The organism is Trichococcus sp. TS_SC_9 (assembly GCF_056156325.1).
Map to the genome: position 1 here is coordinate 576,713 of NZ_CM149591.1, position 57,671 is coordinate 634,383.

The following is a 57,671-nucleotide window of genomic DNA, read 5'->3' on the forward strand; positions in this document are numbered from 1 at the left end:
CTGAATGAGCCCACAGCGATAAAACCATTGATATCTTGCGGAATCAATTCGATGCCTTGGGCTTTTTTGTATACCGTCAACGACACATTTTGCTTATCTGCTTGGCGGATCAATTCTGTACGCATGGTCTTAAAATAGACATCCTGCAATTCTTCCATATCGGAAACCCAATACAACAGCGCGACATTTTTGACGAGTGGCCGAGAGACTTTTTTGCGGTATTCCAAATCTGTCGCTACTTCATATATCCGATCGCGCGTCTCCTCTGGAACAGACAAAGTCGGATCATTGTTCAACACACGCGAAACGGTTGTAATCGAAAAACCTGTCCTTTTAGCGATATCCCTTAACGTTGCCATATTTGCACCTACTTTTCAGTAAAAAATTTCACCTTCATCATACCTGTAATATCCAGAATCGTCAAATGAAAATAAAAACACCTGGACGTGAATCCGGCTAAGATTCATACCCCAGTGATTTCAAATTCAGTTGATGCTCATCCCATTCAATCCCGCAGATCCGGATCATTGAATGGCGCATTCGCTTTTTCTTTCTTCGGCTTCAGTTCCACGACCAATACACCTGTCAGAATCAATGCTGCTCCGATAAGCATCCGCAATGTGATTTCTTCCTTCAGAAAAAGCGCGGAAGCGACCATTCCGAATACGGCCTCCAACGACAGAATGATGGCTGTTTCCGTTTCTTTGGTGAACTGCTGCGAGGCCGTTTGGATCAGAAATCCCAGCATCGTGCTGACGATCCCTAAGTAAAAAATGGAAAAGTAGCCTTCCCCTGCTGCCGGCAACACGAATTCTCTCCTTGCGAGCGATACGATAACTCCCAATAAAGCGGCGGTGCCCATCTGGATGGTGGTCAAAGCGTAAATATTTTCACCCAGCACGAACCGGTTTGTGAAGATGATCTGCAAAGCGAAGAACAGAGCGCACAGCAGCGTCAACATATCCCCGAAGTTTACGCTGTTGAAGTCGGTCAAGGAAAGGACGGCAATGCCGCTGATCGACAACAGCGCGCCCACGATGGCCGGGGCCGTCACTTTCCTCCTGAAAAATAGTGCGCCTATGAACGGCACCAACACGACATTGAAGGCGGTAAGGAAGGCATTTTTGGAAGGTGTCGTATAGACCAACCCCACCGTCTGAAACAAGAACGCCAAGTAAAGGATGGTTCCGAGACCGATACCTTTGAGATAGGTCTTTTTGGATGCATGCTTCAATTGGCCGAAAAAAATTGCACTCATCAATATAAATGCCAATAAAAAACGCATGGTCAATATTTGATATGGGGAAAAATATTCCAACGATATGACGCTCACGACCAATCCCGAACCCCATATCATCGTCACAAAAATAAGTCCGATCTGTCCCTTTCTTCTGTCTGTCATATTTTTTCCCCTTTCTATGAATAAAGATGCCTGTCCGATTGGCTTGATGCCGATTAACACTCCAGGCGTACTTATCCACTTTACCCAACATTCTGATTGTCTGCAAGCAGATTTAAGCAAAATAATACAAATCCCCGCCCAAGGAGCTTGTGCACTGAGGCAATTACGGTGTTCGAACAACAAAAAAGCTTCCCGAATGATGCATGGCATCGCTTCGGGAAGCTGTTCCTATTTTTTTATTTTGCCAATACCGCTTCTATTTCATCCAATTCTTCAATGGTGAAATCAAGGTTTTCCAACGCTTTTACGTTGTCATCGATTTGGCTCACTCTGCTGGCGCCAATCAGTACGCTCGTGACTTTCCCATCACGGAGAATCCAAGCCACTGCCATCTCAGCCAAGGTTTGGCCGCGTCTTTGAGCGATTTCGTTCAAAGCGCGTGATTTTTCGATGGTTTGCTGCACACCTTCTGCATTCAGGAATGGTGAAGAAGATCTGCCGGCACGTGAATCTTCCGGAATGCCATGCAGATAGCGGTCGGTCAGCATGCCTTGCGCCAACGGACTGAAGGCGATGGTGCCCAATTTGTTGGCCGTAAGAACATCCTGCAGGCCATCCTCGATCCAACGGTTGTACATGTTGTAGGCAGGTTGGTGGATGATGAATGGCGTCTTCAAGTCTTTGAAGATGGCTGTAATTTCAGTAGTCTGCTCCGCAGAATAGCTGGAAATGCCGATATACAGAGTTTTCCCTTGACGGACCATCAGATCCAATGCTTGCGCAGTTTCTTCGAATGGTGTTTCAGGATCCGGACGATGCGAATAAAAAATATCCACATAATTAAGCCCCATCCTTGTCAGACTTTGATCAAGGCTCGCCGTCAAATATTTTTTGGAGCCCCATTCCCCATACGGACCTGGCCACATATCATAGCCGGCCTTGCTGGAAATGATCATTTCATCCCGGTAAGGCAGGAAGTCTTTTTTTAAAATCTTGCCGAATGTTTCTTCCGCGCTGCCCGGAGGCGGACCGTAGTTGTTCGCCAGATCGAAATGAGTGATCCCCAGATCGAAGGCGCGTTGGACCATTTTGCGCGAGTTGTCGAACAGATCCACCTCGCCGAAGTTATGCCAAAGCCCTAGGGAAATGGCAGGCAGTTTCAGACCGCTGTTGCCTACGCGGTTATAGATCATTTTGTCATATCTGTTTTGTGCGGGTTGATACATGTCATCACCTCAACAAGTTAATATACCCATTATAGCGTTTTCATTATTGAAAGCAAAGCTTTTACGGCAAACGGACAACGAAAGTTGCTGTGCAACTTCGTTGTCCGTAAAAGCTATCCCAACAGTCCGTCTCTGCTGACGTTGATGAAAGACATCTCCACCATGTCATAGCGGTGATGCACGACCGAATATTCCAAGGGCGTCCCTCTTTCCAGGAACATGACTTTGCTGACTTCAAGGACCGGATCCTCATTGGAACATTGCAGATATTGCTTGTCGTTCTCATCGGGTTTGACCGCGCGGACGGTCTGCCGGTTGTCGCCAAAGACGATGCCCAAATCCCCTTGGAGATAGTCATAGAGAGAGAGGTTCAGGATGTTCTTCGTGATGTTCGGCGCCAGCACGATCGGGATGATCGTATGCTCCAAAGAATACGGTTTTTCATCCAGTATCCGCAATCGTTTAATGTCATAGACGGGTTCTTCCTTTGTGATGCTCAGTTGGTTGCATTCTTCCTCATCCGGGAAGCGGACGCTGAAGTCCAGCACTTCCGTCTTCAGTTCCAGTCGTTCGCCGGCTGCAGCGGTCAAGCCGACGTTCTGACCAATTTGGATGCTCCGCTCGGCCAGATTGACCGCGTTTTTCTTCACATAGGTCCCCGAACCTTGGATCGTGTACACCAACCCGGCGACGCTCAGCATATCGAGCGCCTTCTTAACCGTCACGCGGCTGGTGCCGAACTCCCTAGCCAATGATTCCTGATCGGGAATCTTTTCTTCGGAGTGATAGATTCCACTTCTGATCCTTTTTCTGATTTCATTTGCCACTTCTTTGTATTTTGCCATGTCCTTCACCACTTATCTACGTGATTTGGAAATTTGTATTTACAAATCTCTACTTGTTGATTATAACATAGACAACTGGCCAACAGACAAGAGGAAATACAGCTGTCACTTATATATGTGCTCCGCCACTTCCAGTCGTTTGCTTTGGATAAGATCCCGATACCAATAGGCAGATTGTTTCATGGAACGCTTCTTGGCGTTCGCCAGATCGATCCGCACAAGCCCGTAGCGGTTCTTGAAGGCATTCATCGGCGAGACACAATCGGTGAAGGCCCAGAGCATGTAGCCGTTGCAATTCGCTCCGTCCTGAACAGCATCCAACAAGGAACTCAAATGCTCGGTGATGTAGGCAATGCGGTAATCGTCCTGAATGGTGCCCTTGCTGTCGGCAAAGCGCTCCTCCTGTTCGATGCCCATCCCGCTTTCCGCAACGAACCACGGGATATTCCCGTATTCGGATTTCAGGCGCATAGCCATATCATACATGATCTGCGGGTAGATTTCCCAACCGCGCGATGTGTTCATTCTTCTGCCGGGCAAAGAAAACTCTTCGTAATAGTATTCCGGATGGAACGGCGTCTCCTTGTTCCACTCGTAACGCGGCGAACGGACCCGTTTCGGGAAATACAGATTGATCCCGAGATAGTCCACCGTATTTTCTTTTATGATGAGCAGTTCCTCTTCGGAGTATTCAAATGGGATAGAGTGCTTTGCGAGCACATCGAACAACTCATCGGGATACTCCCCCTTCACCAATGGATCCAGAAAGATGCGGTTATGCAACAGATCGTACATCCGGGCGGCTTTTTGGTCAGCCGGAGACGAGGAACGGGCGTAGGTCACCTCGGGATTCAGAATAGCTCCTATCTGACCGCGGTAGCCTTTTTCGTGGAAAATCTGGACTGCCCGTGCCGTGGCGATCACCTTGTTGAAATTCCATTGCATCCATTTCGCCGTATCCTGCTCATGCGGATAGCGGATGGCATCAAGGTAGATGCGCGTCTGGATGACAACTGGCTCGTTGAAAGTGAACCAATGCTTGACACGGTCGGCATAGCGTTCGAAGGCTATTTCGGCATATTTCGCATAGAGATCGACGACATGCTTCGAGCTCCAGCCATCGTACTTCTCCATCAAATACGCCGGGACTTCGTAATGTTCCAGGCAAAGCATCGGTTCGACCCCGGCCTCAAGCAGTGCATCCACGACATCGCTGATGTGTTGGGCATAGTCTTCATCGACTACCGCATTTTCATAATCCGTAAAGAAGCGTGCCCAGTTGATCGACGTCCGGTAATGCGTCAGACCGATTTCTTTCATCAAGGCAACATCTTCGTGGTAGCGGTCATAGAATGAGGTAGCTCCAGCCGGTCCGTAGCCTTCATGCCATACGAAAGGCTCCTCTTTGTACCACATATCCAAGTAGGAATCCTGCCCTTCTTTTTTGCCCTTCCAACCTTCCGTCTGCCATGCAGAAGAAGATGCTCCCAAGATGAATCCTTCAGGTATATTTTTTAACATTCCTCATTCCCCTTTCTGTTCAATTCGTTCATCATTCGATGGCTGCTGCCACTTCTGATTGGCTTTCTGTTTCTGGTTCGACTGCAAGCGCACGATTGCTGGCCTTCACGAACGGAAGATAGATCAGCACGGAAACAGCGATGCAGATCAATTGCGTAGCGACTGCTCCCATGCTGCCGGCTGTCGCAAGATAGCCGCTGATCAACGGTGGGGTTGTCCAAGGAATCATTACGACTGCCTTGCCCGCAAATCCGATCGCTGTCGCGAAGTATCCGATTGTTCCTGTAACCAGAGGCGTCAAGATGAACGGAATCGCCATGATCGGGTTCAGCATGATCGGCATCCCAAAAATAAGCGGTTCGTTGATGTTGAATAGTCCGGGTCCAATAGATAGTTTGCCGATTTCCTTGAAGTCAGCGCGTTTGGAAACCATAAATACGGCGATCAGTAGACCGATCGTTACGCCGGAACCGCCCATGCTCATGTACATATCCCAGAATGGCATGTTAATGATATTCGGGGCTTCCTTGCCGGCTTCAAAAGCGGCTGTATTTTCAGCGATGGCAGCCAACAAAATCGGCTCACGGATTGGTTTGATCATTTGGTTGCCGTGGATGCCGATTACCCAGAAAATCTGAGAGACGAACATCAGCAAGAGGATGCCCGGCAAGCCTTGAACAACTTTCGCAAGCGGCGATTGGATGGTCGTATAGATGATGTCATACAGCGTCAATCCCGTGATCAGGAAGATGAGGTGGGCACCCGCCCCAATCAGAGAAACCGTCAGAATGGTCGGGATCAAAGCAGAAAAACCGCGGGCAACATTCGTAGGGACCGTATCCGGCATGGTGATCTTCAATCTTGCCTGCTTGCTCAACCAGGTATAGAGTTCAACCGATACAATGGCGATGAACATGCCCAGGAACAAGCCGCGCGATCCCGTATAATTGCTGGAAAGGACATTCGTCACCGGGACCGGCGTCTCTTCAAACAGAACTTCGATCGCAGTCGGGATGGTCGCGACATAACTGATGACCGCCAACAACCCAGCGAAGTGATCGGATACTTTGTTCAGTTTGGCGACTTCGATCCCGATCAGAAAGACCGCACTGATCGTCATCAGATTCATGGTGGCGTAGTTGATCGCCTGCGTAATCGGTTTCATTTGTTCCAAGAAGCGTAAAGCCTCGAACTGGGCTAATCCATTCGTCGAATCGAACACCATGTTCGAAAATAAGGTGGCAAAAGCACCGGTGATGATGACGGGCAACAACATTGAAAAGGCATTTTTGATTGCAATGATGTACTTCAAATCATTAATCTTATAGGCGATCATATTCAAACGTTCAATCCACTTCGCATTTTCCATTCTTTTTCCTCCTAGACTGTTTGTTCTGATTGTTAAGCGAGTTGCCTCCTCCAACTCTCTTTTTCACATTGTAACCCCTTTCTCTTTCGTTGTAAATACCTATTTTATATTTGTGTTTACAAATTATTGATTTGAACAGATGAATGCGTGGCCTCGAACTGCTGCGGCGGCTCGAATGGAGATGGCTCCGATCAGGGTTGGCTTCGCCGGAGCTGATGCGAGCGTAAATCTGTCACCTCCGATGAGCCCTTGTTCGCCGGAGGACAGCATCCGACCACGCACCCAGCTCCGGAAAGCATTCTTTCACAGGAGGAGCGCATATTTCCGGAACCGCAACACCGTTGAGAAGGCCGCTCATCGGAACTGGAGGAAAAAACGGGGAGCGCCTCAAATGAGACACTCCCCGTTTCAGCTATGCTTTATTCATGCAATTCCAGTGGCAAGCCATCCGGATCTTTGAAAAAAGTGAATTTCTTGTTCGTGTAGTCGTCCAAGCGGATTGGCTCAGTCTCAACGCCTTTGCGGTTCAATTCAGCCACAGTTGCCTCGACATCCTCCACATAGAAGCAAAGATGGCGGAGTCCGACTGATTCCGGACCGCTGGGGCGCTCAGGCGGATTAGGAAAAGAGAACAGTTCGATTTCGCTCTCCCCCAGCTGAAGATCGAGCTTATATGAGTCCCTTTCGGCCCGGTAGTTTTCGCGGATGATTGGCAATTCCAACACCTCAGTGTAGAATGCTTTGGAAGCCTCATAATCGGAGGCGATGATTGCCACATGGTGAATTTTTTCAAATTTCATGGTAACATTCCCTTCTGTTTCGAGTTTTACATAATTTTACCACTAAGGGACAATCTGTACACTCTTGCCTGTAACATTTTTCTGCCCAACGGCCACCAATATGGTAGATTTCTGTATCTTTTCAAGCCGGACTTTTGATATAATGAAGGCATCACCAGAAAGTTATAATCGATTTGTTGAACCTGATTGTTTCACCGTTAGGAGAAAGGATGGTAAGTCACATGATTATTACAACAACAGCCCATATCGAGGGCAAAAAAATCACTGCCTATCAAGGCATCGTTTTCGGAGAAGTCATCACAGGCATCAACGTGTTCAAGGATTTCGGAGCCGGCATCCGCAATATCGTTGGAGGACGTTCAAAGAGCTACGAGGATGAATTGACTGTGGCACGCGAAAACGCCTTGTCAGAAATGGAAAGCCGCGCATCCGCAAAAGGCGCAAACGCCATCGTCGGCATGAAAATGGACTATGAGGTGCTGGGAGCCGATAACGGCATGCTGATGGTCACCTGCAGCGGAACTGCCGTAAAATTGATGGATGAATCAGAATATTTAGGATAAAATGAGCAGCACCTCCTGGTACTTAAAACGTATCAGGAGGTGCTTTTCATATGCCAAAACAAAACAGCATAAAGAAGAGACAAAGCGGATGCAACTTTGTCTCCTGGAGAAATATCTAATAGGAAATTTATTTTTTATTCGACGATTTACTAGAATTTTGAAGCGTTCTAGAGAGCGTACGCAGCTGTCCTTTAACTGAGGTGACTTGTTCGAAAATATCTTCGCCATCATTTAACATTTTTACGGTTATCCAACCTAATGATTCTGTGATTGTGCTGGCAACGGTCGCGTTAATGGCAGCACCCGCAACAGTACCCACAGCCGGAATCAACTTCACGATATTGCCGACTGCACCTCTGCCTAAACCAACAACGACTAATTCCTTAGATAGGCTTTTACCAAGACTTTCAGACCATGATTTACCAAATATCTTGTGCAAACGAGCCATCATTGTTAATTGGACTGGAACCAGCAAGAAAGCATCGGAAAAAGGGATGGGTGAAAAGCCGATAATGGCTGCAGTTAAAGATGCGGCATGAACGATCTTATGACATTTTTTGCGGGTTTCTTCATCAACACCTTCCAAAAACTCGTCGAAGATACTGTCAAACTGATTTTTACTTTTATCCAGAATCTTTTCAGCCCGCTCTTTTGATTTATCATAAGCATTAAGTATAATGGCTGATGTTCTTTGCGGTGATTTTTTTAACACTTCGGAGAAGAATGATTCAAATTCTTTTTCGTCTTGCTTCAAATCACTATCCAGAAATTCTTTTTCGACCTGACTTTCTGCAATCTCTTCTTTTTCCAGATTTTGCATTTTTCCGGTGTTGGTTTTTTCCTCGGACACTTTTTTCATGATAATCCCACCTTTATAGTTAGTCACTAGAGGGCATCTAAATCTTGCGAATAGATTATTACTTACTCTTCACCATAATCATACACTAGAAGTCTCGAATCACCCAAAATATAGACTGGTTCACATGTGGTATAACCTGGTGTCAGCGTCAAGTAGAATTAAAGGGCTCACTGCTACTATCTTGTAAATAATTTCAGCTGCATATAAGTTTAAAAAGGTATATGGGAAATTGCTTCCCGTATACCTTTTTTCTGTTCATTGTGTTTTTTTACGAACCGACTTTTTCTTGCTCGGGGCGAACGGTTTGAAGGAAACGGCATAGTTGCCTGCTTCGTCTTTCCCCAACAGCAAGGCCGTCGAAAAGCTCTTGCCGTCTTTTTTCTTGAAACCAGAAAGGCGCTTTGTTTCTTTTCGGGCCAAAAGCTCTTTGGCTTCCTCCGGAGACAGATAGCGGCGGGCGATATAGCGGGCAATCCGGAACGAGCAGGCTTCGCCGTAGTACTGGCATTGGAGGTAACTGCCCTTGATGATCGCTTCTTTCCCGCAGACCGGGCAAATACCGACGACTGCACCGTCGCCTGCAGCATCGATGCGATCCGCGATCCCTTCGGACTGCAGCATCTCATTCTTGGTGCCGAGTATTTCCACAACGAAGTTTTTGATGTTATCCAGGAAATAGTCCTGATCACCCTCGCCTTTATGGATTTTTGCCAGATACTTTTCCCATTCGGCCGTGAAGGCGACATCGCTCATCTTGTTGCCGGCCACGGCCTCACAAAGCAGAGTTCCCTTTTCGGTGATCGCCAGCTGATTCTTCGAAGCCGTTATATAGCCCCTGTCCTTCAGGTTTTCGATGACACCGGCGCGGGTCGCTTCCGTTCCGATGCCGTGCGTTTCCTTCAGGATCGCCTTGTCTTCGGCATCATCCACTTCTTTTCCGGCGTTCTTCATAGCTGCGATCAGCGTACCTTCTGTGTAAGGTTTCGGTGGAGTGGTTTTCTTCTCCTTCGTGGCCAAAACGGCTGTTCCGGTTTCCCCTACAGTAACCATAGGCAGGATTTTGTCCTCCGGCTCGCCTTTTTTCCTTGTGTTGCCTTCCAGCTTCTTCCATCCGAGATTCTTGATGATCTTACCAGATGCCACGAAATCCACCCCGCCAATATCTGTAATGATGGTCGGTTCGTCGTAAATGAAGTCCTCTTCGAACATCGCCAAGGTCCGGCGCAGGACGAGATCATAGATTTTCTGCTGGTTCGCATTCAGTTTGGCGATTCGGGCCTGATCCGGCACTTTTTTCGTCGGGATGATGGCATAATGCTCCTGCACTTTGGCATCATCGACGTACTTTTTGCGCGGGGTCAGATTCGGCTTGTCGATGGTATGGCCCAGGATGCCCAAGTAGCCGGAAAGATTGTCCTTCAAGTAAGCAAATTCATTTTTGGTGATGACCGTCGCATCCGTACGCGGATAGGAAAGCAGCTTTGCTTCGTACAACGACTGCACCGTCGCCAATGTGTCTTTCGCGCCCATCTTGAATTTGGCGTTGGCTGCCCGCTGCAGATCACTGAGCGAATACAGGCGCGGGGCAAACTCGCGTTTGTTTTCGTTGGCTTCGAAACGCTTGATGACGGCAGGCATCTCAGCCGCCAATCCGTGTTCCGCGATGAAGGTTTTCATTTCCTGCTTGGACTCAAATTCGTGCTGATATTTCGCTTCGAACGTCCCATTCGTGACCGTGACCCGGGCCAAACACTCGTAATGCGTCTCTTCCTTGAAGGCTGCGATTTCCTTCATGCGCTTATAGATCATGAAGAGCGTCGGTGTCTGCACACGTCCGACCGAAAAGGCACCTTCTTTGATCCCGGCCTTCTGGAGCGCAATGGTATACAGCCGGCTCAGGTTCATCCCAACCAACCAATCGGCGATTTCCCGGCTTTGGGCCTCAATGTAGGACGGATAGGTATCTTTTCCGTCCAGCAATTCGCTGAACCCGCGGCGGATCTCATTGGATTCCAGGCTGTTGATCCAGAGACGTTTCATCTCCTTCTTTTCTGCGCCGGCATGGCGGATGATCGAGCGGGCGATATTTTCCCCTTCACGGTCCGAGTCGGTGGCGATGATGATGCGGTCCGCTTCCTTGAGCTGCTGTTTGATGTTCGCCATCTGCTTGCCTTTTCCATATTGGATCTTGTATTTATAGTTTTCCGGGAAAATCGGCAAGTGATCCAGGCTCCATTTCTTCCATTTCGGATCATATTCTTCCGGCTGCAGCAATCCCAACAGATGACCGGATGCATGAACGATTACCGTTTCGCCATCGAATAGGCTGTCTTGGATCACGTAGTTCCCGGCAACCCTCGCCTTCTTTTGGAAAGAGCTCGCGTAGGCAGCCGCCTGCGATGATTTTTCGGCTAAAATGACTGTTTTCATTCTGAAATCCCCTCCCTGACAGGATTGCCGTTTGAGACTTTTAAGGCAATCGATATCATACAATTATAACATACGTGCATTCCCAAAAACCGATTGAAAAAGGACTGCGACTGACACAAAAAGCGCCAGCGCAGTCCTTTTCGACCTGATTGTTCTTAATCGTCCAGCTTGAGTTTCTTCAGTGCCTCGAATAAGGCGGAATTTACCGGCTCTTCTTCTTGATTCTGTTTCTTCAGATATTTTTGGACGTCCTGCTTCGCGGCTTTTCCGCCGGAGCCTTTTTTGCGTCGTTCGTTGAAGGCCGATAGCTTTTCGCGGTAACCGCATTTGCAGGTGAAAATTTGGCCGTCGCCCTCGCCGTGCAGCTCCATTTTCTTCATGCATTGCGGACAACGAGCGTTCGTGACACGTGCCACATTTTTGCGGTATCCGCAATCGCGGTCCTGGCACACAAGCATCTTGCCCTTTTTGCCGTTCACTTCCAGCATCGGTTTGCCGCATTCCGGGCATGTCTTGGTGGAGATGTTTTCATGTTTGAACTTGCCATCGCTCATCTTGATTTCTGAAACGATTTCTTTCGTATAGGTCTTCATTTCGTTGATGAATGTATCCTTCTTCAGCTTGCCGGCAGCGATCTGCTCGAGCTTGCGCTCCCAATCGGCTGTCAGGGCTGGGGATTTCAGTTCTTCCGGAACCAGCTCCAGCAATTGCTTGCCTTTAGACGTGATATGGATTTCCTGTCCGCGTCTTTCAATCAGGAAGGAATTGAACAGCTTCTCGATGATGTCGGCACGCGTAGCGACGGTTCCCAGTCCGCCCGTTTCCTTCAGAGTCTGAGCCAAAGCCTTATCCGTCGTCTCCATATATTTTGCCGGATTTTCCATCGCCGTCAACAATGTAGCTTCATTGAAGTAGGCAGGCGGTTTCGTCTGGCCCGATGTCTCGCTTATGTAACGAACAGCCAGCACATCGCCTGCCTCGATTTTCGGCAACAGTTGCTCCTGGAGACCGTCTTCCGACTCCTCATCCTCCGTGCGATTGCTGTAGACTTCTTTCCAGCCGGTAGCGATGACTGTTTTGCCACGAGCCACGAAGCGCTCGCCGCCGATATCCGCACGTAGGGTCAGCTGCTCGTATTCGTAAGCAGGGAAAAGCACAGCCAAGAAGCGTTTTACGACCAAATCATAGATCTTGAGTTCCTGAGCCGACAGCTTCCCTATTTGGACGACCTGTTCCGTTGGGATGATGGCATGGTGATCGGAAACTTTGGTGTCGTCGACGAACGACTTATTCGCCTTGATTGGTTTCGCCAATACCTTGTTCACGAGTGGACGGTATTCCTTGATGGCGCATGCCTTCAATCGGTCCGGCAGCGTAGCAACGATGTCGTTCGACAGGTAGCGGGAATCCGTACGCGGATAAGTCAATAATTTATGCTGTTCATAGAGTTTCTGCATGATGTTCAGCGTTTCTTTGGCGGAATAACCGAAAAGCTTGTTGGCGTCACGTTGCAGTTCGGTCAGGTCATATAGGCCAGGTGCATAAGCTTTTTTCGGTTTGCGGTCGACAGCAACTACGGCCGCCTGCTGCTTATCCAACTTTTTGACAATGGCAGTAACTTTATCGCGCTCGAAACTCTTCGTGTCGTTCGTTTTCTCGTCCTGCCAAATCAGCTTCAGCTTCGTATCTGTCTGGGCCTCGATGCCGTAATAGGTCTTCGGCTGGAATTTTTTGATTTCCTCTTCGCGTCTGGCGATGATGGCGACAACCGGCGTCTGGACGCGGCCGCAGTTCAACTGGGCATTGAATTTCGTCGTCAGCGCTCGGGTTGCATTTAGGCCGATGTACCAATCCGCTTCCGAACGGGCTACAGCGGACTGGTACAAGTTTTCAAAGTCCTTGCCCGGCTTCAGGTTCTGGAAGCCATCTTTGATGGCCTTGTCCGTCACGGATGAAATCCACAGGCGTTTGAGGGGTTTATTGACTTTTGCTTTTTCGATGATCCAGCGGGCGACTAATTCGCCCTCGCGGCCGGCATCCGTTGCGATGATGATGTCGGAAACATCATTCCGCACCAGTTGAGACTTGACAGCATTGTATTGTTTCCCGGACTGCTTGATCACCGTCAACTTCAGGTCCTGCGGAAGCATCGGCAGATCAGCCAAGTTCCAGTTTTTGTATTTTACGTCGTAGGCTTCCGGATCGGCCAACGTCACAAGATGACCCAAGGCCCAAGTGACGATGTAATCTTTCCCTTCCAGGTACCCTTGACCCTGTTTCTCGCACTGCAGCACGCGAGCGATATCGCGCGCTACCGATGGTTTTTCAGCTAATACTAGACTCTTTCCCATACTCTATTTCCTACTTCCTAATTTCTTAATTCGTCAGTCTTACTATATCACAGAAGTTTTATGCGGACGCCATCTTTTTATTTCCCCTAATGCTCCTGTCCAAAAACCAACAGAGCATCCGGAGATTTCCGTTGGATGCTCTGTTGGTTTCCCTTAAAAATTCCAGGCTTGATCGTGACTTCCGGAACTTCAATAATCTGGCCTATATTTTTCGGTAGCGTTTCAATCCCAAAACGTTTAAAACTGTAAAAAGACCTATAAACAGCATAATGACCAGCAGATCATTACGAATATCTACCAACGCGCCCCCTTTAATCATGACACTTTGCAAAGCTTTCCCGATATAATACAGCGGCATGAATCTGGCTAAAAATTGCAGCCAATCCACCAAGCTGCCTACCTCGATGATTCCTGAAAAGAAAATTTGCGGAATGATCACAACTGGAATGAATTACACCATTTGAAATTCCGATGCAGCGAAAGTCGATAATAACACCCCGAAAGATAAAGCCAACAACGCTGAAAGGAAGGTGATCCCCATCACCAATGCAAGGCTTCCGGCCACAGGAACATGCAAAACCTGGACAACAAACTCCACCAGCAACAAGGTTTGGATAAATGCTAAAAAACCATACCCCAAAAGGTAGCCGGCAATGATTTGCCACCGTCGGACCGGCGCCGCCAAGACCTTATCCAGCGTCCCCGTTGTCCGTTCCCGCAAAAGTGCCATTCCCGAAATCAAGAATACCAAGAAAAATACAAAAAAACCAAGTAATACTGGGCTGATGATCGTGAAATAATCTGAATCGGCTTCACCGTAAAGATACTGCTCATTGATTGTCGGCTGTTGTGGAACAGCTTGAGCAAGGCTCGGGTTTGCCGCGACCGCTTCCTGTCCAAGTGCTGTTAGTGCGCCCATTTGGAGTTTGATCACGGCTCCTTGAAGTTTTGCTCTGACTACCGCACTTTTGGCAGGGGTACTGTTTTCATAAGTAATTTCAAGATGAGTGGCATCCGTTTGGGCGATAAAAGCCACCAATCGATTATTTTGTATGCTTTCCTCCACGTGCTCTTCACTCGAAAAGTTAGTGGCCTTGATGTGATTCTCTTCCAGATTTTTGACTATTTCCGGATTCAGGTTGTAGACGCCCACTTTGTAGGTTGCATCCGTTCCCGAGGAAGCGAATAAAAAATACATCAACGTAAACAGCAATAAGGGTGCAATCCACATTAAGGCCAACGTTCGCTTATCCCGAAACATTTGAATAAAAATCCGTTTGGCGATGGCAAATGCAATCATTCTTCCTCACCTCCCGCCGCCAAGAAGACGTCTTCAATAGTATCCACGTTGAATTTCCCGGTCATTTCTTCAGCGGTTCCCAAAGCGATCACTCGGCCATGGTTCAACAGAACCAGCTTGTCGCAGCGTAGTGCTTCGTCCATTGCATGGGTTGTAATCACAATCGTTTTCCCTTGGTCCCGGATCTCATTCAGCTCATGCCAGATGCCTTGCCGCAAAATCGGATCGACTCCGACAGTCGGCTCATCCAAAATAAGTATATCCGGATTATGCAGTAACGCGATCGCCAAAGACAAGCGCCGCTTCATCCCTCCAGAATAGCTCGATACGCGTTTGGATAAATCTTTCGTCAAATTCGTCACTTGAGCGACATAAGCCAACCTTTGCTGAAGAGCCTCTTTCTTCAAACCATACAATTTACCGAAAAAAGTCAGGTTCTCTTCACCCGTCAATTCTTCGTATAACGCATCGGATTGTGCCATATAGCCCACTTTTCCCAATATAGAAAAATTGGGCATCAGATGATCGTAAATTTTCGTTTGCCCCGTATCAAGGCTTTCCATCCCCAGCATCAGTTTGATCAAAGTGGTCTTTCCTGTCCCGGAAGGGCCGATGATTCCGACGATTTCACCTGTCTCGATCGTAAAATGAATATCTTCCAAAACGCGCTGCTGCTTGAATTTTTTTGAAACGTGTTGAACCTCAATCGCGTGCATGGGCATATCCCCCGTTTTCCGAATCAGATTTTTTTGATTGGCTTTGAAAGCTTATTTCATATAATTGCCGCCTTATGTAATCCCTTAAACACCCATCGGCTTATCGCTAACGATTGCTCCTGTATTTTTACATTATAATCCCCGACAGTTGTGAACACTAGTTTAATCAATATAATAATATGCTGCTTCTGTGGCTATCCGACTTGTTGGCGGCTCTTTATCCGGACCAAAAAAGGCAGCCCATGCAGACTCGTGGGTCGGATCCGCTGGGGCTGCCTGAATATTTACTTTTTACTGCTGTCCTTTAAATTTCATAACGACTTCTTAGAAAGTTTGCCCCTTTCGGAATGAAGCCAAATAGCGCAAACAGCTTTCCAAATCTTCTCTGCTTTGAGATATTTCTTTCGCTAGTTTTCTCTCCACTTCATCTTTATCGATCATCAGCCTGTATTGTTTGATGAATTCGTACAGCTCTTGTCTGAACGCTGCATCTTGACTTCCGAAGTCCAACGGCAATTGGCTTCTGTCACCCGTTGCCAAATAATCTTGATATAGTTCTTTCGCCCAACTTTCAGCACATGCGTCAAAGCCAATAGCTATTTCTCGGTTTTCCTTGGATACTGTTTTCCAAGCAAGCATATTCGGTTGCAAATATCTTGACCCTAGAGCATTCTTTTGCAAAAGAAAGAAAGCTTTCCGATATTTTTCCAAGTAATACCGCAAGAGAGTTTCTTGCAGACAGTCTTTATGCACTGCGTAGCAACGCTCTATTTCGCTTTTCTCGCCTTCGTTTGCTTCAGGTTCAAACTTATAGCTGAATCCTCGTATGGCACCGTCCACATGAACAATCGAAGTACCGTAGTTGGTAAGCAGCCTTTCCTCTTTTTGAACATCATTCGATCCGGCATCAAAGTATCTGCGGAAAGCTGCGAATAAACTATAATCCACCCGGATAAAATCATTCATCCGTACGGCCGGCATCGCTTCGCAGAGTTCTGCGAGCTGAGGCCCTTTCCACGAAGATTCCAAAAACGAGCGCATCCTATCAAAGCTAAAATAATCATCTTCAAAGCCTGACATTTTTGAGGACATCAGAAATGCCAAATAGGAACCTGCTGCAAACAGTAATACCAGTATCGTGGCAAGAAGGCCTTTGAGACCGCCCGAGACATACCCGATGATTGTTAGTGCCGGAAATATAATCAGGAATATAATTTTTATGTTTTTCATAGCCAAAGCCCCGCATACAGTTTAGATAGAAGCATCCCTCTAACCTTCTTCCCCAGGTAATTCACCAATCAGCGAATAACGAATCGTATCTATGCAACACCATTATACTGGAGTGCACAAGCTATTTCCATTAACAGCCCAGCATTCCGGAATCTGAAAAAAATAAGCCAGATGGAATGTGCTCTTCCATAAGAGCATTCCATCTGGCTTTTCTTCATCCTTTTTTCTGCTGTGCCGCCAGCAATGGCGCCAAAATCGGCTCCAGGATCAAATAGAACCCGGCGTTCCCCAGACCATGCAGGAGATCGAAAGGGATCCCGGCGATATAATAGGCCCAAAAACTGTTGATGCCCATCAATTTTACGGAAATGAGGGAGATGACGAACCCGTAAAGCAGCCCCCCGAAAAAGGCGAATAGCGCAAAAGGGATTCTGTGGCTCCTGTTTTGGTTTGTGCTGTAGAACGGCTTCACAAACAGACCCGTGACCACGATCAGAACGCCGAAACTGGCGATCTGCGCAATCGTCCATGGACCCATCCCCAGCAGGAAGTTGGTCAAAACAATCGACAGGATGGCCACAATGAAGCCGTCCGTCATGCCTAATGTCAGCGTCAGGATAATCAGCACGGCTGTCACAGGCTGGACATTCGGGATGAACTGGAACATCATTCTCCCGACATAGCACAAAGCCGTCAAGATCGACAGCAGTGCCAGTCGCCTCACCCCGAAGCCCACAGTCTTCTTTACATTTCTGTCAGGTTCCACACGATTACGTCTCCTTCTTGGAGCGCTACATCAGCGGCTCCGACCATCGAAGGCTCGCCGTTTACATCAAATAACCAATACTTGGCTTTCGCTTCGGCTGTTTCTTCCGCTTGTGATTGCCCGTCGATGGCTGTGATGAAGCCGTCTGCTTCTTCGATTACATAGTTTTCTTCCATGACATCAAATAAGCTAGTGCCCGCTTCAACCTCCACTGTTTTTTCAGAGCCTGCGACGACCGTGCCACCATCCGTCAAAGAGATTGTTATGCTGACTGTCTCCGCTGCTTCGGAACTGACCGCAACAGTCGACTCTTGCAGGACGGAGCTTGTTTGCGCTTCTTCCGTCGGGGCGCACCCGAATAATACCAAACTCAACGATAAGGCCAACAATAATTTCTTCATTTTACCACTCCTAATCTGTATTCGACAGGGGTTGCATCTCCAACGGCCGGGATTATGCAAAAAAAGCCCATGCGCCATCGCATAGACAAGTAACGGGACCGTTTTACCTCGAAACAGCCCGTTTGCAAAAAATAGCAGCTTGGAATGAAGACCTGACTTAGACGTTCCGGGACGTCATCACAGTGGCGGGACCGCGTTGGATTTTCACCAAACTTCCAAATTCCAAGTGTCTTTGAATGGTTTTCCTATCCCTTCCATTTTACCCAAAGGAGAAAAAAATACAAGACCAGGTGCGCTTTTCAGTGCATTCTGGTCTTGCAATTGATGATAAGTGTGTCAAGTCAAGCTTTGTTTCCTCGCTACGCCTTCAAGCTTTCGCCGTTGGTTGCGATAACATCTTTATACCAATAGAAAGATTTTTTCTTGTAACGGTTCAGCGTGCCAGATCCGTCATCATGGCGGTCGACATAGATGAAGCCGTAGCGTTTCTTCAATTCCGCAGTCGAAGCGCTGACCAGATCGATACAGCCCCAAGTTGTGTAGCCCATCAGATTGACACCGTCAGCGATCGCTTCAGCGACCTGCACCAGGTGGTCGTTCAGGTACTTGATGCGGTAATCATCGTTGACGGTCCACTCGCCGTCCGCGCCTTTTACCAATTCATCTACCGCGCCCAGGCCGTTTTCGACGATGAACAATGGTTTTTGGTAACGATCCCAGAAAGTATTCAGGATGATACGCAAGCCTTTCGGATCGATCTGCCATCCCCATGCAGATGCTTCCAGATAAGGATTCATTACGCCACCTAGAATATTCCCTGTACCCTTCATTTTCTTGGACTGATCTGCTGTTTCGGTCGAGCTCATGTAGTAGCTGAAGGAAACGAAATCGACTGTATTCTTCAGGATTTCTTCGTCTTCCGGTGTGATGTCCAGCTCAATGCCGTGCTCACGGAAATAGCGCTTCATGTAACCAGGATACGTGCCGCGTACATGCACATCCGAGAAGAAGAAGTTTTGGCGGTCTGCTTCCATCACGGCGATGACATCATCCGGATGGGAAGTCAACGGATACGTAGGCATAGCGATGACCATGCAGCCGATCTGGAAGTCCGGATTGATTTCGTGTCCGATTTTAGTCGCCAAAGCGCTGGCTACCAATTCATGGTGACAGGCTTGGTATAGGTCCTGTTTCGACAGTTGATCTGGTGGCGTTGAGATGCCGCCACTCATGAAAGGCGCATGGATGATCGAGTTGATTTCATTGAACGTCAGCCAGTACTTGACTTTATTTTTGTAGCGCGTGAAGACCGTGCGCACATAGTTCTCATAGAAGCCGATCATTTTGCGGTTGATCCAACCGTCATATTCTCTTGAAAGGTGCAGTGGTGTTTCATAGTGGGACAATGTGATCAGTGGCTCGATGCCATATTTGGCTAATTCATCGAATAGATCATCGTAGAACTGCAGGCCGGCTTCGTTCGGCTCGGTTTCATCGCCGTTCGGGAAGATGCGTGTCCAAGCGATCGATGTACGGTATGTTTTGAAGCCCATTTCAGCGAACAACGCGATATCTTCCTTATAACGGTGGTAGAAGTCGATCCCTACCAATTTCATGTTATCAGGTGTCGGTCCGTCAGTAATCAGCCCTCCAAAACCGCCTTTCGGTGTTACATCCTGAACAGATAAGCCTTTGCCGTCCGCGTCATATGCTCCTTCGTATTGGTTGGCGGCGGTTGCGCCACCCCATAGGAAGTTTCCTGGAAATCTCAATTCTGTCACAGTCCTTCATCCCTTTCATGGTAACGTTTTACAACCTCTATTTTACCTGAACATCTGCACAAATGAAACTGTTACCATACAAGCATCGAATTCTGCTATGATAAGCATGAGAAACTGCAGTCATTTTTATAAACCTTATTGTTTGGACGTTTTGAAACAAAGGAGGAATGGCAAAATGGATGAACACAAACACACGGGGCACACGCACACAGATCACACTCCGGAGGTCCCAAAACCGATCGATCCACACGCTAGGCACGACCATTCGGGTCATCATATGGCCCCACCACAGCCGGTTGCTGCCGAACCCCAGTCAGAAAAGCACGCGGCTCATGTGCATACAGAGGCACAGTCACCCCAACCTAAACAGGCCGCTTCCCCGAGTCACGAACAACATGAAAAACACATGGTGCAAAGTCCGGCTGGGCATTCCGGCCACCACGAAAAGATGGTGGAAGATTACAGGAAACGCTTTTGGATCGTTTTGCTGCTGACGATTCCCGTAACCCTGTTGTCTCCTATGATCATGATGCTCTTCGGTTACCATTTCGACTTTCCGGGAGCAAATTTCATCGTGTTCGGCTTATCCACCGTGATTTTCTTCTACGGCGGCAAACCGTTTCTGGAGGGCGCTTGGGAAGAATCGAAGAACCGGTCGCTCGGCATGATGATGCTAATCTCATTGGCGATCGTTTCTGCCTATATCTACAGCACGTTCACCGCCTTCTTCATAGAAGGCTCGGACTTTTATTTCGAACTGGCGACTTTGATCCTGATTATGCTGCTTGGGCATTGGATTGAGATGAAATCCCAGATGGGGGCATCCAAAGCATTGGAAGAACTCATCAAACTGATGCCGAAGGAAGCCCACCGGTTGGATGCGGCCGGTAATGTCGAAGAAGTGTCGATCGAAGCTCTCGTTCCGGGTGAGCGCATCCTCGTCAAGCCCGGCGAGAAGATCCCTTTGGACGGTAAAATCTACGAAGGCCTGTCAACGGTTGATGAATCGATGCTGACAGGCGAATCGGTGCCTGTCGAAAAACAACCGGGCATGCAGGCCATCGGCGGCTCCATCAACGGGTCCGGCGTCCTGAAGCTGACTGTGGAAAAAGTGGGGAATGAAACCTATTTGGCTCAGGTCATCAACATGGTTCAGGAAGCCCAGCAACAAAAATCCAAGTCGCAGGGTTTGGCCGACAAAGCGGCTGGCTGGCTATTCTATATCGCTGTCATCGCCGGCGCCCTGACTTTCTTTTATTGGATCTTCGCAGCCAACCTGCCCTTCGCCTTGGAGCGAATGGTAACGGTCCTTGTCATCGCCTGTCCCCACGCACTCGGGTTGGCTGTCCCTTTGGTGAATGCAGTGTCCACTTCGCTTGCGGCCAGAAACGGTCTGCTGATCCGTAACCGGACACAGTTCGAAGAGGCGCGCAACGTCGATCGGATCGTATTCGATAAGACCGGCACCTTGACGGAAGGCAACTTCGGCGTCACCGACCTCCTTCCCGCGGCCGGGGTCTCCGAGACGGATTTGCTTACGTTAGCCTATTCTGCCGAGAGTCAATCTGAACACCCAATCGCAAAAGGGATTGTCCGCAAAGGGGAAGCCGAATCTGTCGCCCTTTTGCCGGTAACTGATTATCAAAACATTACCGGCCAAGGTCTGCAGGTCACTGTGGATGGCATGAAGGTCGCCGTTGTCAGCCCCGGCACTATGGACGAGCGTGGCATAACTTACGACAAAGAAACATTCGCCAACTTAGCCGAGCAAGGCAAAACCGTTGTCTTCGTCCTCAAGGAAGGCGCCCTGCAGGGGATGATCGCCAGCGCCGACATCATCCGTTCGTCATCGCACGAAGTCGTGGCTGCCCTGAAGGAGCAAGGCATTGAAGCCATCATGCTGACAGGCGACAACAGCCGAGCAGCGCATTACGTGGGCGAGCAGTTAGGGCTGGCTCAAGTATTTGCGGAAGTTCTGCCTGCTGAGAAATCGAAGCACATCACCGCGCTGAAGGCCGGAAACAAGAAAGTCGCGATGGTCGGGGATGGCGTCAATGATGCGCCCGCTTTGGCGGAGGCTGACCTCGGCATTGCCATCGGGGCCGGCACGGATGTCGCCATCGAAACAGCCGACGTCATTCTAGTGGACAGCAATCCGAAAGACGTATTGACAATCATTGCTCTTTCGAAAGCCACTTACCGCAAGATGGTCGAGAATCTGATTTGGGCTGTCGGCTATAACGTGATCGCCATTCCGCTAGCTGCAGGTGTATTGGCCAATCATGGCTTCCTCATCACCCCTGCCATTGGGGCAGCCGTCATGTCGATCAGCACCATCATCTGCGCGGTCAACGCTCGACTGCTGAAGATAGACTGAACAGGCCTTTCAAACATTCAACGCAACAGACTGTAAAACTACATCCAATCTACACACTATCGTTGTACAATGATTGCATAAGAACAGAAATGGAGGAATTTGCATGTTTGGCAGATGCCTACAATATTTTGGAGGTTTTGGTATGGGCGGCATGATGTTTATGGGTATTTTCTGGATTGCTTTGATCATACTCATCATTTACTTGGCAACCAGGCTTTTGAACGATAGATCAGACAAAGTTTCAACCGAAGAATCCGCTCTGGATATCCTGAAGAAGGAACTGGCTAAAGGGAATATCACCGAGGAAGAGTTCGACCGTAAGAAAAAACTGTTGTAAATCAGCATGAATGCAAAACGAGGGACAGTCACATTTTGTGGCTGTCCCTCGTTTTATTTTCCGTTCATGTCCGCTCCTGATCCAACGGAAGCGTAACCGTGAACGTGGCTCCCTTGCCGCTGTTGCTGACAACCCGTACAGTCCCGTTGTGCTTCCTGATGATGCTTTTGACGATGGCCAAACCGAGCCCTTGTCCCCCGGATTTGCTGTTGCGCGAGGGCTCAGTCATATAGAACCGCTCGAAAATCTTTTCCTGGTCTTCCGGATCGATGCCAATGCCGTCATCGGACACTTTCAGTACCGCTTGGTTACCCTCCTGATGGATTTCAATCTGGATACTCCCTTGCTTTGGCGTGAACTTGATGGCATTGGCCAAAAGGTTGGTCAACACCTGACTGATTTTGTCCTGATCAGCAGTTATCATCAACGTCTCCCCGGTTACTGCCAAGGTGATATTCTTTTTGGAGGCTGCAGCCGTGAAGTTGGTCGCGACTTTCCTGCTCAAAGCCTGCAGGTCAAAACGGCTGAATTCCAATTTTTCGTGACTGCTTTCCATTTCGTTAATCTTATCGATATTCCCGATCAGACGGGAAATTCGGTTCACTTCATCATAGCAGATCTTCAACCGCTCGCTACTCGGCTCCCAGATGCCGTCCAGCATCGCTTCCAGATTGCCTTTCAAGGTCGTAAGCGGGGTCCGGATTTCATGGGCAATATCGGAAGAAAGGCGGTTCCGGATTTCCTGTTGGCTATCCAGTTGATGGGAAAGACTGTCCACCGAACGAATCAGTGCATCGATTTCGACGATGTTCGTTTCTTTGGGCGGCTGCTCCGTATAGTTACCTTTGGCGATTTTCCCTGTGAAACGGCTCACCGCAAAGACCGGTACGCTCAACTTTCTGGCGATCCAGACCGCGAAGAAAAGCGATAAGGCGAAAGCCAACAGCGCCACGATCAGCAGATTGTTGCGGATGTCGCTCATGAATGAGACATCATGTTCCGTATAGAAGTACGACCCCATCGTTCCGATTGCCAAACTGCCGATTGTCCGGGTACCATCATTAAGCTCAACAGTGGTCACCGTATATTCGCTCTCTGTCCCGCCCATCATCTCGTTCATCTGCGACATATGGCTGGACATCATCTGGCGGTTCTCCTGTTCCTCCATCGCAGTGGGGGTCCAAATCAGCTGCCCTTGGCTATCGTAGAGTTTCAGGATGACGTCGGCCTGCAATGCCTGCCTGCCGATAACCGCTACGGCATCCTCATCCCAGCTGCCGTCTTGGACATAGACTGCTTCGATTTCATCCGTAAAACTGGTTATTTCTTCCGTGCGCCGTTCGCTGACATATTCCGAGAAGTGGCTATCCAATAAGCGTACGCTGAACCAGCCGAACAACCCGATGATAACTATCGAAAAGAGCAGGAAGGAAAAAATCAGGTGCCAACTGATTGTCCGCCTCATCGCTTCCCACCAAACCGGTAGCCGCTTCCCCGGACAGTCAAAATATAGATAGGCTGTTTCGGTTCCGGCTCTATCTTTTGCCTGATGTTCTTGATATGCGTATCGATTACCCTATCCAAACCTTCGAAGTCCTGCCCTTTTACGCTCTCCAGCAATTCTTCCCTCGTGAAGAGCCGGCTTGGATTCTTGGCCAACAAAGACAACAGGTCATATTCGGTAGCCGTCAATGCGACTTCCTGCTGACGCGCGAAAACTTGCTTTGTTTTGGGATGAATGACCAATTCGCCGCCATCGAAGATCCATCTCTCCTCGGCATCGGCCGCAGCAGCGCGCCTCAGCACAGCCTCGACCCGCGCCACAAGTTCCTTGGGGCTGAATGGTTTGACCATATAATCATCCGCGCCGGTCCGCAAGCCGATCAGGATATCCTTTTCGGATGACCTTGCTGTCAGCATAATGATGGGTACATTGGATTCTTCGCGGATTTTGGCGCAGACCTCTCCGCCTGTCATATCGGGCAGCATCAGATCCAACACGATCAGATCCGGATGGAAGGCAGAAAATTTCTCCAATGCCTCCATACCTGACTCGGCACGGTATACTTGATATTTTTTTGCGGCCAGATAGGCCTCTACGATATCCAAAATATTTGGTTCATCATCTACGATCAAAACCTTCATGGGCATCCACCTCCATCTTATTTCCCTGATTTTTATTGTACACTCACCTGAGCCATCATGCCATTGTCCTCATGCTCCAAAATGTGGCAATGGTACATGAAGACGCCCTTCTCAGAAAAAGTCACCGCCAGCCGGACCGTTTCACCGGGATAAACGGCGACCGTGTCCTTCCAGCCTTGTTCATTCTGCAGAGGCTCCGCTCCGTCACGCGAGAGCACCTGGAATTGGACGCCATGAATATGGAAAGGATGAACCATGCTGCCCATCATATCCTGCGCATTACGAACTTCCCAGATGACTGTTTCATTCAGGCGCTGTTCGACATCAATCCGGTCCATGTCAAACTGGTTGCCGTTGATGTTGACCATGAAGGACATGCCGCTCAGCGTGAACTGTTGGACGGCCGCCCCTTCCACCGTTGGTTCCGGTATTTCGTTCAAAATTTCCGGAAGCGCCGTATGTACGTCCGTTTCTTCCGTGACATTCAGTGAGAGGACTGTTACGTTCCCATCCATCAGTTTCACGGTATCCCCCTTAGCGTATTCGCTCAGGTCCACGATGACTTCCGCCCGTTCACCCGGCGTCAACGTCACAGATGTCAATGCAACCGGCTGCTCAAGAAAACCGCCATCGCTGGCGATTTGATGGAACTCCGCGCCATTTTCTAATCCAAACGTGTAATTACGGGCATTCGAACCATTCACCAAACGCAGGCGAATTTGTTCATTTTTTACCTCCACGTAGGGATTGATGGTCCCGTTCACCAGCAAAGTATCGCCGTAGGTACCATCGGGATTATAAGTGCCTTCATAATCGAATTGGTTGTCCGCATCGAAGGTCCGGTCCTGGATAATCAAAGGAAAGTCATTCACCCCATAGTCCTTCGGCAAATCAAGCTTATCGGAGTTGTCGTCCTCGACAAAAATCAACCCGGCCAACCCAGCATACACTTGTTCAGCTGTCGTCCCCAAAGCGTGCGGGTGGAACCACAAAGTCGCTGCCTCCTGTTTGACCGTAAAATCCACTTGCATCGTTTCATTCGGTCCCACCGGATGTTGCGGCCCGCCATCCATATCAGAAGGCAACTTCACGCCGTGCCAATGGAAAGAGGTGGCTTCGGACAACTGGTTTTTGGTCTTGATATGTACCTCTTGACCTTCATGCACGACCAAAACCGGACCAAGATAGGAACCGTTGTATCCAATTGTCTGCGTTGCTTTTCCTTTCAAGAAGGCTGTCTCCCCTGCTTGCGCTGTGACCGTATAGCTGATTTCGCTAGCGGATTCGGAATCCGGCTCCAACAGTTCCGGCAACCGTAGTGCGGTCCCTTGCTGCCCGCTCTCATCCAGTACGATAGACTGGGTTCCTCCCATCATATGACCCATTCCGCTAAAATTACCCGAGTTACTCGAATTCGGATTTGCCGTTGTCACTGTCGTCCGGCTCTCCCCGCTGTTGAAAAACGTCGAAAAAAGATTGGCTGATACAAACAGCAACAACGCCAATGAAGCAACCAAAGCCACAATCAACGAGGTTCTTTTACTCATGTTAATCCGTCCTTCCCTTTCTGACTCTTCTGTTGCCTTCATTATACATCCTCGATGTGTAGAACAGATGGATTTTGCAACCGGATGGCCTGGAAACGACAAAAAATCTCCCTCTGACCAGAAATGAGAAGGAGATAATTCGTAATTCCTCTTCAGCCGAAGAAAGCCAACAAGACACCGGCCGCGACAGCCGATCCGATGACGCCTGCCACATTCGGGCCCATCGCATGCATCAACAAATAGTTGGAAGGGTTGTATTTGATGCCTTCCTTCTGCACGACCCGCGCAGCCATCGGCACGGCCGAAACACCGGCTGCCCCGATCAAGGGGTTCACTTTGCCGTTCGTCAGTTTGTACATCAGTTTTCCCATTAGCACGCCAGCTGCAGTCCCTACAGCAAAGGCGAACAGCCCCAATATGATGATTTTTATCGTGGTCAGCGAAAGAAAGAGCTCGCCGTTCGCCTTGGCTCCAACGGTTACGCCCAGGATGACGGTGATGGTGTACATCATGGCATTCTGCAACGTTTCCGTCAGTTTCGGAACCTGGCCGCTTTCCCGGATTAGATTACCCAGCATCAGCATCCCCACAAGCGCCGTGGCTGATGGGACGACCAAGCTGACGAAAATCGTAGTGACAATCGGGAACAGGATGCGCTCGTTTTTAGACACAACACGCATCTGCTTCATGACCGTCTCCCGTTCTTTTTGGGTCGTCAACAGGCGCATGATCGGCGGCTGGATGAGGGGAACCAAGGCCATATAGGAATAAGCCGCCAAGGCGATAACCGATAAGAGATGGTTGGCCAATTTTGTCGTCAAATAAATGGCAGTCGGTCCGTCCGCCCCACCAATGATGCCGACGGATGCCGCTTCCTGGGGCGTCATCCCCAAGGCCAAAGCCCCAAAGAATGCCGCAAAGATGCCGAACTGCGCTGCCCCGCCCAACAAAAGCGTCTTCGGATTGGCGATGAGCGGTCCAAAATCGGTCGCTGCCCCCAGGCAGAGGAAGATTAACGGCGGATAGATGCCCAAATTAGTCCCTTGGTAGAGGTAATAAATCAGTCCACCCGGTTCGTTTTCGGTAGGGGGCGTCATCAATCCGGCCAACGGAAGATTGACCAACAGGATGCCGAACGCAATCGGGAGCAACAAATAGGGCTCATACCCCTTCTTGATGGCTAAATAAAGGAAAATGCAGGCAATGATGATCATAATGATTTCTTTATACGTAACATTAGCCAATCCGGACATCCGGATCAGATCCGTCAAAGCTTGTACCATAAGAATCCCTTCCCTTCTAGAGAATCAACAACGGTTGGTCGGATTCGACAATTTCGTTGGCTTTCACCAAAATACTTCTGATGATGCCGTCCTCATCCGCAACGATTTCATTCTCCATCTTCATGGCTTCGAGGACGATAAGGTTTTCGCCTTTTTTGACCCGTTGCCCCTCTTTGACGAGGATGCGCAAGATGGTGCCCGCCATCGGAGCCAACATTGTTTTTCCTTCTGTTTGGGGCGCAGCATCCGAAGTGCTTCTGGCACTATCCGCCTTAGGTTGCTCCGTCATGACCGCATCATCCGGCAACTCCCTCACCTTGACATGATAAACTTGCCCGTCGATTTCGATTTCATACTTTTTCATAAAAAGACCTCCCTTTACAATCAGCAGCTGGCATTCACTTGATACGCGTTACATCGATGATTTCAAACTTCTTGGACGGATGTGCCTCATAAGCGGCGACCAATGCCATTATCGCCGCAGCTTTGGCTCGTTGCTCATCCACACCCGGATCCAACAGAACGGGGTGTAAATCATCTTCCTGGTGAATCGGTGACGAAGCCGCCACTGCAGGTTCTCCGACTAACTTATGAACCAGTTCAACCAAGAACCAAAGACTTGACAATACGGCAAAAACGACGATCATCGCAACAACGGTGACAATCAGACCATCGCCTAAATTGAATGTTTCCATTTCCTTCACCTCTTCCTTTTAACTGCGATACCGGGCCTGGATCCGAATCACTGCTTCCGGCGTTTCGACTGAAGATGGTGCCTTTTTGTCGGCTTTTTCTTCAGGGATAGTTGGATAGTAGACTTCCTGCAGATACGCTTTACCGACTTGAGGGAACAATGCATAAGTCAACACATCCTCATCCGTGCGCGCCAAGTCACCCAACTCCGCCTTCAATCTTGCGAACTCCGGCTCCAGATGATCCGCCGGGCGATCCGTGATGACGGCATCATCCCCGATGATACTGCGCCGGAAATTATCGTTCACCGGTACCGGTGTCTTACCGTATTTTCCGTGCAGATAATCCTTCACTTCATTCGGGACCATCTTGTAGCGTTCTCCCGTCAGGACATTGAAAACAGCCTGCGTCCCGACCATCTGACTCATCGGTGTGACCAATGGCGGAAAGCCTAAGTCCGCTCTGACACGGGGCACTTCCCGCAACACGGCCTCGTACTTATCACTGGCTTTTGCCTGCTTAAGTTGCGAATTCAAATTCGACAGCATCCCACCCGGCACTTGATAGATAAGTGCTTTGGGATCGACCGACAGCATTTTCGGATCGAGCACGCCCGAAGCGATGTACTTATCGCGGATCGGTTTGAAATAATCAGCAATTTCTTCCAATTTGGCGATGTCCAAGCCCGTACTGTACCCCAGCTCCTCCAACACCAGCGCCATCGATTCGGTAGGCGGTTGACTCGTACCTTCCGCAAATGGCGAAATGGCACAGTCGATGATGTCCGCACCCGCTTCGATGGCAGCCATGTAGGTCATCTGTGAAACGCCGCTGGTGGCATGCGTATGGATATTCAAAGGCACATCGATAACGGCTTTGATGGCCGGAATCAGCTCTTTGGCTACTTTCGGCGTCAATATACCAGCCATATCCTTGATGCAGATCGAGTCCGCACCCATTTCGGTCAATTCCTTGGCCAAATCGGTGTAAAATGGGATGGTGTGGACATCACTGATGGTATAACAGATCGTCAGTTGCGCATGGGCGCCATATTTCTTGACGGCTTCCAGCGATGCTTTCAAGTTTCTTGTGTCATTCAAGGCATCAAAAATCCGAAAAATATCGATACCGTTCTCGACGGCTTTGCCGACAAAACGATCCACGATATCATCCGCATAGTGGCGGTATCCGATCAGGTTCTGTCCCCGAAGCAGCATCTGCAGCTTCGCATGGGGAGCGCGCTTTCGGATTTGCCGCAGTCTTTCCCACGGATCTTCATGCAGAAAACGGATTGCCGCATCATAGGTTGCTCCGCCCCAGCACTCGAGCGCGTAATACCCGGCTTCATCCATTTTCTCCACAATAGGGAGCATGTCGTCCGTAGACATGCGTGTCGCCATCAAGCTTTGATGCGCATCGCGCAGAACGGTCTCAGTAAAAAGCACTTTCTTTCCTTTTTCCAATCCGATCACATCCATTCTTTTCTTTGGTGCTAAAGTTGCAACGTGTTTTTCGTGATTTTTTTATCAATCCTAATCTTTTGAAACCCCTCCTCAATCATCTGGAATTCTTGAAATTCCCTGGACATTGTAAGCGTTTTCCATAAGACTAGCTTACACTAAATTGACCAATAATTCAATCTGCAGATAAAAATTAGTAGTAATAACAGATAGTCAATCCAGCTTGAGCAAAGGTACTTTGGGGTTTTTTGTCCACATATGCCGAATCCCGGCACATCTTAGGAACAACCCACAATCCATTTGGGATTCTCTTGTGCAAAATGGCTAAGTAATTTTATTTTTTATGAAAACACTGCATTGTTAGCGCTTTACCCCCTTGTTATACTAAGGTCATATTTCATTTGTGATTATCTGAACACAGTGGAATTGAATCGGTTATCCCAATATACATTACAGACAAGGAGCGGTTGATATGGAAACAAAAGGAAGCATTTCTGAAATGGAAGCGATTGAGATAAAGCAATCGAATCAATCAAAGATCAAGGAGCGGTTGTTCAGATTGGATGAGGTCGTTCAATTCGATCCTGATGCTGGTAAAAAGACCATCTTTTATGAAACAGATTTCATGGCCGGGGCTGTCTGGTGCTTGGAACCCGGTCAAAAAGTAGTAAATCATTCGCACTCTACTTCTGATGACATCTGGATTTGCATGCAAGGTACAGGCACTTTTTATCCAGGATTTGGAGAAGCTGTAGAAATCACGAAGGGTGACATCATTTTCTCCGAGCGGGGACAACAACACGGAATGGTCAACACCGGCAATGAACGGTTTGTTTTTATAGGTGTTGCAGGACCTATGCCGATGGATTTCATTTCGCATGAAGAATAATGTTTGATCAGGGGCTGTCCCATATTGGGGCGGCCCCTGAATTTGGATACCTATCCCAGTCTTCCTTTCACTGCATTTCTATTCGTCAAATTCAAGCATATAAAAGAAAGGTCTGTAGTATGAGCACGCTCGCTCATACTACAGACCTTTCTTTTATCATTTTAGATTTTCTTTGTCCTTCCGTTCACCAAGTAAAAGATAGTCGTCCCGACAAGGATGATGATCACGGATAAGTAAAAGGCATAAACCTTTGAGCCGGTCGCATCTGAAATCGCCCCTGTCAGCGAGGGAACGATAACTGAAGAACTCATCCCAAAGAAATTAAAGAATCCCAGCGTCGTAGCGATGCCCCGTTTTGGTGCATGCTCGCCCAACCAAGAAATGATGATTGGCTCAACGGCAAGCTTGCCGAAAAATCCATAGGAGATCAGGCCAACCATCAATAGAAATTGGTTCGGTGCCTGAACTGCCAAGAACAGCATGATGGCTGCGACTATTTCCAAAAAGATGATTAAACTGATTTTTTTATGACTGAATTTATCCGCAATCCGGCTGAAGAACAAGGCACCCGGAATAGCCGCGAAAAATACCATCGATGAAGCCAAGCCGATTGTTGCTCCCTCAAACCCTCTTTCGGTAGACAAGAAGTTAGGAAGCCATGTATCGGTAAGATAATAAGCGTAACAAGTGGCAAAGTAAAGGCAGTACGCACCCAACATCTGAGGACGCATCAACGCCTTAAATGACGTTTTTTCCTGCGGAGTTTCCGTGATCATTTTCGTTTGCGAAATGAGTGCTTCGCTCTCTTTGTTGCCTTTGATGAATTTCCAGAAGATGAAAACCATCGTGATGATCAGGAAAACCGTGAAGAACATCATGTATTGCCAAGGCAAGCCCATTTGTGCGACAAAGTAACTGGATGAGATCATGCCGATTCCACTGCCGACTGCCGTGCCACTGTTTACGATGGCGGTTGCTAAGCTTTTTCTGGAACTAGGCACATGTTCTGCTGTCAAGGAATAGGCCACGCCGTAGTAGGTACCGCACCCGATTCCAGCCAACACACTTCCGATATATACGACCAACAAGGTATCCGCCATGCCCACAACCATAGTCCCCAATCCGAACAATAGGAAACCTGGAATCAGGATGGTCTTCTTCCCGAAACGATCCACCAACAGACCGGAAGGGATCTGCATCAAAACGTAACCCAGGAAATAAAAACTTGAGATGGAACCCAGTTGTGAATCCGTTGCTCCCCCAAAATAAGTACTGATTTCAGGATAAATAGGCGCTAATGCTGTGCGATAAACCCAGATAGCTATCCAGCCGGCCGTCATGACATAAATGATTTGTTTCCAGTATTCCACTCGTTTTTTTGATACTACTTCTACTTCTTTTGTTGCTTCAGTCTCACTCATATGATTCTCCTCCATCACTTATTATTGCATCTCATGATTATGGGCATGACTTCCAAGATACTCTCCAAGCATGACGGTAAGCCCTTCCATTTCTTCTCTGACTGTTTCCATTATAAGCATTTACAGCCGCACTAACCCTGTACATTCCATACAATAATATGCGCTAATTTGTTTAGAGTGACCAAGTAGATGGCGCATCAGGAATCCATTAACAACGCAAAAAAGGATCCGGGCGCCAAACCTGGATCCTTTTTTTGCCTTATTTGACGGAAACGAATTCCTCTGAACGGGTATCCGAGCTGAAGGCCGTCTCGCCGTTGACGAAGACGAATTCTCCCGAACGAGTATCCGAAACGCCATCTTCCAGACTGTAGACCGTTTCGCCGCGCAGAATCGTTCTTGCTACTTGCGCCCCGATTTCGCGTCCGACGTATGGGCTGATTTTGTTCTTGTACTCTAAATCTTCTGTTTTTAATGTGTAAGGCGCATTCGGTTTGATCAGAACGATGTCAGCATCCTTGCCGATTGCGATGTGGCCTTTTGAACTCAAGTTGAAGCGTTCTGCCGGATTTGCAGCGATGATGTCGGCAAATAATCTCAAGGACATGCCGCGTTTCTGAACGCCTTCATCAAACAACACATCGACGTTGTTCTGAACGCCTGCGATACCGCCCCAAGCTTCAAAGGCATTCTCTTTGTCCTTCAGATCAGGGGTACATGGAGAGTGATCGGAAGTAACGAAGGCAATTTCGCCAGCCAATAATTTTTCCCACATGCCGTTTTGATTTTCTTTGTCACGGATTGGAGGCGAGCACTTGACGATCGGCCCGATTTCATCCAATTCAGAAGTATCGAAGTACAGATAGTGCGTGCATGTTTCGCAAGTCACATCAACGCCTTCATTGCGGGCTCTCGTAACTTCTTCAACGCCTTCCGGACAAGCTACATGGCAAATGTGGATACGGCAGCCTGTTTCTTTTGCGAACAAGATGGCGCGTCTGATCGGTTCCACTTCAGTGAAGACAGGGCGGCTTGCTACATAAGCTTTCAGCGTCGTTTCGCCGTTTTTGTAAGCAATCTCTCCCAATCTGTCTGTGATTGTCGCATTTTCAGCATGGATCGCCAACACTTTTCCGGTTTTGGCAATCTGTCTCATGCCTTCATACAGCGTGTAATCGTCCGCGTTCATGAAGTCGCCTTCAATCGAACGGTCGCCACAAGTAGCCATGAAGCATTTATAGGCTGCAACGCCGCCTTCATCCAACTCTTGGATTCCGCCTTCGATGTTGAAAGGAACCAATCCACCGAAAGATGCTACGTCTGCTGTGAGTTTATTTTGGCCAGCATCCACTTTGATCTGCAATGTTCTGGCATCCACTGTGGCTGGGACTTGGTTCAAAGGCATTTCCATGAAGGACGTTACGCCGCCTTTGGCACAAGCTTTTGTTCCTGTCAGGTAGCCTTCCCAGTCGTCACGATAGCTGCCGCCTGGATCCGTGATATGCACATGCGCATCCACCATACCAGGGCTGACAACAAGACCTTTAGCATCGATGACTTCGGTTGCGTCACCCAAATCGCTGCCAATAGCTGCTATTTTACCATCTTGGATGGCTACATCTGTTTCAATTTCACCATTATCCAGGATAACCAAACCATTTTTGATCAGTAAATCGTAACTCATACTTTTTCCTCCTAATAATAAATGATTTATATCAATAATTTTAAAACCAAAAGTTGGATGAAACTATTTTTTTCCCCTCTTCAGCATCAGATAGATACCGAAGGCCAAAGCTGCTCCGATCAACCAAGACAGATTGGAGATCATCTGCAGAGCAGGAATAAACTGTCCGCTCACGGAAATCAACAAAGCTGCGATTGTGGCGATGTAGGCTTCTATATTTATGCCCTTATACGGATTTTGCGAATTATCTTTGCTGAAATCCATATACAAAGCGTCTATATCGATTTTCTGTTTCTTGACGAAATAATAGTGGGCCAACATGACACCCGCTACAGGACCCAAAACAGCGCCGATGATGTTCAGGAAAGCGAAAATGCTCGCGGAATTTTCCATCAATTTCCATGGCATGATGACGTAGCTAATGACGGAAGCGATCAGAACGCCCTTCTTATAGTCAACAGACTTAGGGAACAAAGCCGACAGTTGATATGCGGCCGGAATGATGTTACCGGTCGCATTTGTTGAGACGGTAGTCATCAGGAACACGACTACAGCTAATGCCGCTGCAGGGACGCTTTCCCACTTGTTCACGATGTTCAGCACGTTCCATTCCTGTACTCCAAAGTGGATGGATCCACCAATCAGAATGGCGACGCTGGATAATGCGAAAATCAAGTACGCAACCAGAAGGCTAGCGGTTTGTCCAATCGACTGGTCGCGCGTCGAAGTGGCGTTCTGCGTAAAGTCGGATACGCTTGCCCCCGGAGCTGCCCAAACGGAAATGACGGAATTGATGATGATGAAATAGGCCAGTAAAGGCGCATATCCTTGAACACTGTCACCGGATGGCGTATAGGCCAAAATGTTGCCCATGCCGCCGCCAACTCTGATCGCCCAGATGGCCATGCCGCCGAACACGATGTAGATCAGCGGATTCAGGATGGCAGTGAATTTGTTCAGCACGCCTCCTCCGCCAAGACCGATCAGCACGTTGATTGCCCAGAAAATGGTGAAGGTGATCAAGCCTGGAAGATCAATTCCGAAGAAATTGAAATCTCCACCGATATTCAAAAATCCCGGCCAGAACTTGCTTATCAAAATCAGCAAAGCCAACGACCCCGCATAATTCTGAAGTCCGAACCATGCGATGGCTGCTACCCCGCCACGCAAGAATCCAGGAAGTTTGGCTCCCAGATCCCCATAGGTTGAACGCAAATGCATCGCAAACGGTATCCCGTATTTCGATCCCGCTCTGCCATTGAAGACCATAAAGGCACTGACTGCCAAAGAACTGACGATAAGAGCTAACATAACATTGATTGGCGACAGACCCAGGAATAGGAATCCCCCAACAGCCGTATAATTCGGAATATTATGAACCGATCCCATCCAAAGTGTGAAATAGTTCTTTGCGTTCATATTCCTTTTTTCCGCCGTTTTTGGAACGACGTCTTCATTATAACCGCGTTTCTTTAATTCTTCGACTTGTGCATCACTGACAAAAAGATCAGTTTCTTGCATTTTCACTTCCTCATTGCTTGCTTGCATGTAATAACCTCCCTAACTTTGTAATCGCTATCAATAATTGATAAGCTTATTGTAACCGGGCTTAAAAACGTTTACATCGGAAGAGATGTACAAAGTGATTTTTTCGCTTGTGCACAACAGACAACCATCTTTTCAAGATATCTGATGGCTACTGATGTTCTTCAAACAATGCAAGGAACGGCCCGGGCGGATTCCCCACCCTGGTCGTTCCTTCATTATAGTACTGGGATCTGTCTATTTTTGGTTATACTCACGCAGAGCCGCCAAGACGGCTTCCCCGCGGTTGATGTCTGCCCTGTGGAACAGGAGGGCCGCTTCGAAAGCAGCCAGCACGTGCAATACATTCTCCTTACGGCTGCTGAAGCCCATATTGCCGATTCTCCAGACTTTCCCTTGCAATGGACCGAATGAAGAAGCGATTTCGACACCGAAATCCTGCAACAATGTATTGCGTACCGCATCACCGTCGACACCTTCAGGAATCAGGATAGGCGTAACCGTCGGCATTTTCGTTTTGCGGTCACCGAAGATTTCCAAGCCCATCGCTTCAATACCAGCCTGAATGGCGCGGTCATTTTGGCTATGCCGTTCATAACCGTTCTCGATGCCTTCCTGGATCATCATCCGCAGGCCTTCGTGCAGTGCGTAGATCATGCTGGTTGCTTCGGTATGGTGGTTGATGCGTTCTTTGTTCCAGTAGCGTTGCAGTTGGCTCAAGTCCAAGTAATTGCTGCTGATGTGGCGGTTATTGCGGAAATCTTTGCTCAGACCAAGTTCCTTCTGGTAGCGCGCTGTCAAAACCTTCTCCACACGGTCGTTATAGGTGATCAAAGACAACCCGGATGGCACGCTCACACATTTCTGGGTGCCTGCGATGGCGATATCTATGCCCCATTCATCCACCTTCACGGGTGCTCCACCATAAGTGGCGACTGTATCGACCACAAAAAACACATCGTTCTCTTGGCAAAATTTACCGATTTTTTCCAGCGGTTGCATCTGGCCGTTCGCTGTTTCCCCATGAACGAGTGCGACTATTTTAGGATTGACCCTTTTGATTTCTGCGATGATCGCATCTTCTTCAAAGACACTGTCCCAGTCTTTTTCCAAGTAAGTCACTTGCGCTTTCGCGCGTTCGCAGATTTCGCCCAACAAATACGCGAAGCGCCCGTATGCAGGAATCAGCACTTTGTCTCCGGGCTCAATCAGCCCGATAAACGCAGCTTCCAGCCCTGAGCGCGATGTGCCATCGATGGCAAAAGCCTGCTCATTTTTTGTTCCAAACGGAATTTTAATCATTTCTTTCACTTCATCCATGATGGCTAAGAATGCTGGATCGAACTGTCCCAAAATAGGCGTGCTCATGACACGAAGTACATTCGGATGAGCTTCTACAGGACCAGGTGTCATAATGGTGCGGATGGGTGTGATGATTTCTTTGAACATAACTATTCCTCCAGATTGATTATTGGTCTGATAATTTACTTACATCCTACCATTCTCAGCAAAAATGTCATTGTATGTTATGAACAAAATGATATGAAATTTGTAGGTTATGCCCAAATAAACACTTGATGATGATGGCGGTTTCAATTAAAATTAAAGCCACTAGGAGGGTTTTTAATGACTACAATGAAAGAAATGTTGGATTTGCCCCGCTTCTCCGATCTCAAAGTGCTCAATGCAGGAGCAGATCTGTCTCATGCAGTGACAAGCATAGAAATATCCGAGACGCCTGACGTTGCCTTTTACATTCCAAAGGATGTTTTTTTGCTGACCACTGCCATGAGCTATAAAAATGACCAACAAGGCTTGATCCCTTTGATCGATTCTTTGATGCGTGTGAATGCTGCTGGACTGGGGATAAAAGTCGGCCGCTTCCTTCCGGAAATCGACAATGCCATCATCAATTATGCCAATTTGGTGCGTTTCCCTTTGATCCAGATTCCAAGCACCACACCACTGGGGACACTCTCCCATCAAATGCTGAACTACTTGTGGAACCAAAAAACAGAACAGATGAGCTATGCTTTGGACATCCAGAAACGCTTCTCGAACCTACTGATGAACGATGCGAGCATTGCACGCTTCATTTCCGATTTCGGAAAAATGATCAAAACACCGGTCATCCTGCTGAATCCTTTCAGGCAAGTGATTGCCCATTCCAAGCACTTTTCCCAATCCAGCAAGCCTGCTGATTATTATGTGGGGCAAGTGCATGAGAAAAAGCCGCAGCTTTCCGAGGATGCAACGGACTCTTTTCTGATAACCGATATGGACAACCAGGAAATGCAGGTTTCCATTTACCCAATCCGTGCGAACAATTATTTCCCTTACTACCTGATCATTTTGAGGCCGGAACAAATCCCTTATCCCGTATCGGAATTCGCAGTTGATCAAGCCTCCATGGTTCTGTCGTTCGTCATCTACAAAAACTTGAAAGTGGAAGAATCTAAGCAGGATATCCGCAGCGACTATTTCAAACAATTGATAGAGAATCAGCAGTCTCCGACTCTCAAGCAAAAAAATTGGCTCGACCTTGGCCAAAATTTTGGCATCGTCAATTCCCATCATTATCAAGTGATCTACATCAATTGCCGGAATGAAAAGGGTTCGATCTTCAAAGATAAGCTGAGCCGGGAAAAAATTCAATTGGTCAACCAGTGGCTGACGGATGCATTGGCCTTCCATTTCCATGACGCCTTGCTTTTCCCGATGAAAAACACAAACCACCTACTGCTTTTGCTGCAGTCCAAAAACGAGGCGATAGATGACATCTTGCGGACAACTGCAGAGGAACTTGAGAAGGTCCTTCCGATTTCCTTGGCTTTCTCTTATGGCCATCCTTATGAAAAAATTGATATGATCGCCAACTCCTACATCGAAGCCAAGATAGCTTTCGACGAGGGATTTGCCAAGGACACGCAGCCGCGCATCAGCTACTATCGCCCGCAAGGCATGCTTAGCCTGTTCGAAAGGATGCAGACGGATGAAATTAAGTATTTCTGCCAATCCGTTCTGCACGAACTGGCCTATCCTGAAGAAGACGCCATGGTTGAATTGCGCCGGACGCTGAAAACCTACCTTGACTACCAATGCGAAATCACGCGCACGTCGAAAGCGATGTTCATACACCGCAACACAGTGAAGTACCGAATCAACCATTGCGAAGAAATACTCGGATCACCAATCGATGATCCAAATTTCAGCCTGAACCTAAGACTAGCCCTGGAACTCTCCCAGAACGACGAATAGAGTATTTATGGGATTCAGAACACGTTTGAATAGAGTGTGATGATTTTCGGGAGGCTATTCTGTGCAATTCAATGTATTTCAGCCCGCCAAAAATGCTTTTTGGCGGGCTATTTCGCCGTCCTGGTCGCACAACAAAAACAGGAGACAGCCTCGGAATGAGACAACCTCCTGTTCTTTGTTTCTTTATTTAACTGTTGACGATGCGTGTACCCGCAAAACCTGATAAGGCTTCAGCCGCTTGGTCCAATGAACAGATGATGGCTTTTTTACCTTGCATAGCAAAGTCGATGGCTGCCTCCATTTTTGGACCCATGCTGCCGTCCGCAAACTGGCCTTCATCCAAATATTGTTTCGCTTTCAGAACGGAAATTTCTTCAAGTTTTTCTTGGTTCGGTTTACCGTAATTGATGTAGACATTGCTGACGTCCGTCAGCATCATGAATACATCGGCATCCAATTGTTCCGCCAACTTTTTGCCGGTGCGATCTTTGTCGATCACGGCTTCGATTCCTGATATTTGGCCGATTTTATTGCGGACTACAGGAATGCCACCGCCGCCGCCTGCGATTACGATCGTATTTTGTTTCAATAACTTCAGGATGGACTCCACGCCATGGATTTTCTGGGGTTGAGGAGAAGGAACAACTCTGCGGTAGCCTCTTCCGGCATCTTCCATCATGACCCAACCTTTCTCTTCCGACAACAGCTCGGCTTCATCCTCAGAATAGAAGACTCCAATCGGTTTTGTAGGATTATCGAACGCAGGATCATCCGGTGATACCTCCGTTTGCGTCAATAACGTCAATACACTGCTCGTCAATTCTTCCTCATGCAAAGCATTTTTCAAAGATTGTTCCATCATATACCCGATGAATCCTTGCGATTCCGCGCTGCAGACATCCAACGGCATCTGAGGAACGATATCCTTCGCTTCCTCATTTTGGCGCAGGATATTCCCTACTTGCGGACCATTTCCGTGCGTCACTACGATTTCATAATCCAGTTTTTCTATTTTTGCAATCAGCTCCGCACTCATCTTGATGTTGTGCATCTGGTTATCGAACGTCGCTTCTTGGTTCGGGCGTAGGATTGCGTTCCCGCCTAGAGCGATGACAACTCTTTTTGCCATTGATTGTATCCTCCTTCAAATCTGTTCCATACTAACAGGGCACCCGTAAGGCCTGTCAACATATCCCGTCCGGACGTATGTCCGATCGCCATTATATGTTTGATGCATTCTTCTATGGCTTTTTCTTCACTTTCCTGCCGCAAAACATGCAGCAAACGATGGATGGGTTCGTTGTAAAGACCATCCAGGGCGCACGCCAGATAATGTTCACTTACTGTTGTAGTCGGCTTCGGAGTTTGCGACAAGCGCTTCCTGATGAGGCCTTCCGTATCCGCCGGGAGCATCCCCAGAAGCTGATCGGCTGCCAAAGCGCCCACAAGAAGATCGTCACCGGACGGCGTCAACCCCTTGCCTCTTCCGATGAAGTAACTTATCGCCTCGGTTCTTTTGCCCGCGTCACCCGAATACAGCCGCAGGAAATGATTGCCTTCCGGGGTATTCGCTAAAAATGAATCCCGCGTCAAGTCAGCCATTATGAAATCGAAACCGTTCAACTTTTCGATTTTCGCCATCGATGCCACGTAATATCGCAAACTTCCCTGATGCAAACCTTGTTCCGTTGCATAGCGGGACTGATAATGCGGTGTCCCCTCAACAACAATAGTGCATCCTTCGAAAATTAGCCTACCGTCCGAGATGAAAACGGGTTGGCCGGGTTGAACGGTTCCGACCAGTTTCCCCAACATGTCATCCGGAAGATACAACGCTTTCGGCAACCGCGGTGAGGCTGTACCTGCTATCAGCATCAAATTTTCCTGATCAGCACTTTGAATGTTCAAACTTTTATTGAATAGGCTATGGACGCGCCAAGTGCTCTTATTTTGCAGCGTGTCCGTCAAGCGTTCGTCATGGTAAGCTGCCTTTATGAACACTGCGACCATCCCCCTTTGTTATTCCTGGAAACCTAATTTTTTGGCATAAGCCAATACGGCTTTTTCGAAACATGCGATCGGTGGATGCACCGTTCCGGCTCCGATTTGGCCCAAACCAGCCTTCTTGTTGGCGATGCCGGTATTAATGACCGGTGTGATGCCGGTTTCAACGACCTTACGGGCGTCGATGCCTAGGCAGATGCCTTGGAAATCCCACGTTGGTACTGAGAAGTTCGGATTCTGGTCGATACAGATTTCACGCATTTCATTACTTGTCTGTAGGGCATCCTGGAATCCCCCGCTGCCTACGAAGCGTGTAACTGCAGGCGCTGCGATCATCGCCATGCCACCGACACCGAATGTCTCAGTTATGGCACTGTCCCCCATATCCGGAGCAGCATCGTCTTCGCTGAATCCTGAGAAATAAAGTCCTTGCGGAGTGTTGACCGGTCCTGTGAACCATTCATCTCCCATTCCTGCGATGCGGATACCGAATTCATATCCATTGCGGCACATTGCTGTGACGATCGTTCCCTCTTGGATTGTCCTTGCGCCATCCAGGACAGCTTTAGCGGCTGCCATCATGATGTTCAGGAAGAATTGGTCCGTGTCCGCCAAGAATTGCATGACCTGTTCTTTTTCTTTTTGATCCATATCCAATCCGACGACAATCGGCGACATTTCTTTCAAAAAGACCAAGGATGCGGCGATGTTCCTTTGATGGAATTCATCCCCCATCGCGATCGCTTTAGCAACCAATACATTTACGTTCAGTCCACCTGTTTTTGTTTGCAGCGCTTTGCTTAAGGTTGGGCCCAAGACATCGCGCATCCAGCGCAAACGAGTAATTACTTCATCGGAATAAGCTCCGAAACGCAGTACTGCACCAATACCTTCATTCATCGTACAGAAAGCACGGTTCCCGTCCGTTCTGTTTTCCACGATCAGGACCGCCATATTTGCCGAAGTGATTCCGCCCATCGGACCGACCGCATTGACATGATGACAAGGAATCAAGGTAACCTCTCCGGATTCCAATAAATTTCTGGCATCGGCTTCGTTTTCTGCCCAGCCTTCAAAAAGCGCTGCCCCCACACAGGCACCTTGGATTGGATCAACCATTTGCTCATATTTGATGGGTGGCCCTGCATGCAGCAGGACTTTCCCTTCGTTAAATTCTTTGATCACTGATTTTGCTGGTACAACATCCACTAAGAAAGGGGATCCAGCGACAATTTTAGCAGCTACTGCTTGATTAGCTTCATCAATCGTTTGATAATGCATCCTTGTTTTTCCTCCCTTATATGCTATCTGTTTGTTCAGTTTTATAATTATTCAAGTAATACAAAGCTTTCTGCAAGGTGACGTTGCCACCCGCAACCGGACGCCAATCGAATTGCGTCGCTTTTCCACCGTTTTCACGGATGGTTTCGGAGAAACTGCGCAGACCAATATTCAAAAATTCTTTCGCATGCAGAAGGTCCAACATAGCTTGTGAAGGCGCTAATTCTTCTGTGAATGCAGGCGCATCGATTTCTTTCAGGCCCTTTTTGTTGTCTTGGATATGGATTCCCAGCATCGCCAAAGCCGTGCGGACCGCTTGGTTGTTGCTCATCCGGATAATGACTCCAGCATCTTCCAATACTTTTTGTTGTGCTTGGCCGTCTTGAGGATCAGCGTCAGTCCCTACGATCGTCGCAACGAACGCAAGCTCTCTGCCTCCAGCAGCGGCTTTCGACTTCGCTTCCTTGATGGCCGGCACCAATTCGCTGGTCATATCCATGTGTGAGCCGTATCCCAAAACAATATCCAACAAAATGACAGCTGTCTTCGGATCATCCGCGGCTTGTCTGATCATTTCGATCCGTTTTTCCGGATCGATCATCGGGTGCGGTTTGCCTTGCGTATAAATGTCGTCCCCCAAATCAAGAACTTCATAGCCTTCATTTTTAAGGATGTAGCCTTCTTTCTTCTCGGCGTCCCCGGTCAAACTAAGGCCATCTTTAATCAGCATGGCCGCTTCATTAGCTAATGTGCCGCCGGAGTAATAGCCTTTGATGTATTTTTGCTCATCGGAGAAGTTGACGACAGGAACAGCGACTGCATCAGCCTCGGAGCTAATCGTTTCTTTGTTCACCAGTTTGACAGCCAGTTCAGCCGCTTCCTCCAACGTATAGGCATGATAAAGATCAGGTTCGTGATAAGTCGGTTTTTCGCCCAGGAAGATTGTTACTGCCGGTTTGGAAATTTTTCTCAGTAAAGCCAGAACCCTGTCCCTGACGCTGGCTGCGGGCGGTTTGGAGATGACGACGATCACTTCCGTATTAGGATCCTGCTCCAAAGTGACGATACCGTCCATCAACGTGATGCCGCCGATTGCTTCCTTCAGGTCGCGTCCGCCAGTTCCGATTGCGGTCGTTACGCCGCCTCCCAGTTTATGGATAAGCGTGGAGACTTCCTGAATACCTGTACCTGAAGCGCCGACGATGCCTATTTTTCCAGGTCTGATGACGTTGGTGAACGCCAATGGGATGCCGTTGATGATTCCTGTTCCGCAATCCGGCCCCATAAGCAGCAGACCTTTTTCATGCGCCTTCATTTTCAGGCGTTTTTCATCCTCGACTGAAACATTATCGCTGAAACAGAAGACATGTTTACCGGCATCCAGTGCGCGCTCGATTTCGAGAGCTGCATGTGTTCCGGGAATGGAAAAGAGCGCGACTTGAGCATCTTTTGCCATTTCCAAGGCTTTGTCCCACGTACGGGCAGTCTCTTCTACTGATGCTCCGCTGTTTCCTTTTGCCTGTTCCTCCAGGAAAAGATCGATTTCCTCCATGACTGTAGCTATGACTGCTTCATCTTCGACTTCCAGGACGACAGCCATATCATTCGACGATGCTTTCTCCAGTTCCGGAGTGTACAGACCTCCTGTTTTGAAGATATCTTTATTGGCGGGCGTACCCATCATGATGGAAACTTTTGTGACTCCCGCGACCGTGTTGATTTTATTCGTCAACAGCATCAAAACGATGGAATCCTGGTAGCTGTTTGATTTGATGATTGTGTGTAACATTGATTGCCTCTCTTCCCCGGTTTCCCGTTTCTTTTTGTGTGCTTCGATCAAATGCTTATTCCGCAAAGGCTCCCTTGCCGCCGTATTGGTCAAAATGAATCAGTTCACTTTTCAGATAAGCGTAAATGCTCTCCTCGACAGGGATACCCTGTTGCTGGTACTTTTCATAGTTCAATTGGTTGATTTCGCCTGGATAATAGACTTGACTGAACCCGGCTGCCGGTTTGACTTCATGCAATTCCGCCACCGTCGTCTCGATTTTTTCTTTGAAACTCTCTATATCCGTGAATTTTTTTGGATCGATGATGATATATAATTGCCCAAGGTTGCGTCCTTCAGAAATTTGGTCATACATAGAGGAAACATGCTTCCCGAAAGGCAGCCCTAACAGCACGCCTGATAAAATATCAATCATCATCATCAGTCCGTACCCTTTTGGACCCGAAATCGGCAGTAATCCATGGACGTCATGTGGATTTGTTGTCGGTTTCCCATCTTTATCCACTGCCCAAGTGTCCGGTATGGCTTTATTTTTTGAACGGGCATCGAGGATTTTCCCCCAAGCCTGTACAGTCGTTGCCATATCGAAGACGATCGGCGGACCATTTTTCCTTGGCGCCGAAAAGGCAATCGGATTTGTTCCGTAATAGATTTCCGAACCTCCGAAAGGAACAACCATCGGATCGGATTGGCACATGGCAATCGCAATCAGATCCTGCTCAGCCGCCTGTTTCACATAGTAGGACAATGCGCCGCTGTGGCTCATTCTGGAAATGCCCACCACCGCTACACCAGCTTCCTTCGCCATGGCAATCGCTTCCTTCAGACCCAGGTTCGCGACATACTGGCCGATTCCGTTGTCGCCATGAAAAATCCCAGTACTTTCTCCTGTCTTTTCGAAAGAAACATCAGGAGAAAGGGTCACTCCACCCTTGGAAATTCTTTCAGCATAGTAATCGACGCGTACGGCACCATGGGAATGGATTCCGGAAGAATCCGCAAACACCAAGTGGTTGGCGACCTCATTTGCTTGCTCAGGATGCAGTCCTGCTCCCTCTAATTTATTTTTGATCAGTCGATGAAGTTCATCAGGCATTACAGTAACTAATTTCGCCTCAACTTCTATTCCTGTGCCTTCCATTTGTTATGCTCCTTGTCCTCAAATTTTAGGATCGCGGTTACAGTCCTTAGAATAGACGTAACGCAATGGCTCACCTCTGCCGACTGCGTATGCGGCTTGCGGCACATATGCGCCCATGAAGATATAATCGCCTTTCTCTACAGGCATCCAGTCATTATCCAAGTTGTACATACCTTGACCAGACAGGATGTACGCTCCGTGTTCCTGTACATGGGTTTCGATATAGCCATGGCTAGCGCCCGGTTCGAACGAAAGGATATGGAAATTCATGTCAAAACCAATATCAGTCGGCAACAGATCCCACAACAAGACATCTTTCATCCCTTCATATTCGGTAGGAACTAAGTCATTGATGTTGCCCACGACTTTACGCGCTTCATGGCCTTCCAAAGGTTCATAGCGTTTTTTGTAAAGGAAGATTTCCGTAGCCTCTTCCTGGTTGTTTTCCAGATGCATCAACACGCCAGCCGGCAAGTAGGCGTAACCACCAGTCTCCAATTCATGGCTCTCCGTTCCATCACTTACTTTCAACTTTCCGTCTACGACGTAAACAAAGGTTTCTACGCCCTCAGCTCCGAAGCCTTGCACATTATTGCCGCCGGCCTGCATCGAAATGATGTAATCCACAAAGCTGGCTCCCAGTTTTTGCGAAGCCAAAATCGTGACCTCGCAATTTTCAAATCCGGGAACGACATTTTTCACCAATCCATCATGTGGGATCAAAGCGTAGTTTGCTCTTTTTATGACGGCTCTTGATTCCAAGAGTCCGTCTCTATAACCTGTTTGCTTGTTCTTATAGCCCATCCTTCTATCCACCCTATCCGTTTGATATTTTCTATTTGTATGCTAACTCGTAAAGCGCGCTTGCCATCATCTTGACGCCCTCCACCAAATCTTCAAGCTTGGTTGCTTCAGCCGGATTGTGGCTGATGCCCCCGATGCTTGGAACAAAAATCATGGCAGTCGGGTAATGCGGTGCGATGATTTGGGAATCGTGTCCGGCTCCACTGTGCATCACGCGGTATTTCATATGTGCTTTTTTAGCGGCTTCCTCGAGGATCGAGACGATGTTTGCATCCATCGGAACGGGTGCTTCGTCCATCCAAAGATCGATGGTTGCCTCGATATCCATTTCATTCGCAATTTCATTGATGCGTTGCTCCAGTTTTTGGGTGAAATCAATCAGCACATTGCTGTCCGTATGACGGCAGTCGATTGTGAACAGAACTTCTCCCGGCACCACATTCACCGTATTCGGTTTCGGTTCCACTTTTCCGAAGGTCAACACCAACGGATCACCGATTCCTCTCGCCTTTTCGATCGACTCAGCACAAATCCGGCTGAAAGCATAAACTGCATCGCGGCGGTAACCCATCGGTGTCGTTCCGGCATGGTTCGCTTGACCTTTCAGAATGATGGTATAACGCCGTTGACCGGCAATGCTGTTGACGACTCCAATTTGCAGCCCCTGGTTTTCAAGGACATTCCCTTGTTCGATGTGCAGTTCCACGAAAGCCTTGATATCTTCCCTTCGCTTCTGTTCACCCTTCTTGAAGTCGAATCCGGCTTGACGCATCGCATCCACAAATCGGATGCCTTCAAAATCGCTGATCGCCTCGACGTCCTCGATTTTGGCTTCATTCACAAAGTTTTTGCTTCCCCAGAATACGGTCGGGAAGCGGCTGCCCTCTTCCTCGGCCATCGAGATGACTTCCATTGATCGCAATGGCTGTCCATATGTCTCTTTTAAGTAAGCCATAGCGACATAAGCCGCTATCACACCGAATTGGCCATCCAGATTGCCCCCATTGATGACGGTGTCTATATGCGAACCGGACATGATTGTTTCATCCGGGTATTCCGAACCTTCCATTCTTCCGAAAAGATTTCCGATTTCATCAAAATGTGTTTCCATTCCGATTTCTTCCAGTTTGTTTTTTACGGCATTCTGAGCTTCCAACCAAGAATCGGAGTAAAGCAAGCGCGTCATACCGCCCGTTGGATCGCTGCCGATACCCGATAATAAATCAATATTTTCTTGAATTGTCTTAAACCAGTCCATGTTTCCGTTTCCTCCTCCGAAATATCATACTCATATTGTAAGCGCTTCTTGATAGCTTATCATTAACATAATACACAAAATCGGATATATTTTTGTGCCATATGTACACATCGTACCATTTTAAATGCAAGCGATTATGCTAAAGTGAAAGGGAAATCAGCGAAAGGAATGATGAAAAAAATGGATATTTCAACCAATACTTACTTCGTGTATGAAGGCTTGCCGCTGCAAGCGGCGTTTTATCCTGCTGCTGTAGCCTCGCCTAAACCGTTGACGCTCCTCTACTTGCACGGAGGCGGGCTGGTATTCGGAGACCGCGATGACCTTCCCGATGTGTATAAGCAGATGCTGTCGGATGCTGGATATTCGTTGCTGACACTCGATTACCCTTTGGCACCGGAAGCCCAATTGCCCGAAATCCTGCTGTGCCTGCAGCAGGCATTGGTTTGGTTCAAAGAGGAAGGAAAGGATTTGTTCAATTTGGTTTCAGCGGATTATGTGCTTTTCGGCCGCTCAGCCGGCGCCTACCTGGCTTTTCTGTTGGCAGCCCGCTCGACGGACCCCAATCTGAAAGGACTTGCCAGTTTTTATGGCTACCATTCGCTGGATGAGCCCTCTTTCCATCAGCCCAGCACCTACTACAACACATTTCCTAAGGTACCTGCGGCGTATCTGAAAAAATTGATCCAGAAGCAGCCGCTTGCAGTGGGCGCAGTTACGGAAAGATTTCCGTTATACCTCCATGCCCGTCAGAGCGGGAAATGGGTTCCGCTGTTCCTTGAGGACAAATCAAAAATAGCGGCCTTCAATCTGTCCGACGCCGATCTGCAGTCGCTTCCGCCTACTTTTCTTACGGCTAGCACCGCAGACAAGGATGTTCCCTATCGGTTCACCCAACAAGCCGCTCAACTGATAGCCGGCTCTTCCCTACATCCTGTCCTGGGAATGCCGCATGACTTTGATGCTGATCTGGCACAGCCTGTCGGGCGGCGCACCTATCAACAAATGATCCCCTGGTTGGATTCTTTGTGCGACAAATGAAACAGCTAAAGAAGGCCCGGGAATTTTTCCCGAGCCTTCTTTAGCTGTTTCATGCTAGCCTCCATTAGGCTGGTGCTTTCTCTATCAACAAAACAATCAGATCGTTCACATTCGTGCCGGTAGGACCCGTAACGATCAGATCCCCGCTGCTTTCAAGGGCTTTATTGGAATCATTATTCGCCAACAAACCTTCCACATCGGCGTAGCTTTGTCGCATGCGCGTTAAGCTGGCGCCATCAACAAGTCCTCCCGCCGCATCCGTAGGTCCATCCGTTCCGTCCGATCCGACCGATGCCAAAACCACTTGCGGCAATCCGGAAATTTGAAAAGCCGCGGACAGCGCTAATTCCTGGTTCCTTCCGCCCAACCCATCTCCTTTGATGGTAACGACAGGCTCTCCACCTGCGATAATCGCACACGGAAGCTGCGCATCTTCTTGCCCGGAGATAATTTTTCTGGCGAGTTGCCCAAGACGTTCCCCTACCGAAGAAGCTTCCTCTTCGATGGCGGTCGACAACAGACAGGTATGGTAACCGCGCGCTTGAGCATGGGATACCGCCTCACGGCACAGAATATCCACACTCCCGATCAGCGTATTCTTTACGTTATCCAAAGACTTAGGTGTTTCCCTCTGCAAGGCTTCCCGTGCCTTTTCCGACAATTTCAAAGCGTATTTCTCCACAATCCTCTGCGCCTCTGTGCTCGTCGAAAAATCTGGGTAAGCTGGACCGGATGCGATCGTATCCAAGCGGTCGCCCAAAACATCGGATAGGATGATGGCGTGGATTTGACGAGGAGAACACAGCTGGGCGAATTGGCCCCCTTTTACTTCCGAGAGATGTTTACGGATCGTATTGATTTCGACGATATTCGCGCCGCTGTTCAAAAGTTGCTTGTTGATATCCTCCAATTCAGCCAAACTGATCTGATTACGCGTTTTTTCAAACAGTGCTGACCCCCCTCCGGAAATCAAAAACAGTATCGTGTCTTCTTGCGGAATCCTGGATACATAACGCAGAACCTCAGTTGTTGCGTCGATTGATGCCTGATCCGGTATCGGATGTCCGGCTTCAAAAATGGTCACCCGCTCAATTTCGCCGAGGGAATGGCCGTACTTTGTCAAGGCCACCCCGCCTTTGAATTGTTCGCCCAGACAATCCGCCGCCGCCTTTGTCATGCGCCAAGCCGCTTTTCCGATCGCGATGATATGGCAGTTGCTGTCTATATCCATATTACTCAAGGCATTTGTGACGGCCTTATCCGGTAATACCGCCTGAATCGATTGATTTATGATATATGTTGCATCATCTCTCAGTTTCATGTCTGCTCTCCTTTTCAATCATTGCAAATTCAATTCATCAAGAAACGCTATTCACTGGCTTCCCTTCCAAAAATGCTTCGGCATTATCGATTGCGATATCCAATAAGCGCTGTCTGGCTTCAATCGGCGCCCATGCAATATGCGGTGTGATCAAGCAATTTTTCGCAGAGAACAATGGGTTTTCTTCCGTTACGGGTTCTGTCGAAACGACATCCACTGCCGCACCGTGCAGCTTACCTTCATTCAATGCAGCAGCCAAATCCGCTTCGACGATCAACGGACCGCGGGACGTGTTGATCAAAATGGCGCTTGGCTTCATTTTTGCCAATGCGGCAGCGTTAATGATCCCCTCGGTTTCCGGGAATAGCGGGCAATGCAAGGAAACAACATCGGCGTTCTCCAATAGCTCGTCCAACTCGACGAGTTTTGTATGCTCGTTCTCCAAGCCCTTATCGGCAAAGCGGTCGTATGCCAGCACGTCCATCCCGAATGCAATCGCAATTTTTGCCACAGCCTGGCCGATCCGGCCGAAGCCTATGATGCCCATCTTCTTGCCGGCCAATTCGATCAGCGGATAATCCCAGAAGCAAAAATCCCCTGACTCCTGCCAACGGCCTTGCTTGACCGCTTTGTCGTGCTCGCCTACATGGTGGCACACTTCCAACAGCAAGGCGAAAGTGAATTGAGCAACTGATGCAGTCCCATAAGTCGGAATATTCGTGACGGTGATACCCAGCTCTTTGGCCGCTGCAGTATCCACGACATTATAGCCCGTCGCCAAAACGCCGACATAGCGGATATTCGGGCAAGCAGCGAAAATTTCAGCCGTCAAAGGTGTTTTGTTTGTGAATACGATCGAAGCATCCCTGATCCGTGAGATGACTTCATCTTTAGGAGTGCGATCGTAGATGGCGCATTCCCCTAATTTTTCCAGACGTTCCCAGGAGAGATCTCCCGGGTTCAACGTATAGCCATCCAATACAACTATCTTCATTTCATTTCCTCCTTGTGTCATAACAGGCTCCAGGCACGATTCAATGTCCGTTTGGCGTTTGCGATGACGATATCAGGATCTTCATCTTGCCATGGCTTCACTTCGAAGGATAGCACTGGCGGATTGACACTGTCAAAGAATCCCTCTGCTTGCAGGACCCTTAAAAAGTCCAATAATTCCGGAACATCATTTACGCTGTTCGGGAACCCGAAGCGTGGATGCGTATCCCCGAATGCCTCCGCGCCCTCTTTCACGACGCCGTTGCCCATATGCAGATGTGTGATATAAGGCTTAGTGACTTGGATAGCATATTTTGATGTCTCGTGTGTTTGCGGAATATGGGACAGATCCATCATCAGCCCGAAATTTTCCACCAGACTGCGCATTTCGGCGGCAAATGTTGCAGCATAAGGTGCCGGACCGATTAGTGATTTCTTATCGAGATCGTAATCAAAGACTTCCAACGTGATGGTCATGTCCTTCTTGGTCGCGTATTCGCAGATAGTTTTTGTCGTCTTGACCAATTGACGGAAAGCTTCTTCCTTCGAAGCCTCCTCATATTTACCGGAAAGGAACGCGATCCCTTTTGCACCGAGGTATTCCGCTTCATCGATCGAATCGATCAGAATGGCTTCCGCCTTCAGCCGTTCCGTCTCATCGATGGCATTCGGGTTCAATCCAGCCGTCAATAATCTCGGCTGCGCCCCGTAGCAGACTTTCATGTGGCTGGAATCCAGCATTTTTTTGATTGCGGCGCGGTCTTCATCCTTCTCGATATGCGAAACCTCGATGGCATCAAAGTAATCATCCACAACTATTTTTTTCACGGTTTCTACGATGTTCCCTTGATCTTTCCAGTTCATCGCCTGTGGATAGGCCATAAAATGAATCAGTCCGATCTGCAGATATTTATGCATTGGTTCTATCATGATTTTCCCTTCCTTTACTGTCTTGTTTGACTGCTTATTTGCCGGTAAAGACGGCAGCACATTCTCGGTTGCGACTTTTCGCAAACAAGCGTGCTGCCCCTTCCCCGTATATATTTATACGAATTCTCTTACGGCTGTGATGCTAGGTCCCATTGAGCAATCTGTCGCTTCTTCACATACGATATCGATGACGTAAGGTCTGTTCGATGCATAAGCGCGTTCCAAGGATGGTTTGATGTCCTCCGGATTGAAGACGCGCTCCGCTTCGCAGCCGAAGCCTTCCGCTACCTTAACGTAATCCATCAAGCCTTGGTTTTCCGCCATGCGGACAGCGTAGTCAAAACCATAGCCATAATTTTGGTTTTGGCGAATCAGTCCCAAGTAGGCATTGTTGACGATGACAACAACCAACGGAATGTTGTTGACCGCCGCAACAGCGATTTCTTCAACCATGAATGTGAATCCGAAATCACCCAAAACAGTAACGGTTTTGATTCCCGGTGCCCCAACAGAAGCTCCGATTGCTCCAGGAATATCGAAACCTAAAGTACCCGCACCGCCTGATGGCAAGTATTTTCTTGGACGATTGATGTCCTGCAGTTGCCCTGACCAGATTTGCGTCAATCCGCAACCGGTCGTGTACATGACTTCATCACCGAACACTTCATTCATCTCTTTGAATACACGCTGTGGTTTGATCGGTCTGCTGTCATAGTCGGTTTTCCTTTTCAGATCGATGCTCAATTGCGGCAATTCCGACACAAGCCCTTTCGCCCCGAATGTTCCCCTTTGTTTCGCTTCAGCCATTAACGCTTCAATCGCCATTTTTGCATCGGCTACGATACCGATCTCAGCCGGGATGATTTTGCCGATTTGGCTCGGTTCGATATCGATGTGGATAAATTTACGGCCTTCCGAATACACTTTGATATCCCCAGTATGGCGGTCCGTGAAGCGGCAACCGATTCCCAAAACAACATCCGCTTCGCTCAATACTTTGTTCCCAAGAGGGCCGCCGACTTGAATACCGGCATGGCCTGCGTTCAATGGATGATTGACAGGAATGCCGCCTTTCGCCATATAGGTTGTGATGACCGGCAACTGCAGCATTTCAGCCAACTCAACGCATTCGTTTGTTGCTTCGGAAAGGATGACACCCCCGCCCATGATCATGACAGGCGCTTTCGCTTCCGAAATCAATTGTAGAGCCTCTTTGATTTTGTCTGTTTCGGGAGCCGGTCTTTCGATTTCGTAAGGGATGTAGCTTTCGATGTCAAAATCGATTTCGGCCATCTGCACATCCAGCGGCAAGTCAATCAGGATCGGGCCTGGTTTGCCTTCGCGTGCGATCCGGAATCCTTCGCGGAAAATGTTAACGGTCTCATTCGGATCCATGACGCACCAGGCTCCTTTTGCGATCGGTTTAGCGATCGACACGATGTCGACAGACTGGAAAGCGTCCTTGTTCAACTGCGATCTTACGGATTGTCCCGTCAATGCCAAAAATGGAATGGAATCGATGTTCGCAGTATAAATTCCAGTAATAAAATTCGTCGCACCTGGACCGGCTGTACAAGTAGCCATTGCCATTTTCCCGCTGGAACGGTAATATCCATCTGCTGCGTGGGTGCATGCTTCTTCGTGTCTCATGACCATGTGTTTGATAGAATCGGATTTCTCCAAATATTTGTATACTGGGTTGATGCCAGCGCCTGGGATTCCGAAAACGTCTTCAATTCCTTCTTTTTCCAAAATTTGTACAATCGCTTCTGCTACTAACATATCTTTCCCTCCATCTAATTTCACTCTGTGAAATAGGTTTTTGTTTTTTGTGTAACCACAGTTTAGCAGAGGTTTTTTCCGCTGTCAACAACTTTTGAAACCTATTTTCTCCTAGTGAAATTAAAATTGAGAAATTCGGTTGGATATGGTAAACTGCAATCAAGAGAAATCCTTTCACGAGGGGGAAAACAAAGTGATTGAAAAAAAAGTCAAAAAAAATCAATCGGTCGAAAAAGTATTGCAGATCATCGAATTACTAGTATCTCAAGGCGGTGAAATGCGGCTGCAGGACATCGCTGATCAAGTGAATTCACCCAGCAGCACCGTATTGCGTTATTTAAGCACGCTAAGTTCCTTCGGATATGTTTACCAAAACGCCGACTCATCCAAATATGCACTTACCTTGAAATTGGCCCAACTGGGCAGCTTGGTGAGCGGGCAATATGATATCCGTAACTTGGTCCATGACGATTTAGTCGCGCTATCGAAGGAATTCCAGGAATCCTCCTGTTTGGCTATCGAAGAAGATCATGAAGTGGTTTACATCGATGTCATCAACGGGCCGGACAACATGCTGAAGACGATGCAACGGATCGGAAAAAGAGCTCCGTTACATGCGACCAGCGTTGGAAAAAATATTCTTCAGAACTACACGGAGAAGGAAATCGAGGACATCCTGAAAGAAAAAGGAATGCCGGCATTGACCGCCAAAACCCTCACAACACCTGAGGCTCTTTTTAAGGAGTTGGAAACTGTCCAAGAAACAGGTGTGGCGATGGATAACGAGGAATGCGAGATTGGAGCTAAATGCATTTCGGTACCGCTTATCGATTACACCGGAAAAGTCGTGGCAGCCATCAGCATCAGCGGCCCCGTATTCCGTATGACTGATGAAAAAGTTGAAAAAATAAAAGAATACATGCTGCGCATGTCGAAAGAAATCTCAAAAAAACTCGCCTATACAAAATAAAGAGCGTGAGAAAAATCGATTGCTCCCCGTAGGTTGGAGTAATTGATTGCCGTTCACCTCTTTTGTGGACGACTGACGATTACAAAACGGTAGTGGTATCTGCGATTCAGAACGCGTCTAATAAGAACATGGTGAATCCCAGCTAGAAATCTGTTGCTGAGCGATCTAGTCACTTTTAAAAAAAATAACCCATGAGATTCTCCTTTTGAAAAGGAAAACCTCATGGGTTTCTTTTGGCTTCAATATTTCATTTTACATACAATTCCTGCAACTGTTCACGGATTTTTTCATAGGGCGTATCCGCCTGCAACAAAGCTGCTGTCAGATAAGCTCCCTCCACAAATGCCGCATCGCAAATGATCAGATTTTTTTTGGTCGATTCACTTACCAACTCAAGATTCATCTTGGCACTGCCCAGATCATAAAAGGCCAATATATTAGGCTCTGACATTTCATCGAGAGCTGCCGTGACTTTATCAAAACTAGTGCCGATTCCGCCGTTTTCCACTCCGCCGACTGCTTTCACGGTAATGTCCTTCGCTACAGGTTTCAGCAATCTGGCTAGCCCTTCAGCGAGCTCCGCAACATGCGAAACCAATAAAATACCGTACTGTTCACTCATCATACACCCCCGCTTCCAACATAGCCTCAAAGAAATAACCGCATGAGGCAGCTCCTGGATCGATATGGCCATTCAGCTGTTCCGACACATAAGCAGCGCGTCCCTTTTTCGCGTGAAAATCCTTCGTACTTATAACATATTCATTGATTTTTCCCAACGTTAGGCGCTTATTCCGGATGTCTTCCATGACCGGAATCCAAACATCCACTAAGGTCTTCTCCTTCAGTTCCGTAGGGCCGAACGTTTGGATTCCTTCAAGTCCACTTGTCAGGTTGGCCATCAGATCGTTATCTTCTTGAAGAGCCTCCGACATATGCAGAAAGGCTTGCCCATAAAGGAGCCCGGCTGCTCCACCCGTTTTCTGGATGAAAGACATCCCCGCCGTTTTGAACAGATCTGACAACCCTGCCTGAACCCCCTCCGCTAATTTTGCCTTCAGGTCTTTGGCGCCCCGAAGCATATTGGCCCCGTGGTCACCGTCACCGATCGCTTCATCCAGCGTATTCAGATACTTCTCGTTTGTTTCCAACTTTTCGACGAACAGGCTCAACCATGTTCTAGCCGTCTCGACAGTCAACATTTCCATCACCGCCTTGGATTCCTGAATCACATGCTTTCCATGCTACCTCTGCTTCCATTGTAAACGTTTTAATCAAAAACGACAATCCGGAGACTCATGGGGAAGTAGCCTGTGGATTGTCTGATTCACTATTTTTTCGTGAGCATTTGTGCCGCTTCTTCATCGAGTATCACAGTCACATGCTTGTGGGTCTGCAGAACACTCGCCGGCAAATCTTCCGTAATTGGACCTTCCAACGCGGCTTTGACGGCAGCGGCTTTTTCTTTTCCGAAAGCCATCAGGATGATTTGTCTTGAAGATAGGATTGATTGGATTCCCATCGAATAGGCGAAACGCGGGACATCTTTTTCATCCGCAAAGTAACGTTTGTTGGAATCGATGGTGGATTGCCATAGCGCCACTTTCTGTGTCCGGGAATCAAAGGATGTGCCGGGTTCGTTGAAACCGATATGCCCGTTCGTGCCGATGCCGAGGATCTGTACATCAATCGGATTCGCCGCGATGATGGCTTCGAATTGCGCGCACTCCTCTGCCTCATCAGCCAAGCCGTCCAGCAGATAGTTTTTCTTGAAGGGTTTTGCATCGAACAAGTGCTCATGCATAAAATGATGGTAGCTGTGCGGACTGTCCTCGGACAAGCCCATGTATTCGTCCAGATTGATCGATGTCATATCCGAGAAATCAAGATCGCTTTCCCGCATGATTTTGTACAGTCTGACTGGCGTACTGCCGGTGGCCAACCCGAGCACTTTCGCCCCGCTTTCCATTTGCTTGCGGATTTTTTCGAATGCACAACGGCTGGCCTCTTCAGGGTTCGCTTTAATGATTATTTCCATGATCTGTAACCTGCTTTCTGTTATTTTTGAATACTGTCTTTCCAAAACTGATTGTCCGCTCGACCGCAAATGACTCCGAAAGTTGCACCATATCGGCATCTTTCCCCGGAGCGATGCCCCCTTTTCGCACCAGACCGAATTCGCGGGCCTGGTTGACCGAACTCATCTTTACCGCATCCAATATGCCGCAACCGGTGAAGGTCATGATGTTCTTGAAAGCCTCCTGGAATTCCAGCACACTTCCTGCCAAATTTCCGCTTTCCAGTCGGGCTTGTCCATCCTTGACGATGACTTTCTGTCCGCCTAATTCACTGATGCCATCGCCCATCCCTTTGGCGCGCATAGCGTCTGTGATCAACTCGATGCGGTCAGCGCCTTTTTGTTTGAAGGCGATTTTCACCATTTCCGGATTGATATGCAGACCATCGACAATCATTTCCGCATAGATGCCCTCCTCCAGGAAGGCATGTCCGGTCACACCAGGCTCCCGGTGATGGAGGCCTCTTTGCGCATTGAAGAGATGGGTGATGTGCGTTGCTTTGGACTGTTGCAATTGGCTGCGAAGAGCATCCGAATGTCCGACTGAAAGCACGATTTGGTTATCCAGGCAATACTTTTCGAAGGCAGTCGCATCACTCGTCTCCGGTGCATAGGTGACCAAACGGATCAAGCCTCCGCTCAAGTCCTGCCACTTGCGCATCAAGGCTGCATCCGGCAGTTTGATATGTTCTTCCGGCTGCGCTCCCTTATGGACGGCGGAAATGAACGGCCCTTCGAGGTGGATGCCTTGGATGACTGGATTTTTTTCCGCGGCCTTGCGGATGCCGGTCAACGCCTTTTCGATATTTTCGGAAGATTGCGTCATCGTCGTTGGAAAATAACTGGTGATTCCTTCCCGGTGCATCGTCACAATCATCCTGTTGATGCCATCCGCATCGCCGTCCATATTGTCCACTCCGTAGCCGCCATGGCTGTGGACATCAATGAAGCCAGGCACCAGTCTGCTTCCTGCCGCATTGATCACTTCCTCGTCAGGTTCGGGAATGTACTCCGACATGTTCCCGACCGCGTTGATTTCTTTTTCGAACCGGACATACCCGTCGACGATGACGGTTTCTCCTGTATACACTTCCGCATGGATGATCACTTTCTTCATGTGTATCCCTCTCTTCTATTCTATTCCGATTCTATTCCGATTTTTTTGAGTAACCCTGCACATTTGCTCTCGTCAGATCCATGTTGTATTTGAAGTTCTCGTCCTGCACCAGGAAGGTCGAAATCACATCGATCAGGTACATCATCCCGAACTGCGTGTTTACGAACGCCGTATTGTTGACGAAACGCGAGTGATAACCAAAGCACGTGACATCCGCCAATTTCGTCAATGAACTGTTTTTGAAGCTCGTCAGGGCGATGATCTTCGCTTTTTTCTGTTTGGCGATTTCCAGTGATGCGATCAATTCAGGTGTCTCGCCTGAATTTGAAATGGCGATCACTAATTCGTCATCCTTGATGATCGAGCTGTTGACGATCATCAGGTGGGAATCCGTGACCCCCGTGACATTCAGCCCCATCCGGATCAGGCGTTGCGCCAATTCGGCCGCCGTGAATCCGGAACTGCCGATGCCGTAAATGACTGTTTTGTTTGCGTTTCTGATCCAATCGACAACCGTTTCGATTGCTTGATCCTCGATCATCTTATTGGTTTCATCGATGACTTGCGTATAATAGCCATAGATATCGTCATAGACGGTCGGCATTTCTTTCAAAGGATGGTCGCTCGCCAATGAACGCAGCGCAATCTTCATATCCACAAACCCATCGATGTTGATGCGTTTACAGAAACGGGTGATGCTGGAGGTCGAAGTCTCCACCTTCGTCGCCAAATCCTTGATGTTCATGTTTTTGATGGATGCTTTGTTCTGCAGAATGTAATCCGCGATTTTTTTCTCATTCCCGGAAAAAGCGGAATAATGGTTTTGGATCTCTTCGATGATTGTCATTTTTCGTTATCTCCTCCAGTTTTGCGCAGCCACCAAAAGCGCGCTCCGTATTTCTTGCCTTCGCCTTTTCCTCTACGCTGATAGAATAACACATGAAAATAGTTTTTTCAATTATTA

General features: G+C 48.3%; 50 protein-coding genes, 1 pseudogene and 1 riboswitch (2 of these 52 running past the window's edge). Of the genes and pseudogenes, 7 read left to right on the plus strand and 44 right to left on the minus strand.

The window, feature by feature from the left end; genetic code table 11:
• The 7 genes from AC0J5I_RS02595 to gloA2 form a co-directional block, all read right to left on the minus strand.
• Positions 1 to 359 carry the beginning of a LacI family DNA-binding transcriptional regulator gene (locus tag AC0J5I_RS02595; protein ID WP_475303289.1) on the minus strand. The gene continues 628 nt to the left of window position 1, outside the view, so 359 of the gene's 987 nt are visible here — the first part of the coding sequence; it begins with the start codon at positions 357 to 359; its stop codon lies beyond the left edge, outside the window.
• A 146-nt stretch (positions 360 to 505) separates the two neighbouring features.
• On the minus strand, positions 506 to 1,402 hold the full coding sequence (locus AC0J5I_RS02600) for a DMT family transporter (RefSeq protein WP_475303292.1): 897 nt from the start codon (positions 1,400 to 1,402) through the stop codon (positions 506 to 508).
• A gap of 236 nt (positions 1,403 to 1,638) precedes the next feature.
• Entirely contained in the window at positions 1,639 to 2,628 is a 990-nt protein-coding gene (mgrA, locus tag AC0J5I_RS02605; protein WP_475303296.1) for an L-glyceraldehyde 3-phosphate reductase, read from the minus strand.
• Between the two features lie 113 nt (positions 2,629 to 2,741).
• Positions 2,742 to 3,473: a GntR family transcriptional regulator gene (locus AC0J5I_RS02610; RefSeq protein ID WP_475303300.1), complete on the minus strand. Its 732-nt coding sequence runs from the start codon at positions 3,471 to 3,473 to the stop codon at positions 2,742 to 2,744.
• A 105-nt stretch (positions 3,474 to 3,578) separates the two neighbouring features.
• Positions 3,579 to 4,994 carry a glycoside hydrolase family 1 protein gene (locus AC0J5I_RS02615; RefSeq protein WP_475303304.1) on the minus strand — a complete coding sequence of 472 codons (1,416 nt, stop codon included), beginning with the start codon at positions 4,992 to 4,994 and terminating at the stop codon, positions 3,579 to 3,581.
• 31 nt (positions 4,995 to 5,025) lie between these two features.
• A complete protein-coding gene (locus AC0J5I_RS02620) occupies positions 5,026 to 6,363 on the minus strand; it encodes a PTS sugar transporter subunit IIC (RefSeq protein WP_475303308.1) in 1,338 nt (445 codons plus the stop codon).
• Positions 6,364 to 6,782: 419 nt separating this feature from the next.
• Positions 6,783 to 7,163 carry an SMU1112c/YaeR family gloxylase I-like metalloprotein gene (gloA2, locus tag AC0J5I_RS02625; protein ID WP_475303312.1) on the minus strand — a complete coding sequence of 127 codons (381 nt, stop codon included), beginning with the start codon at positions 7,161 to 7,163 and terminating at the stop codon, positions 6,783 to 6,785.
• Between the two features lie 221 nt (positions 7,164 to 7,384).
• Here gloA2 and AC0J5I_RS02630 point away from each other — a divergent pair, with 221 nt between their 5' ends.
• On the plus strand, positions 7,385 to 7,726 hold the full coding sequence (locus AC0J5I_RS02630; protein ID WP_086986697.1) for a heavy metal-binding domain-containing protein: 342 nt from the start codon (positions 7,385 to 7,387) through the stop codon (positions 7,724 to 7,726).
• 127 nt (positions 7,727 to 7,853) lie between these two features.
• Here AC0J5I_RS02630 and AC0J5I_RS02635 read toward each other — a convergent pair whose 3' ends face one another.
• From AC0J5I_RS02635 to AC0J5I_RS02675, 9 genes and pseudogenes are all read right to left on the minus strand, one after another.
• The gene (locus tag AC0J5I_RS02635) at positions 7,854 to 8,585 is read right to left on the minus strand and encodes a YcjF family protein (protein WP_475303320.1); all 732 of its coding nucleotides are present in this window, start codon (positions 8,583 to 8,585) and stop codon (positions 7,854 to 7,856) included.
• Between the two features lie 255 nt (positions 8,586 to 8,840).
• Complete coding sequence (locus AC0J5I_RS02640) at positions 8,841 to 11,015, minus strand: type IA DNA topoisomerase (protein WP_475303324.1); 2,175 nt, start codon at positions 11,013 to 11,015, stop codon at positions 8,841 to 8,843.
• A 155-nt stretch (positions 11,016 to 11,170) separates the two neighbouring features.
• The gene (locus tag AC0J5I_RS02645) at positions 11,171 to 13,366 is read right to left on the minus strand and encodes a DNA topoisomerase III (RefSeq protein ID WP_475303328.1); all 2,196 of its coding nucleotides are present in this window, start codon (positions 13,364 to 13,366) and stop codon (positions 11,171 to 11,173) included.
• Between the two features lie 202 nt (positions 13,367 to 13,568).
• Positions 13,569 to 14,666: pseudogene (locus AC0J5I_RS02650) on the minus strand (ABC transporter permease).
• Positions 14,663 to 15,382 (minus strand): ABC transporter ATP-binding protein, encoded by a 720-nt coding sequence (locus tag AC0J5I_RS02655; RefSeq protein WP_475303332.1) that lies wholly within the window; start codon positions 15,380 to 15,382, stop codon positions 14,663 to 14,665. The pseudogene AC0J5I_RS02650 and the gene AC0J5I_RS02655 overlap by 4 nt, the downstream one beginning before the upstream one ends.
• Before the next feature lie 324 nt (positions 15,383 to 15,706).
• The gene (locus tag AC0J5I_RS02660) at positions 15,707 to 16,612 is read right to left on the minus strand and encodes a hypothetical protein (protein ID WP_475303336.1); all 906 of its coding nucleotides are present in this window, start codon (positions 16,610 to 16,612) and stop codon (positions 15,707 to 15,709) included.
• A 214-nt stretch (positions 16,613 to 16,826) separates the two neighbouring features.
• Positions 16,827 to 17,378 (minus strand): ECF transporter S component, encoded by a 552-nt coding sequence (locus AC0J5I_RS02665; RefSeq protein ID WP_475303341.1) that lies wholly within the window; start codon positions 17,376 to 17,378, stop codon positions 16,827 to 16,829.
• Entirely contained in the window at positions 17,357 to 17,779 is a 423-nt protein-coding gene (locus tag AC0J5I_RS02670; protein WP_475303345.1) for a DUF4430 domain-containing protein, read from the minus strand. The genes AC0J5I_RS02665 and AC0J5I_RS02670 overlap by 22 nt, the downstream gene beginning before the upstream one ends.
• Before the next feature lie 87 nt (positions 17,780 to 17,866).
• Positions 17,867 to 18,023: riboswitch (adenosylcobalamin (AdoCbl) riboswitch) on the minus strand.
• 115 nt (positions 18,024 to 18,138) lie between these two features.
• Positions 18,139 to 19,560: a glycoside hydrolase family 1 protein gene (locus AC0J5I_RS02675; RefSeq protein ID WP_475303348.1), complete on the minus strand. Its 1,422-nt coding sequence runs from the start codon at positions 19,558 to 19,560 to the stop codon at positions 18,139 to 18,141.
• A 175-nt stretch (positions 19,561 to 19,735) separates the two neighbouring features.
• Here AC0J5I_RS02675 and AC0J5I_RS02680 point away from each other — a divergent pair, with 175 nt between their 5' ends.
• Positions 19,736 to 21,937, plus strand: a complete 2,202-nt coding sequence (locus AC0J5I_RS02680) for a copper-translocating P-type ATPase (RefSeq protein WP_475303352.1) — start codon at positions 19,736 to 19,738, stop codon at positions 21,935 to 21,937.
• Positions 21,938 to 22,079: 142 nt separating this feature from the next.
• Positions 22,080 to 22,274 carry an SHOCT domain-containing protein gene (locus AC0J5I_RS02685; protein WP_475303356.1) on the plus strand — a complete coding sequence of 65 codons (195 nt, stop codon included), beginning with the start codon at positions 22,080 to 22,082 and terminating at the stop codon, positions 22,272 to 22,274.
• 64 nt (positions 22,275 to 22,338) lie between these two features.
• Here the strand turns inward: AC0J5I_RS02685 and AC0J5I_RS02690 are convergent, their stop codons facing one another.
• The 7 genes from AC0J5I_RS02690 to AC0J5I_RS02720 form a co-directional block, all read right to left on the minus strand.
• Positions 22,339 to 23,739 (minus strand): sensor histidine kinase, encoded by a 1,401-nt coding sequence (locus AC0J5I_RS02690; protein WP_475303359.1) that lies wholly within the window; start codon positions 23,737 to 23,739, stop codon positions 22,339 to 22,341.
• Positions 23,736 to 24,419, minus strand: a complete 684-nt coding sequence (locus tag AC0J5I_RS02695; protein ID WP_475303362.1) for a response regulator transcription factor — start codon at positions 24,417 to 24,419, stop codon at positions 23,736 to 23,738. The genes AC0J5I_RS02690 and AC0J5I_RS02695 overlap by 4 nt, the downstream gene beginning before the upstream one ends.
• A gap of 32 nt (positions 24,420 to 24,451) precedes the next feature.
• Positions 24,452 to 25,966, minus strand: a complete 1,515-nt coding sequence (locus AC0J5I_RS02700) for a multicopper oxidase family protein (protein WP_475303364.1) — start codon at positions 25,964 to 25,966, stop codon at positions 24,452 to 24,454.
• A gap of 152 nt (positions 25,967 to 26,118) precedes the next feature.
• The gene (locus tag AC0J5I_RS02705; protein ID WP_475303367.1) at positions 26,119 to 27,249 is read right to left on the minus strand and encodes a sodium ion-translocating decarboxylase subunit beta; all 1,131 of its coding nucleotides are present in this window, start codon (positions 27,247 to 27,249) and stop codon (positions 26,119 to 26,121) included.
• 16 nt (positions 27,250 to 27,265) lie between these two features.
• Positions 27,266 to 27,613: an acetyl-CoA carboxylase biotin carboxyl carrier protein gene (locus AC0J5I_RS02710; RefSeq protein WP_475303370.1), complete on the minus strand. Its 348-nt coding sequence runs from the start codon at positions 27,611 to 27,613 to the stop codon at positions 27,266 to 27,268.
• Between the two features lie 34 nt (positions 27,614 to 27,647).
• The gene (locus AC0J5I_RS02715; RefSeq protein WP_475303375.1) at positions 27,648 to 27,944 is read right to left on the minus strand and encodes an OadG family protein; all 297 of its coding nucleotides are present in this window, start codon (positions 27,942 to 27,944) and stop codon (positions 27,648 to 27,650) included.
• An 18-nt stretch (positions 27,945 to 27,962) separates the two neighbouring features.
• Positions 27,963 to 29,342, minus strand: coding sequence for an oxaloacetate decarboxylase subunit alpha (locus tag AC0J5I_RS02720; RefSeq protein ID WP_475305467.1), 1,380 nt, complete (start codon positions 29,340 to 29,342; stop codon positions 27,963 to 27,965).
• 532 nt (positions 29,343 to 29,874) lie between these two features.
• Here AC0J5I_RS02720 and AC0J5I_RS02725 point away from each other — a divergent pair.
• A complete protein-coding gene (locus tag AC0J5I_RS02725; protein ID WP_475303379.1) occupies positions 29,875 to 30,291 on the plus strand; it encodes a cupin domain-containing protein in 417 nt (138 codons plus the stop codon).
• A 161-nt stretch (positions 30,292 to 30,452) separates the two neighbouring features.
• Here AC0J5I_RS02725 and AC0J5I_RS02730 read toward each other — a convergent pair whose 3' ends face one another.
• The 4 genes from AC0J5I_RS02730 to AC0J5I_RS02745 form a co-directional block, all read right to left on the minus strand.
• Entirely contained in the window at positions 30,453 to 31,712 is a 1,260-nt protein-coding gene (locus tag AC0J5I_RS02730) for an MFS transporter (RefSeq protein ID WP_475303383.1), read from the minus strand.
• 259 nt (positions 31,713 to 31,971) lie between these two features.
• Positions 31,972 to 33,396 carry an allantoinase AllB gene (allB, locus tag AC0J5I_RS02735; protein ID WP_106450310.1) on the minus strand — a complete coding sequence of 475 codons (1,425 nt, stop codon included), beginning with the start codon at positions 33,394 to 33,396 and terminating at the stop codon, positions 31,972 to 31,974.
• Positions 33,397 to 33,459: 63 nt separating this feature from the next.
• Entirely contained in the window at positions 33,460 to 34,917 is a 1,458-nt protein-coding gene (allW, locus tag AC0J5I_RS02740) for an allantoin permease (protein ID WP_106450379.1), read from the minus strand.
• Positions 34,918 to 35,178: 261 nt separating this feature from the next.
• Positions 35,179 to 36,390, minus strand: a complete 1,212-nt coding sequence (locus tag AC0J5I_RS02745) for a pyridoxal-phosphate-dependent aminotransferase family protein (RefSeq protein WP_475303390.1) — start codon at positions 36,388 to 36,390, stop codon at positions 35,179 to 35,181.
• Between the two features lie 177 nt (positions 36,391 to 36,567).
• Here AC0J5I_RS02745 and AC0J5I_RS02750 point away from each other — a divergent pair, with 177 nt between their 5' ends.
• Complete coding sequence (locus AC0J5I_RS02750) at positions 36,568 to 38,199, plus strand: PucR family transcriptional regulator (RefSeq protein ID WP_475303392.1); 1,632 nt, start codon at positions 36,568 to 36,570, stop codon at positions 38,197 to 38,199.
• Positions 38,200 to 38,386: 187 nt separating this feature from the next.
• Here AC0J5I_RS02750 and arcC read toward each other — a convergent pair whose 3' ends face one another.
• Genes arcC through allC form a run of 7 tightly spaced genes read right to left on the minus strand, consistent with a single transcriptional unit; the run spans position 38,387 to position 46,476 of the window.
• Complete coding sequence (gene arcC / locus AC0J5I_RS02755; protein ID WP_475303394.1) at positions 38,387 to 39,328, minus strand: carbamate kinase; 942 nt, start codon at positions 39,326 to 39,328, stop codon at positions 38,387 to 38,389.
• A complete protein-coding gene (locus AC0J5I_RS02760) occupies positions 39,301 to 40,200 on the minus strand; it encodes an oxamate carbamoyltransferase subunit AllH family protein (RefSeq protein WP_475303396.1) in 900 nt (299 codons plus the stop codon). Before AC0J5I_RS02760 ends, arcC begins: the two co-directional genes overlap by 28 nt.
• A gap of 18 nt (positions 40,201 to 40,218) precedes the next feature.
• Positions 40,219 to 41,484 carry a YlbE family protein gene (locus AC0J5I_RS02765; protein WP_475303399.1) on the minus strand — a complete coding sequence of 422 codons (1,266 nt, stop codon included), beginning with the start codon at positions 41,482 to 41,484 and terminating at the stop codon, positions 40,219 to 40,221.
• 16 nt (positions 41,485 to 41,500) lie between these two features.
• On the minus strand, positions 41,501 to 43,273 hold the full coding sequence (gene fdrA, locus AC0J5I_RS02770; RefSeq protein ID WP_475303403.1) for an acyl-CoA synthetase FdrA: 1,773 nt from the start codon (positions 43,271 to 43,273) through the stop codon (positions 41,501 to 41,503).
• Positions 43,274 to 43,328: 55 nt separating this feature from the next.
• A complete protein-coding gene (gene allD, locus AC0J5I_RS02775; RefSeq protein ID WP_475303407.1) occupies positions 43,329 to 44,414 on the minus strand; it encodes an ureidoglycolate dehydrogenase in 1,086 nt (361 codons plus the stop codon).
• A gap of 18 nt (positions 44,415 to 44,432) precedes the next feature.
• On the minus strand, positions 44,433 to 45,218 hold the full coding sequence (gene allE / locus AC0J5I_RS02780; protein ID WP_475303410.1) for a (S)-ureidoglycine aminohydrolase: 786 nt from the start codon (positions 45,216 to 45,218) through the stop codon (positions 44,433 to 44,435).
• A 31-nt stretch (positions 45,219 to 45,249) separates the two neighbouring features.
• Positions 45,250 to 46,476, minus strand: coding sequence for an allantoate deiminase (gene allC / locus AC0J5I_RS02785; RefSeq protein WP_475303414.1), 1,227 nt, complete (start codon positions 46,474 to 46,476; stop codon positions 45,250 to 45,252).
• A gap of 168 nt (positions 46,477 to 46,644) precedes the next feature.
• Here allC and AC0J5I_RS02790 point away from each other — a divergent pair, with 168 nt between their 5' ends.
• Complete coding sequence (locus AC0J5I_RS02790; protein WP_475303418.1) at positions 46,645 to 47,517, plus strand: alpha/beta hydrolase; 873 nt, start codon at positions 46,645 to 46,647, stop codon at positions 47,515 to 47,517.
• 64 nt (positions 47,518 to 47,581) lie between these two features.
• Here AC0J5I_RS02790 and AC0J5I_RS02795 read toward each other — a convergent pair whose 3' ends face one another.
• From AC0J5I_RS02795 to AC0J5I_RS02810, 4 genes are all read right to left on the minus strand, one after another.
• Positions 47,582 to 48,838, minus strand: a complete 1,257-nt coding sequence (locus tag AC0J5I_RS02795) for a glycerate kinase type-2 family protein (RefSeq protein WP_475303421.1) — start codon at positions 48,836 to 48,838, stop codon at positions 47,582 to 47,584.
• Between the two features lie 37 nt (positions 48,839 to 48,875).
• Complete coding sequence (locus AC0J5I_RS02800; RefSeq protein WP_475303425.1) at positions 48,876 to 49,832, minus strand: D-2-hydroxyacid dehydrogenase; 957 nt, start codon at positions 49,830 to 49,832, stop codon at positions 48,876 to 48,878.
• A gap of 17 nt (positions 49,833 to 49,849) precedes the next feature.
• Positions 49,850 to 50,761, minus strand: coding sequence for a sugar phosphate isomerase/epimerase family protein (locus AC0J5I_RS02805; protein ID WP_475303429.1), 912 nt, complete (start codon positions 50,759 to 50,761; stop codon positions 49,850 to 49,852).
• 114 nt (positions 50,762 to 50,875) lie between these two features.
• Positions 50,876 to 52,543: a thiamine pyrophosphate-dependent enzyme gene (locus AC0J5I_RS02810; RefSeq protein WP_475303433.1), complete on the minus strand. Its 1,668-nt coding sequence runs from the start codon at positions 52,541 to 52,543 to the stop codon at positions 50,876 to 50,878.
• A 193-nt stretch (positions 52,544 to 52,736) separates the two neighbouring features.
• On the opposite strand from AC0J5I_RS02810, the gene AC0J5I_RS02815 reads away from it, so the two are divergent.
• Entirely contained in the window at positions 52,737 to 53,513 is a 777-nt protein-coding gene (locus AC0J5I_RS02815) for an IclR family transcriptional regulator (protein ID WP_180687950.1), read from the plus strand.
• A 247-nt stretch (positions 53,514 to 53,760) separates the two neighbouring features.
• Here AC0J5I_RS02815 and dhaM read toward each other — a convergent pair whose 3' ends face one another.
• The 6 genes from dhaM to AC0J5I_RS02845 all read right to left on the minus strand — a co-directional run.
• A complete protein-coding gene (dhaM, locus tag AC0J5I_RS02820) occupies positions 53,761 to 54,138 on the minus strand; it encodes a dihydroxyacetone kinase phosphoryl donor subunit DhaM (RefSeq protein ID WP_192875258.1) in 378 nt (125 codons plus the stop codon).
• Positions 54,128 to 54,721 (minus strand): dihydroxyacetone kinase subunit DhaL, encoded by a 594-nt coding sequence (gene dhaL / locus AC0J5I_RS02825; RefSeq protein WP_475305470.1) that lies wholly within the window; start codon positions 54,719 to 54,721, stop codon positions 54,128 to 54,130. The genes dhaM and dhaL overlap by 11 nt, the downstream gene beginning before the upstream one ends.
• A gap of 122 nt (positions 54,722 to 54,843) precedes the next feature.
• Positions 54,844 to 55,551 carry a glucosamine-6-phosphate deaminase gene (gene nagB / locus AC0J5I_RS02830; protein WP_475303441.1) on the minus strand — a complete coding sequence of 236 codons (708 nt, stop codon included), beginning with the start codon at positions 55,549 to 55,551 and terminating at the stop codon, positions 54,844 to 54,846.
• Positions 55,535 to 56,707 carry an N-acetylglucosamine-6-phosphate deacetylase gene (gene nagA, locus AC0J5I_RS02835; RefSeq protein ID WP_475303445.1) on the minus strand — a complete coding sequence of 391 codons (1,173 nt, stop codon included), beginning with the start codon at positions 56,705 to 56,707 and terminating at the stop codon, positions 55,535 to 55,537. Before nagA ends, nagB begins: the two co-directional genes overlap by 17 nt.
• 31 nt (positions 56,708 to 56,738) lie before the next feature.
• The gene (locus AC0J5I_RS02840) at positions 56,739 to 57,554 is read right to left on the minus strand and encodes a MurR/RpiR family transcriptional regulator (protein WP_475303450.1); all 816 of its coding nucleotides are present in this window, start codon (positions 57,552 to 57,554) and stop codon (positions 56,739 to 56,741) included.
• Positions 57,502 to 57,671: the 3' portion of a hypothetical protein gene (locus AC0J5I_RS02845; protein WP_475303454.1), read on the minus strand. 88 nt of this gene lie beyond the right edge of the window; only the last 170 of its 258 coding nucleotides appear in the window; its start codon lies off the right edge, out of view; it ends in the stop codon at positions 57,502 to 57,504. Before AC0J5I_RS02845 ends, AC0J5I_RS02840 begins: the two co-directional genes overlap by 53 nt.

Excerpts from the sequence above, each read along its gene's own strand:
- AC0J5I_RS02600 (WP_475303292.1), bottom strand. The coding sequence starts at position 1,402 with ATGACAGACAGAAGAAAGGGACAGATCGGACTTATTTTTGTGACGATG.
- mgrA (WP_475303296.1), bottom strand. The coding sequence starts at position 2,628 with ATGTATCAACCCGCACAAAACAGATATGACAAAATGATCTATAACCGC.
- AC0J5I_RS02610 (WP_475303300.1), bottom strand. The coding sequence starts at position 3,473 with ATGGCAAAATACAAAGAAGTGGCAAATGAAATCAGAAAAAGGATCAGA.
- AC0J5I_RS02615 (WP_475303304.1), bottom strand. The coding sequence starts at position 4,994 with ATGTTAAAAAATATACCTGAAGGATTCATCTTGGGAGCATCTTCTTCT.
- AC0J5I_RS02620 (WP_475303308.1), bottom strand. The coding sequence starts at position 6,363 with ATGGAAAATGCGAAGTGGATTGAACGTTTGAATATGATCGCCTATAAG.
- gloA2 (WP_475303312.1), bottom strand. The coding sequence starts at position 7,163 with ATGAAATTTGAAAAAATTCACCATGTGGCAATCATCGCCTCCGATTAT.
- AC0J5I_RS02630 (WP_086986697.1), top strand. The coding sequence starts at position 7,385 with ATGATTATTACAACAACAGCCCATATCGAGGGCAAAAAAATCACTGCC.
- AC0J5I_RS02635 (WP_475303320.1), bottom strand. The coding sequence starts at position 8,585 with ATGAAAAAAGTGTCCGAGGAAAAAACCAACACCGGAAAAATGCAAAAT.
- AC0J5I_RS02640 (WP_475303324.1), bottom strand. The coding sequence starts at position 11,015 with ATGAAAACAGTCATTTTAGCCGAAAAATCATCGCAGGCGGCTGCCTAC.
- AC0J5I_RS02645 (WP_475303328.1), bottom strand. The coding sequence starts at position 13,366 with ATGGGAAAGAGTCTAGTATTAGCTGAAAAACCATCGGTAGCGCGCGAT.
- AC0J5I_RS02655 (WP_475303332.1), bottom strand. The coding sequence starts at position 15,382 with ATGCACGCGATTGAGGTTCAACACGTTTCAAAAAAATTCAAGCAGCAG.
- AC0J5I_RS02660 (WP_475303336.1), bottom strand. The coding sequence starts at position 16,612 with ATGAAAAACATAAAAATTATATTCCTGATTATATTTCCGGCACTAACA.
- AC0J5I_RS02670 (WP_475303345.1), bottom strand. The coding sequence starts at position 17,779 with ATGAAGAAATTATTGTTGGCCTTATCGTTGAGTTTGGTATTATTCGGG.
- AC0J5I_RS02680 (WP_475303352.1), top strand. The coding sequence starts at position 19,736 with ATGGATGAACACAAACACACGGGGCACACGCACACAGATCACACTCCG.
- AC0J5I_RS02685 (WP_475303356.1), top strand. The coding sequence starts at position 22,080 with ATGGGCGGCATGATGTTTATGGGTATTTTCTGGATTGCTTTGATCATA.
- AC0J5I_RS02690 (WP_475303359.1), bottom strand. The coding sequence starts at position 23,739 with ATGAGGCGGACAATCAGTTGGCACCTGATTTTTTCCTTCCTGCTCTTT.
- AC0J5I_RS02695 (WP_475303362.1), bottom strand. The coding sequence starts at position 24,419 with ATGAAGGTTTTGATCGTAGATGATGAACCAAATATTTTGGATATCGTA.
- AC0J5I_RS02700 (WP_475303364.1), bottom strand. The coding sequence starts at position 25,966 with ATGAGTAAAAGAACCTCGTTGATTGTGGCTTTGGTTGCTTCATTGGCG.
- AC0J5I_RS02705 (WP_475303367.1), bottom strand. The coding sequence starts at position 27,249 with ATGGTACAAGCTTTGACGGATCTGATCCGGATGTCCGGATTGGCTAAT.
- AC0J5I_RS02710 (WP_475303370.1), bottom strand. The coding sequence starts at position 27,613 with ATGAAAAAGTATGAAATCGAAATCGACGGGCAAGTTTATCATGTCAAG.
- AC0J5I_RS02715 (WP_475303375.1), bottom strand. The coding sequence starts at position 27,944 with ATGGAAACATTCAATTTAGGCGATGGTCTGATTGTCACCGTTGTTGCG.
- AC0J5I_RS02720 (WP_475305467.1), bottom strand. The coding sequence starts at position 29,342 with ATGGCGACACGCATGTCTACGGACGACATGCTCCCTATTGTGGAGAAA.
- AC0J5I_RS02725 (WP_475303379.1), top strand. The coding sequence starts at position 29,875 with ATGGAAACAAAAGGAAGCATTTCTGAAATGGAAGCGATTGAGATAAAG.
- AC0J5I_RS02730 (WP_475303383.1), bottom strand. The coding sequence starts at position 31,712 with ATGAGTGAGACTGAAGCAACAAAAGAAGTAGAAGTAGTATCAAAAAAA.
- allB (WP_106450310.1), bottom strand. The coding sequence starts at position 33,396 with ATGAGTTACGATTTACTGATCAAAAATGGTTTGGTTATCCTGGATAAT.
- allW (WP_106450379.1), bottom strand. The coding sequence starts at position 34,917 with ATGCAAGAAACTGATCTTTTTGTCAGTGATGCACAAGTCGAAGAATTA.
- AC0J5I_RS02745 (WP_475303390.1), bottom strand. The coding sequence starts at position 36,390 with ATGTTCAAAGAAATCATCACACCCATCCGCACCATTATGACACCTGGT.
- AC0J5I_RS02750 (WP_475303392.1), top strand. The coding sequence starts at position 36,568 with ATGACTACAATGAAAGAAATGTTGGATTTGCCCCGCTTCTCCGATCTC.
- arcC (WP_475303394.1), bottom strand. The coding sequence starts at position 39,328 with ATGGCAAAAAGAGTTGTCATCGCTCTAGGCGGGAACGCAATCCTACGC.
- AC0J5I_RS02765 (WP_475303399.1), bottom strand. The coding sequence starts at position 41,484 with ATGCATTATCAAACGATTGATGAAGCTAATCAAGCAGTAGCTGCTAAA.
- fdrA (WP_475303403.1), bottom strand. The coding sequence starts at position 43,273 with ATGTTACACACAATCATCAAATCAAACAGCTACCAGGATTCCATCGTT.
- allD (WP_475303407.1), bottom strand. The coding sequence starts at position 44,414 with ATGGAAGGCACAGGAATAGAAGTTGAGGCGAAATTAGTTACTGTAATG.
- allE (WP_475303410.1), bottom strand. The coding sequence starts at position 45,218 with ATGGGCTATAAGAACAAGCAAACAGGTTATAGAGACGGACTCTTGGAA.
- allC (WP_475303414.1), bottom strand. The coding sequence starts at position 46,476 with ATGGACTGGTTTAAGACAATTCAAGAAAATATTGATTTATTATCGGGT.
- AC0J5I_RS02790 (WP_475303418.1), top strand. The coding sequence starts at position 46,645 with ATGATGAAAAAAATGGATATTTCAACCAATACTTACTTCGTGTATGAA.
- AC0J5I_RS02795 (WP_475303421.1), bottom strand. The coding sequence starts at position 48,838 with ATGAAACTGAGAGATGATGCAACATATATCATAAATCAATCGATTCAG.
- AC0J5I_RS02800 (WP_475303425.1), bottom strand. The coding sequence starts at position 49,832 with ATGAAGATAGTTGTATTGGATGGCTATACGTTGAACCCGGGAGATCTC.
- AC0J5I_RS02805 (WP_475303429.1), bottom strand. The coding sequence starts at position 50,761 with ATGATAGAACCAATGCATAAATATCTGCAGATCGGACTGATTCATTTT.
- AC0J5I_RS02810 (WP_475303433.1), bottom strand. The coding sequence starts at position 52,543 with ATGTTAGTAGCAGAAGCGATTGTACAAATTTTGGAAAAAGAAGGAATT.
- dhaM (WP_192875258.1), bottom strand. The coding sequence starts at position 54,138 with ATGATGAGTGAACAGTACGGTATTTTATTGGTTTCGCATGTTGCGGAG.
- dhaL (WP_475305470.1), bottom strand. The coding sequence starts at position 54,721 with ATGGAAATGTTGACTGTCGAGACGGCTAGAACATGGTTGAGCCTGTTC.
- nagB (WP_475303441.1), bottom strand. The coding sequence starts at position 55,551 with ATGGAAATAATCATTAAAGCGAACCCTGAAGAGGCCAGCCGTTGTGCA.
- nagA (WP_475303445.1), bottom strand. The coding sequence starts at position 56,707 with ATGAAGAAAGTGATCATCCATGCGGAAGTGTATACAGGAGAAACCGTC.
- AC0J5I_RS02840 (WP_475303450.1), bottom strand. The coding sequence starts at position 57,554 with ATGACAATCATCGAAGAGATCCAAAACCATTATTCCGCTTTTTCCGGG.